This window comes from Marinifilum sp. D737, from assembly GCF_026672275.1.
In the GTDB taxonomy this organism is placed as follows: domain Bacteria; phylum Bacteroidota; class Bacteroidia; order Bacteroidales; family Marinifilaceae; genus Marinifilum.
Map to the genome: position 1 here is coordinate 1 of NZ_JANQCD010000008.1, position 57,671 is coordinate 57,671.

45 protein-coding genes are annotated in these 57,671 nt (G+C 35.4%); 26 read left to right on the forward strand and 19 right to left on the reverse strand.

From position 1 onward, the window contains the following. Positions 1–137: 137 nt before the first annotated feature. From NQ163_RS06810 to NQ163_RS06835, 6 genes are all read left to right on the forward strand, one after another. Positions 138–938, forward strand: a complete 801-nt coding sequence (locus NQ163_RS06810; protein ID WP_268189542.1) for an enoyl-CoA hydratase-related protein — start codon at positions 138–140, stop codon at positions 936–938. A gap of 164 nt (positions 939–1,102) precedes the next feature. Further along, on the forward strand, positions 1,103–3,088 hold the full coding sequence (locus NQ163_RS06815; protein ID WP_268189543.1) for an acetyl/propionyl/methylcrotonyl-CoA carboxylase subunit alpha: 1,986 nt from the start codon (positions 1,103–1,105) through the stop codon (positions 3,086–3,088). A gap of 309 nt (positions 3,089–3,397) precedes the next feature. Then, positions 3,398–5,215: an acyclic terpene utilization AtuA family protein gene (locus NQ163_RS06820; RefSeq protein ID WP_268189544.1), complete on the forward strand. Its 1,818-nt coding sequence runs from the start codon at positions 3,398–3,400 to the stop codon at positions 5,213–5,215. Positions 5,216–5,352: 137 nt separating this feature from the next. Continuing rightward, positions 5,353–6,501, forward strand: a complete 1,149-nt coding sequence (locus tag NQ163_RS06825; protein WP_268189545.1) for an acyl-CoA dehydrogenase family protein — start codon at positions 5,353–5,355, stop codon at positions 6,499–6,501. A gap of 69 nt (positions 6,502–6,570) precedes the next feature. Then, positions 6,571–7,647, forward strand: a complete 1,077-nt coding sequence (gene buk, locus NQ163_RS06830) for a butyrate kinase (protein ID WP_268189546.1) — start codon at positions 6,571–6,573, stop codon at positions 7,645–7,647. A gap of 307 nt (positions 7,648–7,954) precedes the next feature. After that, positions 7,955–9,064 (forward strand): hypothetical protein, encoded by a 1,110-nt coding sequence (locus NQ163_RS06835; protein WP_268189547.1) that lies wholly within the window; start codon positions 7,955–7,957, stop codon positions 9,062–9,064. Positions 9,065–9,135: 71 nt separating this feature from the next. On the opposite strand, the gene NQ163_RS06840 is transcribed toward NQ163_RS06835, so the two are convergent. From NQ163_RS06840 to NQ163_RS06870, 7 genes are all read right to left on the reverse strand, one after another. Continuing rightward, the gene (locus NQ163_RS06840) at positions 9,136–9,450 is read right to left on the reverse strand and encodes a heavy-metal-associated domain-containing protein (protein WP_268189548.1); all 315 of its coding nucleotides are present in this window, start codon (positions 9,448–9,450) and stop codon (positions 9,136–9,138) included. A gap of 39 nt (positions 9,451–9,489) precedes the next feature. Beyond that, positions 9,490–11,715 (reverse strand): TonB-dependent receptor, encoded by a 2,226-nt coding sequence (locus NQ163_RS06845; protein WP_268189549.1) that lies wholly within the window; start codon positions 11,713–11,715, stop codon positions 9,490–9,492. A 779-nt stretch (positions 11,716–12,494) separates the two neighbouring features. Further along, a complete protein-coding gene (locus NQ163_RS06850) occupies positions 12,495–13,109 on the reverse strand; it encodes a cytochrome b/b6 domain-containing protein (protein ID WP_268189550.1) in 615 nt (204 codons plus the stop codon). A 2-nt stretch (positions 13,110–13,111) separates the two neighbouring features. Continuing rightward, on the reverse strand, positions 13,112–14,044 hold the full coding sequence (locus tag NQ163_RS06855) for a cytochrome c3 family protein (RefSeq protein ID WP_268189551.1): 933 nt from the start codon (positions 14,042–14,044) through the stop codon (positions 13,112–13,114). A 95-nt stretch (positions 14,045–14,139) separates the two neighbouring features. After that, entirely contained in the window at positions 14,140–14,544 is a 405-nt protein-coding gene (locus NQ163_RS06860; protein ID WP_268189552.1) for a c-type cytochrome, read from the reverse strand. A gap of 25 nt (positions 14,545–14,569) precedes the next feature. Further along, positions 14,570–15,478: a DUF5777 family beta-barrel protein gene (locus NQ163_RS06865; protein ID WP_268189553.1), complete on the reverse strand. Its 909-nt coding sequence runs from the start codon at positions 15,476–15,478 to the stop codon at positions 14,570–14,572. 12 nt (positions 15,479–15,490) lie between these two features. Continuing rightward, positions 15,491–15,859 carry a hypothetical protein gene (locus NQ163_RS06870; RefSeq protein ID WP_268189554.1) on the reverse strand — a complete coding sequence of 123 codons (369 nt, stop codon included), beginning with the start codon at positions 15,857–15,859 and terminating at the stop codon, positions 15,491–15,493. A gap of 282 nt (positions 15,860–16,141) precedes the next feature. On the opposite strand from NQ163_RS06870, the gene NQ163_RS06875 reads away from it, so the two are divergent. Further along, positions 16,142–16,846, forward strand: coding sequence for a Crp/Fnr family transcriptional regulator (locus NQ163_RS06875; RefSeq protein WP_268189555.1), 705 nt, complete (start codon positions 16,142–16,144; stop codon positions 16,844–16,846). 28 nt (positions 16,847–16,874) lie between these two features. Here the strand turns inward: NQ163_RS06875 and NQ163_RS06880 are convergent, their stop codons facing one another. Then, entirely contained in the window at positions 16,875–17,843 is a 969-nt protein-coding gene (locus tag NQ163_RS06880; protein WP_268189556.1) for a CobW family GTP-binding protein, read from the reverse strand. A gap of 3 nt (positions 17,844–17,846) precedes the next feature. Further along, entirely contained in the window at positions 17,847–18,362 is a 516-nt protein-coding gene (locus NQ163_RS06885) for a nitroreductase family protein (RefSeq protein ID WP_268189557.1), read from the reverse strand. A gap of 148 nt (positions 18,363–18,510) precedes the next feature. On the opposite strand from NQ163_RS06885, the gene NQ163_RS06890 reads away from it, so the two are divergent. The 3 genes from NQ163_RS06890 to NQ163_RS06900 are packed head-to-tail and all read left to right on the forward strand — an operon-like array spanning position 18,511 to position 20,996. Next, positions 18,511–19,653, forward strand: coding sequence for an MFS transporter (locus NQ163_RS06890; RefSeq protein WP_268189558.1), 1,143 nt, complete (start codon positions 18,511–18,513; stop codon positions 19,651–19,653). Continuing rightward, positions 19,654–20,508, forward strand: a complete 855-nt coding sequence (locus tag NQ163_RS06895; protein ID WP_268189559.1) for a hypothetical protein — start codon at positions 19,654–19,656, stop codon at positions 20,506–20,508. A gap of 2 nt (positions 20,509–20,510) precedes the next feature. Next, positions 20,511–20,996 carry a YchJ family protein gene (locus tag NQ163_RS06900; protein ID WP_268189560.1) on the forward strand — a complete coding sequence of 162 codons (486 nt, stop codon included), beginning with the start codon at positions 20,511–20,513 and terminating at the stop codon, positions 20,994–20,996. Between the two features lie 8 nt (positions 20,997–21,004). On the opposite strand, the gene NQ163_RS06905 is transcribed toward NQ163_RS06900, so the two are convergent. After that, the gene (locus NQ163_RS06905) at positions 21,005–21,664 is read right to left on the reverse strand and encodes an aspartate kinase (protein ID WP_120241075.1); all 660 of its coding nucleotides are present in this window, start codon (positions 21,662–21,664) and stop codon (positions 21,005–21,007) included. Positions 21,665–21,945: 281 nt separating this feature from the next. On the opposite strand from NQ163_RS06905, the gene dapA reads away from it, so the two are divergent. Beyond that, complete coding sequence (gene dapA / locus NQ163_RS06910) at positions 21,946–22,866, forward strand: 4-hydroxy-tetrahydrodipicolinate synthase (RefSeq protein WP_268189561.1); 921 nt, start codon at positions 21,946–21,948, stop codon at positions 22,864–22,866. Positions 22,867–22,905: 39 nt separating this feature from the next. Here the strand turns inward: dapA and NQ163_RS06915 are convergent, their stop codons facing one another. Further along, a complete protein-coding gene (locus tag NQ163_RS06915; protein ID WP_268189562.1) occupies positions 22,906–24,210 on the reverse strand; it encodes a dicarboxylate/amino acid:cation symporter in 1,305 nt (434 codons plus the stop codon). Between the two features lie 214 nt (positions 24,211–24,424). On the opposite strand from NQ163_RS06915, the gene NQ163_RS06920 reads away from it, so the two are divergent. The 14 genes from NQ163_RS06920 (at position 24,425) to NQ163_RS06985 (ending at position 43,384) form a co-directional block, all read left to right on the forward strand. Next, positions 24,425–25,219: a hypothetical protein gene (locus NQ163_RS06920; protein ID WP_268189563.1), complete on the forward strand. Its 795-nt coding sequence runs from the start codon at positions 24,425–24,427 to the stop codon at positions 25,217–25,219. 448 nt (positions 25,220–25,667) lie between these two features. Continuing rightward, positions 25,668–26,549 carry a DMT family transporter gene (locus NQ163_RS06925; RefSeq protein ID WP_268189564.1) on the forward strand — a complete coding sequence of 294 codons (882 nt, stop codon included), beginning with the start codon at positions 25,668–25,670 and terminating at the stop codon, positions 26,547–26,549. A gap of 202 nt (positions 26,550–26,751) precedes the next feature. Next, positions 26,752–27,234 carry a YciI family protein gene (locus NQ163_RS06930; RefSeq protein WP_268189565.1) on the forward strand — a complete coding sequence of 161 codons (483 nt, stop codon included), beginning with the start codon at positions 26,752–26,754 and terminating at the stop codon, positions 27,232–27,234. A gap of 160 nt (positions 27,235–27,394) precedes the next feature. Then, positions 27,395–29,386, forward strand: coding sequence for a hypothetical protein (locus NQ163_RS06935; RefSeq protein ID WP_268189566.1), 1,992 nt, complete (start codon positions 27,395–27,397; stop codon positions 29,384–29,386). A gap of 26 nt (positions 29,387–29,412) precedes the next feature. Continuing rightward, positions 29,413–30,486, forward strand: coding sequence for a DUF6340 family protein (locus NQ163_RS06940; RefSeq protein WP_268189567.1), 1,074 nt, complete (start codon positions 29,413–29,415; stop codon positions 30,484–30,486). A gap of 70 nt (positions 30,487–30,556) precedes the next feature. Next, the gene (locus NQ163_RS06945; RefSeq protein WP_268189568.1) at positions 30,557–31,804 is read left to right on the forward strand and encodes a M48 family metallopeptidase; all 1,248 of its coding nucleotides are present in this window, start codon (positions 30,557–30,559) and stop codon (positions 31,802–31,804) included. 12 nt (positions 31,805–31,816) lie between these two features. Further along, entirely contained in the window at positions 31,817–33,055 is a 1,239-nt protein-coding gene (locus tag NQ163_RS06950; RefSeq protein WP_268189570.1) for a competence/damage-inducible protein A, read from the forward strand. A gap of 292 nt (positions 33,056–33,347) precedes the next feature. Then, a complete protein-coding gene (locus NQ163_RS06955; protein ID WP_268189571.1) occupies positions 33,348–34,682 on the forward strand; it encodes a TolC family protein in 1,335 nt (444 codons plus the stop codon). 29 nt (positions 34,683–34,711) lie between these two features. After that, positions 34,712–35,794 carry an efflux RND transporter periplasmic adaptor subunit gene (locus NQ163_RS06960; RefSeq protein WP_268189572.1) on the forward strand — a complete coding sequence of 361 codons (1,083 nt, stop codon included), beginning with the start codon at positions 34,712–34,714 and terminating at the stop codon, positions 35,792–35,794. 49 nt (positions 35,795–35,843) lie between these two features. Then, positions 35,844–39,068 carry an efflux RND transporter permease subunit gene (locus tag NQ163_RS06965; RefSeq protein WP_268189574.1) on the forward strand — a complete coding sequence of 1,075 codons (3,225 nt, stop codon included), beginning with the start codon at positions 35,844–35,846 and terminating at the stop codon, positions 39,066–39,068. Positions 39,069–39,086: 18 nt separating this feature from the next. Continuing rightward, complete coding sequence (locus NQ163_RS06970) at positions 39,087–39,395, forward strand: hypothetical protein (protein WP_268189575.1); 309 nt, start codon at positions 39,087–39,089, stop codon at positions 39,393–39,395. An 11-nt stretch (positions 39,396–39,406) separates the two neighbouring features. Beyond that, positions 39,407–39,595, forward strand: a complete 189-nt coding sequence (locus NQ163_RS06975; protein WP_268189577.1) for a YgaP family membrane protein — start codon at positions 39,407–39,409, stop codon at positions 39,593–39,595. 573 nt (positions 39,596–40,168) lie between these two features. Next, a complete protein-coding gene (locus NQ163_RS06980; protein ID WP_268189578.1) occupies positions 40,169–42,250 on the forward strand; it encodes an ATP-binding protein in 2,082 nt (693 codons plus the stop codon). 429 nt (positions 42,251–42,679) lie between these two features. After that, positions 42,680–43,384 (forward strand): acyltransferase, encoded by a 705-nt coding sequence (locus tag NQ163_RS06985; RefSeq protein ID WP_268189579.1) that lies wholly within the window; start codon positions 42,680–42,682, stop codon positions 43,382–43,384. 185 nt (positions 43,385–43,569) lie between these two features. Here NQ163_RS06985 and NQ163_RS06990 read toward each other — a convergent pair whose 3' ends face one another. The 7 genes from NQ163_RS06990 to NQ163_RS07020 form a co-directional block, all read right to left on the reverse strand. Next, the gene (locus NQ163_RS06990; protein ID WP_268189580.1) at positions 43,570–44,436 is read right to left on the reverse strand and encodes a formate/nitrite transporter family protein; all 867 of its coding nucleotides are present in this window, start codon (positions 44,434–44,436) and stop codon (positions 43,570–43,572) included. 94 nt (positions 44,437–44,530) lie between these two features. Beyond that, complete coding sequence (gene pflA, locus NQ163_RS06995) at positions 44,531–45,256, reverse strand: pyruvate formate-lyase-activating protein (protein ID WP_268189581.1); 726 nt, start codon at positions 45,254–45,256, stop codon at positions 44,531–44,533. A gap of 126 nt (positions 45,257–45,382) precedes the next feature. Then, positions 45,383–47,644: a formate C-acetyltransferase gene (pflB, locus tag NQ163_RS07000; protein ID WP_442786024.1), complete on the reverse strand. Its 2,262-nt coding sequence runs from the start codon at positions 47,642–47,644 to the stop codon at positions 45,383–45,385. Positions 47,645–48,137: 493 nt separating this feature from the next. After that, complete coding sequence (locus NQ163_RS07005) at positions 48,138–48,968, reverse strand: nitroreductase family protein (RefSeq protein ID WP_268189582.1); 831 nt, start codon at positions 48,966–48,968, stop codon at positions 48,138–48,140. A gap of 164 nt (positions 48,969–49,132) precedes the next feature. After that, on the reverse strand, positions 49,133–49,711 hold the full coding sequence (locus NQ163_RS07010) for a porin family protein (protein ID WP_268189583.1): 579 nt from the start codon (positions 49,709–49,711) through the stop codon (positions 49,133–49,135). Between the two features lie 180 nt (positions 49,712–49,891). Continuing rightward, positions 49,892–50,617, reverse strand: coding sequence for a hypothetical protein (locus NQ163_RS07015; protein WP_268189584.1), 726 nt, complete (start codon positions 50,615–50,617; stop codon positions 49,892–49,894). A gap of 33 nt (positions 50,618–50,650) precedes the next feature. Beyond that, positions 50,651–52,255 carry a DUF4369 domain-containing protein gene (locus NQ163_RS07020; RefSeq protein WP_268189585.1) on the reverse strand — a complete coding sequence of 535 codons (1,605 nt, stop codon included), beginning with the start codon at positions 52,253–52,255 and terminating at the stop codon, positions 50,651–50,653. 999 nt (positions 52,256–53,254) lie between these two features. On the opposite strand from NQ163_RS07020, the gene NQ163_RS07025 reads away from it, so the two are divergent. Next, positions 53,255–53,902 (forward strand): DUF5675 family protein, encoded by a 648-nt coding sequence (locus NQ163_RS07025; RefSeq protein ID WP_268189587.1) that lies wholly within the window; start codon positions 53,255–53,257, stop codon positions 53,900–53,902. 126 nt (positions 53,903–54,028) lie between these two features. On the opposite strand, the gene NQ163_RS07030 is transcribed toward NQ163_RS07025, so the two are convergent. Then, a complete protein-coding gene (locus NQ163_RS07030) occupies positions 54,029–57,661 on the reverse strand; it encodes an ABC transporter permease/M1 family aminopeptidase (protein ID WP_268189588.1) in 3,633 nt (1,210 codons plus the stop codon). Between the last annotated feature and the right edge of the window lie 10 nt (positions 57,662–57,671).

The window sequence follows — 57,671 nt, forward strand, 5'->3', positions numbered from 1 at the left end:
ATGGGATTAATGTAAAGGTACAAAATGCTTACTACCATAATTTCGCCCTGGCGTGCTTAATAATTGAGTGCCATAGGCACGCGATTATGGTAGAAAAGAATTAGAAAAGGCACGAAAGCTGCGAAATTATTATAAAAATGAAAAAATATCAAACCATAGAATTCAGCATCAATAACAAGATTGGAACGATTACCTTGAATCGTCCTGATATTCACAATGCATTCAACGAAAGCATGATTGCAGAGATTATTGAATGTTTTGAAGTGATTGAGAAATTGGATTATAAAACACTTAGAGTTGTAATTCTAAAGGGCAAAGGAAAATCGTTTTGTGCGGGCGCCGATTTGAACTGGATGAAGGGAGTGGCAAATTACTCGTATGAGGAAAATTACCTGGAAAGCTACAAGTTATCCATGTGCTTCAATGCCGTTTACTCATGTAAGTTTCCAACCATTGCTATAGTTCATGGGGCCGCAATTGGAGGAGCAAATGGCCTGCTGGCAGCTTGTGATTTTGTATTGGCTCACAGAGATACTGTCTTTTCTTTAAGCGAGGTGAAAATAGGAATTGTGCCTGCCTGTATTTCTCCTTACGTGATTAAGCGTGTTGGCGAGTACAAATCAAAGGAGTTGATGTTAACGGGAATGCGTTTTAATGGTAAAGAAGCGCAACAAGCGGGATTGGCAAATTGGTCTCATGGCGAGAAGAAGTTGAAGTCGAAGTTAGCTGATTTGATTTCTAAGCTAAAATCCAGTGGACCTGTTGCTGTTTCTACATGTAAGCAATTGATTTATGATGTGGAAAACCAGTGGACACATGAAGAAGCCATGGAGAATACAGCCAAAATGATTGCTGATTTGCGTCAATCTGAAGAAGGACAAGAAGGAATGAGTTCATTTTTAGAAAAACGCAAACCAAATTGGACAGAGGACAATTAATAATTAAAAATGAATAATGAGTAATTGAAAACCGTAAAAATAATTCTGGCTTTATCCAGGAAGAATTCGAAAATAAATCTTTAAGGACAAATAGAATTTTAAGAATGAAATTGGACTAAAGGCTTATTGATAATTACTCATTATTAATTACTAATTGATTAAGCATGTATTACAAACGAATATTAATAGCAAACCGTGGTGAGATTGCCTTAAGGGTAATGAAAACCGCAAAGAACCTGGGAATACATACTATAGCACTTTATTCAGAACAGGATAGAGATGCAGAGCATGTGTTACAGGCCGATGAGGCTTTTCCCTTAAAAGGTGTGGGGTTGCAGGAAACTTATTTGAATGCTCAACAAATTGTTGATGTAGCTCGGAAGGCGAAAGCAGATGCCATTCATCCTGGTTATGGATTCTTGGCTGAGAATGCCGAGTTTTCAAAGCTTTGCGCTGATTCGGGAATCGACTTTGTTGGCCCTGATGCAAAAGCCATTGAATTGATGGGCAATAAGGTAAATGCCCGTGAATTTGCCAGGTCAATTGGTGTGCCTGTACTGGAAGGTGTTGTTGGTAAGCATGAAACCCTACTGAAAGCAAGCAAGAGCTTAAAATTTCCGCTATTGATAAAGGCTGCAGCAGGAGGTGGTGGAAAAGGCATGCGCATAGTTCATGAGCCCAAGGATATGGAAGCAGCCTTGGAATCAACATCGCGTGAAGCAGCTAGTTATTTTGGCGATGGAGATGTATTGATTGAAAGATACATTGAGAATCCAAGGCATATTGAGGTTCAGGTCTTGGCGGATCAACATGGGAATGTGGTTCATTTGTTTGAAAGAGAGTGCTCCATTCAAAGAAGATTCCAGAAAGTAATTGAGGAAGCACCTTCGCCAACATTAACGCCTGAATTAAGGCAGAAAATGGGCGAAACAGCCGTATTGCTGGCTCAGAAAATGAACTATAGCAATGCGGGAACTGTAGAGTTTCTGGTTGATGAGGACTTGAACTTCTACTTTTTGGAAATGAATACCCGCATTCAGGTGGAGCATCCGGTGACGGAAATGATTACTGGTATTGATTTGGTTGAACACCAATTGCTGGTGGCATCGGGGAGAAACTTACCCTTGAAGCAGGATGAGCTGCAAATGAGAGGACATGCCATTGAAGCAAGGATATATGCCGAAGATCCGGAGAAAGATTTTATTCCTTCGCCTGGAGAGATCAGTTTTTATAAGGCTCCTAAACTGTTTGAAGGAAGACAGCGATTGGATTCGGCCATAACAGGCCCTTGTGTGATCCATCCCGATTTTGATCCGATGATTGCAAAACTGGTGGTTTGGGATGAAAATCGTGACATGGCCATTGAGCGTTTGCATTTGGCTTTACACGATTATCAAATACATGGTATCAAAAACAATATCATGTACTTGCATACACTTTTAAATACCGATGCTTTCAAGCAGAATAAGATTTCAACTCATTTTTGCCAGCATCATGCCGATGATTTGAATCAAATCATGCTTAAGGAAAAGGAAGATGTACCTTCTTTCCTGTTCCATATCAGCTTTGCTTTGTTCGAGTTATGTCTTAAAGCGTCTGACTCTGTTTGGGACCAGATTGGATATTGGCGCATGAATGGAACAAGACTCAGGGTAATGGACAATGAGGCTTTGGATGTTGAAATTTTGGAGCAGAATCCTTATCGCATAAAGATAGGAGAGAGCAAGTATGCTTTGGAGAACCTTCAGATGGAGGAGAATTACATGTCTTTTGAATATGAAAGTATGAGGTATCGATTTTATAGATCGAAAAATTCGGAGGGAAAAAGTTTTGTGAGTTGCAGGGGCATTGTGCGTCAATTGGAACGTTGGTCCGAGATTCAGGCCAAAGCAGGAGAATCATCGACAGATAGTTCTGGCGCTGGCGATGGCAGAATCCTGTCACCAATGCCGGGCAAAATTGTTAAGGTTGAGGCACAAGCTGGGCAATCGGTTTCAAAAGGAGAGGTGCTGGTTATTGTGGAAGCTATGAAGATGGAAAATAACATATTGGCACCTTTCGAAGGAAAAATAGAAAAGGTGTTTGTTGAAGAGGGCGAGCAGGTAATGAATGAAACTGAGTTGATTCGTTTATCGATGAATGTGATATAAATATTAAATGACTTTGAGGTGAATTCAACAGACTTGGAAGTGAATTCGGAAGTCTTTGAGGTCGAGTCGGAAGGCATTAAGGTAGGATCGGAGGACTTTTAGATCAAGTCGGAAGGCTTTAAGGTGGGATCATAGGACTTTAAAATCGAGTCGGAAGGTTTTAAGATAGGATCGGAAGACTTTGAGATCGAATCGGAAGACTTGGAGATAGGTTCAAAAGGATGCGATATTAAAAGGAAAAAGTTGACGATTCATAGGGAACTGTCGAATTTAAGATTAATGGAATACTAAAAACTAAAACATACCAAAATGAAGACCAAAATCAGAATTGCAAATGCCGGAGGTTTCTGGGGAGATGATCTGGGAGTGTTGCGCCGACAACTGGAAGGCGGTGAAGTTGACTATATATCGTCCGATTTTTTAGCTGAAGTTACCATGAGTATTCTTCGAAAACAGCAGCTAAAGAACGAAGCCTTGGGGTATGTTACTGATTTTGTCGATCAGATTGTAGATGTGGCTGATTTGATGAAATCAAAAGGCGTTCGAATGATAACCAATGCAGGAGGTATTAACCCAATTGCATGTGCCCGAAAGATTTTATCGGAACTTGAAAAGAAAGGTGTTTCCCTGAAAATTGCTGTGGTTGATGGCGACAATATCGTTGATCGCATAGATGAATTTTATCCGGCGAAAGCCAATTTTAAAAATATGGATTCGGGTGATGATTTTGAATCAATTATCAAAAACATTCAAAGTGCAAATGTGTACCTGGGCGTACCTCCATTGCTTAAGGCTTTGGAAAGTGGAGCCGATTTGATTTTGGCAGGTCGTGTTACCGATACTTCGGTTACCATGGCGCCAATGATTTATGAATTGGGCTGGGAGCTGAACGATTGGGACAAGCTTGCAGCAGGTTTGGTGGCTGGCCATATTATTGAGTGTGGAGCACAGTCGACAGGCGGAAACTTTACCGATTGGCAAAAAGTGGAGCGTTGGGACAATATGGGTTACCCAATAGTTGAAATGAACCAAAATGGTGATTTCACTGTCTATAAGCATGAGAATACGGGTGGATTAATTAGTGTAGATACCATTCGGGAACAATTGGTATACGAAATGGGTAATCCTGATCAATACATCAGTCCCGATGTGGTTGCCGATTTTACTCGTCTGAAGCTAGCGGAGTTGGAAAATAATAAAGTATTGGTGAGTGGGGCTAAGGGATATCCGTCTACTCCTTATTTGAAGGTTTCAATGGCTTACGAGGATGGCTATAAAGCTACAAGTTCCATTGTAATAAGTGGAGGTAGGGTGTTGAATAAGGCTCAGGAATTTGAAAAAATTTTCTGGGATAGATTAGATGCCGATTTCTTAAAGAAAAATACCGAGTTTGTTGGATACAATGCCTGTCATCAGCACCTGGCAGAGCATATCGATCCTAATGAGATTTTACTACGATTATCGGTTTATGATACTGATGTTGATAAAATCAGAGATTTTTCGATGAGTATTGCTCCCCTGATTTTGAGTGGCCCTCCTGGCGTTGCAGTAACGGGAGGACGAGCCAGGATGCAACAGGTAATTACCTATTGGCCAACATTGATTCCTAAAGAATGCATCACATCAACCGTTCATGTGCTGAATGAAAAGGGTGAGCTTATTGAATCTAAAGAAATAGGTTCTGTGTTGGGCTATGAAGAGGAATTACAGGCTATAGAAGCTGTTGAGCATACCGAATATGTTGATCCTGCCTGGGAGGAGGATCGATTGATAACGGTTGCTTTGCGCGATATCTGTTTAGGTCGCTCTGGCGATAAGGGAGATACCGTAAATATTGGAGTTTTGGCTCGATCAGAAGAGATATATCAATACTTAAAACATGATTTGACAGCAGAAAAGCTTTCCGAGATGTTTTTTGGAATGGTTAAAGGAAGAATACATCGATATGAGATTGATAATTTATTGGCATTGAACTTTCTATTGGAAGAATCGCTGGATGGAGGTGGAACAAAATCCTTAATGATTGATGCACAGGGGAAAACATTTGCTACTGCACTTTTGAATCAGGAAATCATGATACCAGAAAAATTACTTTCGTCAAAAATGAAGGTTGAATCGCAAAAATAATTAGTGAAAGTATCCAATTTTATTGGGATAGTTAAGAATTGTTATTAACTTAAATAGTGTGAAATATAACTAAGTAAGACAGGTTTAATAAACAAAATGGAGTTCTTACTTGGTGTTTTTTAATTAGTATATAGAAAATGAATTTCGAATTAAACGAAGAACATAATATCATAAGAAAAGCTGTTCGCGACTTTGCAGAGCGCGAAATTAAGCCATTGGCAAAAGAGCTTGATGAGAAGGAGGTGTTTTCTTTGGAATTGACAAAGAAAATGGGAGAGATGGGATTGTTTGGAATGTTTCTTCCGGAAAAATATGGTGGACAAGGTTCAGATTATCTTTCTTACATCATTGCTGTTGAAGAAATAGCAAGAGTTGATGGATCTCATGCGGCAACATTGGCTGCTCATAATTCTTTGGGAATTGGACCCTTGTATATGTTTGGGACGGAAGATCAGAAAATGAAGTATTTGCCATCGCTTTGTAATGGTGAAGAGCTTTGGGCATTCGGACTAACCGAGCCTGATGCAGGATCTGATTCGCGTGGATCAAAAACTTTTGCAAAGGACAATGGAACGAACTGGGAAATTAACGGTTCAAAGATATTTATTACCAATGGATCTACTTCCATGTGTTCTGGCGTAACCGTTCAGGCAGTTACGGCTATAAATGGGAATGAAAAGGAGTTTTCAACCTTTATTGTAGAAAAAGATACTCCTGGATGGTCGTCGAGAGCTATGCATGGAAAATTGATGTGGAGAGCTTCTGACACCGCTGAAATGTTTTTTGACACCTGTTGTATTCCAAAGGGAAATATGCTTGGGGAACGTGGTATGGGATCAAAAATCATGTTGAAAACATTGGATTCAGGAAGATTATCCATTGCTGCAATGGGATTGGGATTGGCTCAAGGTGCTTTTGAAATGGCTTTGCAATATTCAAAGGAGAGAAAGCAGTTTGGAAAACCAATTGGTAAATTTCAGGCTATCTCATTCAAATTAGCTGATATGGCTACCAAAATTGAATTGGCAAGGAATCTTTTATATAAAGCATGTTGGCTAAAAGACAATGGAAAACCTTTTGCCAAAGAGGCTGCAATGTCGAAATTGTACTGTTCCGAAATCGCCAAAGAAGTGGCCGATGAGGCAGTTCAAATTCATGGAGGATATGGATTGATGAAAGAATATCCGGTGGAACGCTTTTACAGAGATCAAAGATTGTTGCAAATCGGAGAAGGAACTTCGGAAATTCAACGATTGGTAATTTCAAGATACATTATGGATGAATAAGAAGAATTGAATTTACAAGCTGCAAATTCCTAACCATTTGCAGTTTGTTTAACCCAAAATACCAACAATATGAGTAGAGAATTAATTCTAGCATTGAATCCTAGAATGCAATTTACCCGAATTGCAGTTTATAGGATGAATACAACTGTTTTTCTTAAAAAGATAAATCATAAACCAGAAGACTTTAATGGATTTGATCGTTATGTGGATCAAGCTGCTTTGCGTGCTAAAATCATTTTGGATGAGCTAAAGAGCAATGATATCAGTATTGAGGATATTGCAGTTGTAATTGGGCGTGGCGGTTTACTTAAACCTGTAAAATCTGGGGTTTATAAAGTAAATGATTCTATGGTAAAAGATTTGGCAAATTGCGAATATGGCGATGATGTGGTGAATCTTGGTGGACTTTTGGCCAATACAATCGCATCTGAATTGAGCAATGCTGACGCATTTATTGCTGATCCTGTTGTTGTTGACGAGCTTGAAGACATTGCGCGAATTACAGGGCGCCCTGAATTCAAGAAGAAATCGATCTTTCATGCACTAAACCAAAAAATTGCAGCAAGAAAGTACGCGAAAAGTGTTTACAAGGAATATGAAGAAATGAATATTATTGTAGCACATTTGGGTGGTGGGATTAGTATTGGAGCTCACAGAAAGGGAAGAGTTGTAGATGCCAATCAAGCTTACGATGGGGATGGTCCATTCTCACCAATCCGAAGTGGAAGCTTACCAATGGGAGATGTAATTAGAGAATGTTTCTCAGGCAAGTACACACAGGAAGAAATGTTGAACAAGCAAACTGGTCAAGGTGGTTTATATGCTCATTTTAATACCTATAGTGGTTACGATGTTTGTAAAAAGAGAGATGCTGGTGATGCCAAGGCAACAGAAGTTTTGGCTGCTATGGCATATCAGGTTTCTAAATCAATTGCCTCCATGTATGCGATATTCGGAGGGGAAGCTGTGGATGCCATTATCATTACTGGTGGAATGGCAAAAGATGAGCAGTTTGTAAAAGAGATAAAAACTCGTGTAGATAAAATTGCACCTGTTTCTATTCAGCCGGGAGCAGAGGTTCTTGGAGCGCTTTCCTATTATGGAAAAATGATACTCCGAAAAGAAACGGAAATACTTGAATATTAAAAGAAAAAGCCGGCATTTGTCGGCTTTTTTTATAGGAATAAATTCCTTCAATTTCTACAGAAATATTTAACTGCAATGAATGATATAATCTCTGACGATAAAAATCGATTCACACATGATAAATGTCGATTATATTGTCCTATTTCTCGTATTTTTAATGTAGTAAAACTCTTTATTCTGGGGTATAAATCTCGCTGAGCAATTATTGATAAGCTTTTTACATTGGTCTATATTTATTAGTGATAAGAGTAGGGCTCTTATTCACTCTATCATAAACTAAAAAGTATTAACCTTATATTCTGGAATTATGAAAAAAGCTCGTTTATTTTTTCAACTTATTGGACTTGGAGTTTTAGCTATATCCTTATCAATAGCCAGTTGTACCAAAGAAGGACCAATGGGGCCTGCTGGTGCCGATGGAACTGACGGTAAAGATGGGGTAGATGGTAATTCTACCTGTTTAGCTTGTCACGGTCAGGAAATCAAGACTACTATTGAAGCTCAATTTTCTCAATCTGTTCATGTAAGCGGATTAAACGCTGTGGATTATGCTGGAGGAAGAGCTTCTTGTGCAAAATGTCACTCACATCAGGGATATGTTGAGTTTGCCGAAACTGGTACTGTTTCGGGGAATATTTCAAATCCAACGGCATGGGAATGTGCAACTTGTCATAGTTTGCATGAAACTATGGAAGCTGGTGATTACGCGCTAAGATTAAATGGAGCAGTTACCCTTATTACTGATAATACTACAGTTGTTGACGAAGGTAACAACAATACATGTCTAAACTGTCATCAATCACGAAGGAATGGTGAATACTATGATAAGTATACTGAGGACCAAACTTTCACTAGAAAGTTTACGGGTGATGATATTGCGGTGTACCAAACTGCTGCATTTGGCCCTGCAGGTTCAGCCACATTAAATGCAACTTCAGATACATTAACTGTTGTATTTGATGTACCAACAACTCACGTTTATATTAGTAGTACACATGCAGGACCACACCTTAGTTCTCAAGGGAATACCTGGATAGGTGTTGGTGGTTACACTGCTGCTGCAGGAACAATGTTCTCGGGGCATAGTGATGGTTGTGTGAAATGTCATATGGGCGAAGCTAGTGGACATAGTTTCAAGCCTGAATTAGATAATTGTACGAGTTGTCATGGTGAAAAGGATGTTTATATGGATGCTATTGCTGATAGAGTTGAGGCTATTGGTGTGGCATTAGAAGCTATTCATGCGATTCATGAAGAAGACGGAGAGTATCATCCAATGTACGCTTCTATAACAAGAGAACAATTTCAGGCATTCTGGAATTTCATGATTCTTCTTGAAGACAGAAGTAATGGTGCTCACAATCCAACTTATGTGGAAGCATTATTAGATCAAGCTGAAGCTTTATTAGGATTATAACGGAAAAAAATAATTAAAAAAAGCTTGTCTCCATTGTGGAGACAAGCTTTTGTTTTATAATAGAAAAGGAATTATCCTTTTACTTCTTCCACTTTGAATTTCAATTTCTCAATTGCTTTTTTCAAGTTCACCTTGTTTGTTTTATCAGCTTTATAGGAAATTGTAACTTTTTGAGCTTTAAAGTCAACGTCTAATTTCTTAACGCCTTTTTCGAAAGGAATGTTTTTTTCAATCTTACCTGCACATCCCATGCAATCCATTTCTACCTTAAAAACAACGGTTTCAACTTTTTTGTCGTTTTTATTTGCGGCGTAAGATAGAGTAGATGTAATTACAATGCTTAATACTAATAGAGTGCTTTTGAAAATTTTAGATAAATTCTTCATTTGTTTAAATTTTATTGTTTTGGATATATTAGTGTTTGTTTATTCAATTGTTAATCGTAATCCGACATAGAACTTTCTTTCTTGGATTGGTCCCCATATCATAGAAGCGTCAAAATATTCTCCAAAAGGATCAGTAGCACCAATTATCGGATTCTTTTGCGTATAGTTGCCAAGGTTCTCAGCTCCAACATATATTTCCCATATTTTAAATCTTTTAGTTACTTGAGCATTCATTAATGCATAAACAGGAGATTTTTCTCGTCTTTGGTATTGTTCTGGATTCGCTTTTGTTGAAGGAATTCTCATATCACCATTAAACTGCGTTGTGAAATCGAATTGCCATTTGTTAAAGTTTGTAGCATAAGATGTTGTTATCAAACCTTTAAAACGATTTACATATGGTACCTTTTGGAATTGGTTATTAATGTCAGCTTTAACATCAGAAAAACGAATTGCTGTTGTTACGTCAAATCTGTCAACAGGAGCAAATTTTAATTCAACCTGGTAGTTGTTTGCCCATGATTTGCCATCCAAATTATAGAATCTTACTTTGTCAACGCTATTGTCTAAATCTGTAATGATCTGATTGTCAAACACGGTTCTGTAGAAATCAGCAGAAAGCGTAAATCCTCTATCAAATAAATCAAAATATTGCGTTAAGCTTAAGCCAAAGTTCCATGCTTTTTCCTGTTTTAGATCTTCAGCAATTTCCAAAGATCTGTTAGAGGCTAATAAAAAGCTGTTTTCAGCAATTGGATTTGAAGTTCTTCTACCACTACCAACAGCCAAACGTGCCGTGGTTTTAGGTGCAAATTGATATCTAAAATGCAAACGTGGGGTTACAAATCCACCGTAAATGTTGTGATCATCGTAACGCAATCCGGTCTGCAAAGTAATGTTATCATTAGGCAACCAGGTATATTCGATGTATGCACCTGCTACTTTCTCGGTTCTGTCTGTTCCCAGATTATCTATGCTTAAATGATCTTTAAAATCATCGTACACATAGGATAAACCAGCAGTATATTTATGCGTTAAGTTACCGATATAGGATTGAAACAAAAGATTAGCATAGAAATACTTTTGTTCTGCATCGTAAGTTCTTAAACCATAAAATGAGTTTTGCTCATGTGATGCGAAGTTGGTGATTAAAGCAATACTTTTATCATCATCTTTGGGCATGATATAACCAAATTTCGCAAAAGCTTCGTACCTTCTGGTATCAATATTAATGCGATAAGCATTGTTTAAATCGTTGGGTTGATCCTTTTTAAATCCTTTTTGCCCACCAATTCGTTGTTCATCGATAAATTTAGCTCCGAACTGTACTTTAAAGAATTCACTGGCATCCCAGTTCCAACGATTAATAAAATTGTACTGTGTTACCATTGGATCGTCAAGAAACATGTCATGGTTGTGATCAATTTCTCTATCATTATCTTGTCCATGAGCTAAGATGGCCGTACTTAGTTTAGGTGATAGTTTTGCAGAGGCTATCATGTTTACTTCGGCCATTCCCATGCTGTTTGCAAAAGTATTTAAATAGAATTTTGGTGCAGATTGAGGTCTCATGTAATTGATATTAATCTGACCAGTAATGGATTCATAACCATTAATTACCGAGCCAACACCTTTCGAAACCTGAATGGACTCCATCCATGGTCCAGGAACATATACCATACCATAAACAGAAGCTAATCCTTTAAAGTTTGGATTCTTTTCTGTCATCATTTCGATATATTTTCCGGTTAAACCCAGAAGTTTAATCGATTTTGCACCTGTTGCCGCATCTGCATATGATACATCAACAGAGGCATTGGTTTCGAAGCTTTCTGAAAGATTACAGCATGCAGCTTTACAAAGTTCAGCTCCAGTTATACTTTGAGATTGAATAGGATTGTCTCTATCCAATATGGTGCCTAGTTTTCTTTCAGAAACGATAACTTCGTTCAGTTCAATGTTTGGGACTAGTTCAATTAACAATTCCTTATTTTTGTAATCTTCGATACTGATTTCTTTGGTTTTATAACCAACGAATTGAACTACCAGTGTTTTGGAATCATTTATAACATCAATAGTGAAGTTACCATCCATATTGGCAGCAGTACCAATACTTGTATTTTTCCAAAATACTGATGCTCCTGCTAAAGGAACTGCTTCTCCTGAATTTTGCTTTTCAACAATTTTACCCTTTATAACTGTACCATTTGCCATTGATATAAATGGTACAAATAAGAGCATGAGTGTTATTATTTTAATCTTCATGATAAAAATAAATTAATACTATCGTAGCTGAAATTGTATACAATACAGCTTGATCTATTTTGTAAGTTTTGAATTTTTTGCACGCGAAATGCTACACAATGATAGCAAGTGTATCATTATGTGATTTTAATATGGTAATTGTGAAATCAACACAGGAAAGTGCACAACTTGCTCCTGTCAACTTGTACATAGTCATCAGGATAATCATCAATATAACCACACTTGGAGATGGTAGTAACTGAATTGGAAATTGTGTACAAGGTGTTTGTAAAAAGAAGCAAAGTTTCAAGAGCTATAGGAGCTTTGCTTGTTTCAACTAATGTTGTATTTGGATCGGTTTTTAGATAAACCAGATTATAATCACAACAAAGAACAGGGCTACATTCTGACGTTTCGGGATGATGTTTTTTATTATGATCATGCTCGCTACAACAGCAATTGCAGTCTACGTGGTTAATACAATCAGCATCTACAGTAAAATGAATTTTTGAATGCTCACAGGAAAAACAACTGTGCTTAATAAAGTGCACACCACAAAAACCTGTTAGGTAAAATCCTAAAAGAACTAATGTGATTATATTTCGAAGCATTTTTTTCATTTTCTGGATGTAAAAATAGGTACTTTTTTCAAATCCTTTACGATAATAAGACAGTTAAAGATTGAAAATGGGTGAAAAGAAAGTGAGAAAATTTGTTAAAATACTGTTAAGGGATTAATACACAGCAAAAAAAAACAGACACTTTTTTTGTGTCTGTTTGAATATATATGTTTTAAGTTGTTAATGCCAACCGGTTATCATGCTTCTAAAATTGCTTATTATAGAGTTTCCAATTGTACAAACATAAATGTGAATAAATAAAAACAATGACAAAACAAAGCCTATAACAACATGTAATAAGGCAGTTACCAATAATCCGCTAACTCCAAATAATTGAGGAATAATAATTTCTGGAAATAGCATTGCTATACCGCTTGCTATGATTATTGGAAAACCAATATACATGGCTGTTGAGTATATAAATCGCTGCAAAGGATTGAATTTATTTTCTAATGAAATTGGGAATGGAGGATCTTGCTTTTTAAACATTCCAAACAAATAAAACACAGATTGATCGTATAATCTTTTGAACAAGCCTTTCGTTTTCATTTTGTATTGTTTTCCATTGGAAGTAAATAAGTTTCCAAAAATAAATAGGAGGTAATTAATACTTAATGCAATTCCACAAATATTATGCAACTGAACCGATAATTCGAATGATATGAGTAGTGGATTTTCCGGATTAGAGTACTGCATACTAATTCCGGTAAGCAATAGTACAATAAAAAGCACAGCATTTAACCAATGCCAAATTCTAATCCATAAAGGATACAAGTATAGTTTTTCGTTTGCCATAGTTATTTGCTTTTAAAAATTCTAAAAATAGTGTGAGTAAAGATTCCAATTAATACTAATCCGAATATAACTACACTTAAAATATTAAGATATTTATTTCGGTTTGCACCAATTACATAGGACTCGTTAATAATTACCGCATTTAAAAAACCACTTCCTTTTCTCGACTCAAGACTTTTGTAACGATACAAACTAGCCATAAGGTGTGAGTTTGCAGAGTGACATGAAGTACATTCTCTTATTGCACTATCTTTAGACATTACAACATGACTAACCAGAAGGCTATCAGAAAGTTGAGCGTGGCACTCAATGCATCTTACGCTTTTAAAGTGAAGTTCCTGATTTGGAAGCCATTCATGAGATTTTAGAATGTTGATGTTTTCTCTTTCCGTTAGTAATTCATATTTACTTACATCTGCATGACAGGAGAGACAAATATTGTTGTCGTAACTTACGGTCTCACTAATTTTTTCTCCTATGCGAGCCTGAGTTTTGTATGTATGAGGATTGTGACAACTCCAACAAGTAAACGCATCTGGAGAACGATTGTAATGCATGCTTTCGTAAAATGCTTCTTCAATTGCTTCGAAATGAAATTTAGCATATTCAGGATCACCGGCATGGCAATCATTACATGCATACATCAATTCCATTCGAAGATTGCCTGCATGTGGGAATGTTTCATATTCAGGTGAGTGGCAATCAGTACATTTAAACATTCCATGATTCGATTGTTGGTAGGCTAGGGTATCAATCATTCGGTTCGAACACATGGATTCCTTAATTTCCATACCAAAATCCTCATTCATGTACTTGTAAGTGCGATGAGCATGACATTTAAGGCATGAATGATTTTTATTGGTTTCTTTTTGAGCATATAAGCTGAAAGAAAGCAATAAACATATACATCCCAATATTAATTTTGATAGTTTCATAAAGATTAGGCTTATAGGTTTATGAGGATTGGGTGATATGACTAAAAAAGGGTATTATTTATTTTTAATACCCTTTAATAATCTGAGATGCTATATCATTTTTTGAAAGTTCTCATGTAATTTATCACAGACCATTGGTCTTTTTTACTAGGAATTTTCTTTTCGTAATTTGGCATTTCATCTCTACCAATTATCGACTTGTAAAATAATTCTCCATCACTTTGAGCTTGAAATTCGGCAGAAGTAAAATCTCCAGGGAAAGTTTTAAGTCTTGCAGCTTTTGGACCATCTCCTAAACCTGTATTCCCATGACATGAACGACAATGCTTCATATAAACCATTTTGCCTTTATTTACACTAGCCTTGTCATTTGCCAATGGATTCTCCATTTTTTTATATTCTGCTGGAATTTCCCAAGGACCTGCCTTTTTTTGTTGAACAGTGAACGAAAAGGCAAGCAATGCAATGGCAACTAGGATAATAATTTTAAATGTTTTCATAATTAAATGTTTTTAATGAAGGATGTTAGAATCTAACCAGTATGTTGAATCCGAATAGAAAATCCCCATCATCTATTTTATTTTTGTTGTATAATATATTCCTCTGTGGGGTAATTCCTTCATAGTTCGACATAAATACTTGGAATACATGAGTACTAGTACCAATTTCTATACCAAAAGACAGGTTAGCTTCCGGATCGTTCTCATCCGGAGCAAATTCTCTCATATCATCAATGTTTAAAGGTTGATCATACTCAAAAAATATAGACATTGAAGGACTCACCTTTGCGCGACCTGCTAAAGAGAGTGCAACTTTATCATGCTCAACCAAAGTATCTGTTTTATTAAAATGTGTAAAACTTGGTCCAAATTGTAAGGAAAAATTGTCGTTAAATTTATGAGCTACCAACAATTGAGAGAAGTATGATAATCTATCCGAGAATTTATAATCATTCCCAAAAACTGATTTATCTTGAGAGTTGATTGCTAAATTTCCATATACAGCAACAGAAACAGGAATAGAGTTGGATTCTGTTTGAGTTAGAACACGGTATTTACCATGAAACTCCTGTAATTTAAATTCTTTGGTGTAACCGTAACCAACCATAATTTTTTCGGTAATACCATAATTTAAACCCATTCTGATATTCGAAGTTGCATAAATTCCGAAAACATCCTCTAATCCATTTTCTATTAGACCAAAACGATGTTGGACATGTAATTCGAATTCACCAGCAAATGGAGTGGCTACAGTTTGAGTTTCTGCAAGTAAACCAGTTTCGAATGTACCGCTTACTGGCTCATTGGCAAATTCATCAGTTTGTGCATTTACATTTAGTGGATTTCCTAAAATCAGTAAAATAACAAACAGTCCGGTAATAGATCCGAATATGCTAATGTTGTTAGCTTTTTTGTGAATATATTTCGTACGCATAGTCTGTAGTTTTTAGTCGTTGTTAGCACCTCTGGTTATCCATTCAAGTATCAGTTGTTTTTCAGTTGGATTCAAAGACCCGTGACCACTGTCTACTTTTTTAAATAATTTACTTTCCCCAGGATTTTCAGTGTTGATGTAATTACCGTCTATCAAGGAGTCATACGCCTTGGATGCACTTAGATTAGGATCAATCCCACCATTATCATGACATTGAGTACAATTGGATGTGAAAATTGGAATAATGTCATTGCTAAAAGTAACTTCCTGATCTGGAGGAATAACAACTTTGTCAAACTCAACTGTGTCGTACTCACAAGAGACAAAGCAGAGCAGTGTTGCTAAAATCGTTATAAGATGTACAAATTTGTTCTTTTGCATAGTATTAAGATTTTAGATTATGAACTGTTTTCGGTTAATTAGGGCTTTTCACTCTCTTCTAAAGGTAAAGATTTGCAATGTGCACAGCTATTATGAGGTGACGAGATATCTTTCGAGAGAAAAAGGAATTTATCTAATTCAAATCGATATTTATCAACAAATAACTAGGCTTATAACTGTTATTTTTCTATCTTTAGAACAGATCATATCAACTAGAATTGTTTAATTAGATGATTGATTTAGAAAATATAGAGTAAGTACCCCTAAACCTCTAACCCTATTATGGCAAAATTTACTAGAACCGACAATTGTAAAAATTGTGTTGATTGCAACAAGAAAATTCCCTTATTTCAATTGCTTTCGCAATCAGAATTAACAGATCTTAATACCAGTAGATTTGAAGTGAAGTTCAAAGCTGGAGAAACTATTTTTAAACAAGGAACTTCTGCAACTCATTTGCTGATTATTACTTCAGGATTGGCAAAGTTTTATGTGGAAGGCGTTCAGGAAAGACAACTTATTATAAGGATTGTAAAACCTTGGGAAGTTGTGGGACAAGCATCTTTGTATTTCGATAATCGTCATCATTATTCAGTAGCAGCCTTGGTGGATTGTACGGCTTGTTTTATTGAAATTGAATCATTTAAAAAAATGATTCGACAAAATTCGGCTTTTGCTGAAGAGTTTATTACTCAATGTACACAAAAGGGTGTTTTTTCTTATGAAAAAATGGTTAGCTTGTCGCAAAAACAAATGCATGGTAGAATTGCAGATGGCATTTTATACCTTTCAAAGAAAATATATGAAAGCAATCAGTTTTCATTGCACTTATCACGACAAGATATTGCAGATTTAACTGGAATGTCAAAAGACAGCGCGATTCGAATACTTAAGGAATTTCACCACGAAGGAATCATAGAATTGGATGGAAGAAATCTTAATGTATTAAACTCAGAGCAGCTGGAACGAATCAGTGAAACAGGATAAAAAAACGAGAGCTTAAGCTCTCGTTTTTTTATGCTTTTAAATCTAAAAGGTTTTTTTCGATGATTTCCTGATTCAAGTCTTTACCAATAATTACAATTTTTGATTCTCGTTTTTCATCGCCACTCCAGGCTTTTCCAACTGTTGCTTGAATTTGAGTATGAACGGACTGTAGAATGATTCTGTTGTCTACACCTGCTAAGTTCAAAATTCCTTTTACCCGGTAAATTGTATCTTGATTAAATTGCAGAAATGCGTCGAGCCACATGCCTATTTTCATTTGATCTAATGGTTCTTCACATCTAAATAACATATTTTGTATTTCATGATTATTTTCTAATGAATTACCTTTCATTCTGGTTTCTAGTACCAAGATATGGTGAAAAATATTTTCAGGTTTGTATGAGAATTGATCAAGTAGCTGATGATTTCCTAATTTAGAAAATTCACTTTTAATGATTTCTGCATGTTGATTTTGCTTTTTTATCAAATTTAAAATTGATTCTATTTTTTCCTCATTAACTAAATCTAGTTTGTTAAGAAGAATAGTATCAGAAATTGCGATCTGTTTAGATAGTACATTTTCTTTTTTTAAATCTGAATCAACATTTTTAGCATCAACCAGACAAATTACACTATCCAGTTCAAATTGAGATTTAACAATTGGATCACTGATAAAAGAAGCCAAAATACTTCCTGGATCTGCAATCCCGGTAGTTTCAATAAGTAAATGATTGAAATCATGTTTTGACTCAACCAATTTTTGAAGAACTACAAATAATTCCTGGTTTAAGTTACAACAGATACAACCATTGCTTAGTTCGAAAATATCTTCAGACTGAATATTTTCAACAAGAGTTGAATCGATGTTTTCTTCACCAAATTCATTCTCTATAATTGCAAACTTTTTATCCGAGTATTCAGCAATTAAATTATTGAGTAAACTTGTTTTTCCAGCTCCTAAAAAGCCTGTAATAACGGTTACGGGTATCTTACTCATACTTTAAAATTTTTCCCAATGTACAATCTCATCCAAAGATTTACGCTTTTTCACAGGTAGCTTATCATCGCATGGATAACCTAATGACAAGATTGCAATGGGTTCAATCTGTTCTGGTAATTGAAAGAACTCTCTGCATTTTTCTACATAGAAATTACAGATCCAACAAGTTCCCAATCCCAATTCCGTAGCTTGTAAAGTCATGTGATCAATTGCAATTGCTGCATCAACATCGGTGTGATCTTTGCCGTCTTCCTTTCTTTTCCATGCAGCGCTGTGATCACCACAAACTATAATGTAAACCGGAGCTTCCTTAAACCAATCTCTGTGATAGATTTCTGAAAAATTTGCATGATTCTCAGGTTCACGTACAACTATAAAATGCCAAGGTTGATTATTGACAGCTGAAGGTGCAAGTTGACCTGCTTCCAGTATTTTAATTAGTTTTTCTTTCTCAACTTCTTTTTGCTGGTATGAGCGAACCGAGTAACGGTTTTCTATTATCGTTCTTAAATCCATGTGTTATAGGTTTAATTTGAATACAAAATTGAGAATTATTTAAAAAGAAGAAAAGAGATCTGGAAAGAATCTATTCTATGTGCCAAGAAACACTCGAATTAATAAGCATTTTAGTAACTTTGCCACTCATTTTTATAGAGAGGTTAGAATGACCAAAGATTGGAAGAAAAATATCATGTACCAGTATTTAATGTTGTTGGTAATAGCGGCAACAGCTGGGCATCAAGGGTGGAGAACTCTGTTTAATAACTTGGCTGTTGATGAAGTTGGAATTAATGGTTTTCAAGTTGGTATCATTCAGTCGGTAAGAGAAATTCCTGGCTTTTTGGCCTTATTGGTTGTTTACCTTCTTTTAGTAATTAAGGAACATAAACTTTCTGCAATTTCAGTTTTATTTGTTGGTGTTGGTGTTGCATGTACGGGGTTCTTTCCAAGTTTTTGGGGTTTGGTTTTTACTACGCTGGTTATGTCGGTAGGATTTCACTATTTTGAAACCACCAACAAGTCTTTAACCTTGCAATACTTTTCTGTTGAGGATTCTCCTATGGTATTTGCCAAACAAAAGAGCTGGACGGCCGTGGCAAATGTGAGTATGGGAGCATTTATTTTCGGAATTGCACATGTGATGTCACTTCAGGCGAGTTTTATTTTGATTGGTATAGTCGTTTTTGCGATAGGAATTTGGGCTTTGTTTTGGAAACCTGCAGATAAGAACATTATTCCTCAGAATAAAGGAATGATATTACGAAAAAGATATTGGCTGTTTTATGTACTAAATTTTTTAAGCGGTGCCAGAAGACAGATTTTTGTAGTTTTTGCAGTGTTTATGCTTGTTGAAAAATACAGCTATTCTGTGCAGGATATCGCAGTACTATTCGTTGTGAATAATATCATTACTTATTTTATTTCGCCATATATTGCAAAGGGAATCAATAAATTTGGAGAGCGAAAAATGTTATCAGCAGAGTATATTAGCTTGATATTCGTTTTCCTTGGATATGCTTTTATCGATAATGCCTGGGTTGTTGCAGGCTTATACATTATCGATCATATATTCTTTGGCTTTTCAATGGGAATTAATACTTATTTCCAAAAGACCGGAGATCAAAAAGATATTGCACCATCAATGGCGGTTGGGTTCACCATTAATCACATTTCAGCAGTTGTAATTCCTGTTTTGGGTGGAATGCTTTGGATGATTGACAGACACATTCCTTTTTTGGCAGGCGCAGCATTAAGTGTAATATCTTTAGGATTTGTTCAATTAATAAAAGTAAAAAAAACAATATAAATGCAGACTAATAAAGAAACATTTCAGGCTCTTATTGAATCGTATAATAAAGGCATTCAGGAAAAGAACCCAAGTTTAATCAGAGAATTTTTGGCTGATAATTCAGTAGAAAACTTGAAAGACGATGCAGCATATTATTTGGAAATACTGCAATTGCGTGCAGGCGCATTTTCTTTATTCGGAGAATTGAAAGAAGCAGGAGAGGAATATCGAAAAGGTTACTCATCATGTTCTAAAAATGGGAAATGGGTTTACGGATTAAATTGGGCTTTGCAATTTATGGCAGAGTTTTCGTTTAAAAGAGGCGATGAAAAGATTGAAGATGCCATGAGCGAAGGTGTAAAAGTTCTTGATCAGGCTTTTCAGGATTTACCTGAAGACAAATATCAAGAGTTTTATCACTTGTGTTTGACGAATGTTAAGGCCTTTATGTTGCTAACATCAGGAAAGAGGGAAGAGGCATTGGCAATATTCAATGATTGCAAGTTTACGCCAGTTCCAATTCCTGAATACAATGATAAGGAATCTCTACAAATGCTATTTGCCAACTTTACAAAGGGGTTTGCTGTAGCTATAGAGCTTAAAAACCTTGATTTGTTGATGAATCTTATGAAGGTAATTTCTATTGATGATCAGGTTTTATATAGCCAAGGAAACTTATTCCGTGTTTTCTATGAAACTTTGGTGTGTGCATTCGATATGAGAGCTGAATTTATTACAGAGTTCAATGCAATGTTTAAAATTAAGGATGCCCTTACCACATTAACTCCTGAGTTTTCAAAATTCTTGGGATTAATTGGAGAACAGGATTTCGATAAACTTGATGAATTTTTCCAGGGATTTGATAAGAAATAGTTATGAGTTCACCTTGTTATTGTGGCAAATCAAATTCCTACGAAGAGTGCTGTGGTACCATTCATTCAGGAAAAAGGAAAACTGAAACTGCCGAGGATTTAATGCGAAGTCGTTATTCGGCATTTGTAATTGCTGATATCGCTTATATTTTAAAAACTTATTCATCGAAAACTCGTCCGCTTAATCAGGAAAAAGAGATTTTAGACTGGGCTAAATCGGTAGACTGGAAACGATTAGATGTTGTAAATACCAATAAGGGCAATTCAATGGATGATAATGGACATGTTGAGTTTAAAGCCTATTATAAGGAAGATGGAATAGATCAGTGCTTGCATGAAAATTCATTCTTCGAGAAGGAGAATGAGCAATGGGTATATGTTTCAGGGGAGTATCCTAAAGAAGAAAAACCAAATCTACCGAATCGAAATGATCCATGCTGTTGTGGTAGCGGTAAGAAATTTAAGAAGTGCTGTTTTGGCAAAATTTAGGGGAATAATTAATTATTCCCCATATTTTTTAGAACTGAAAATGTTTTATCGATATCAGAATCGTTTACAACTAAGGTAAATTCATTGGTTGTAGAAACTACCTCTTCGATGTTAATTCCTGCCCAGGCAATATTTTTTAGAATAAAATAATAAAATCCCAATTGTTGAGAGTTGGTTGCAGGAAGCTTTAAGGTGACCGAAGAGAGTTTTTCACTTTTGGCAACTAGTTCTTCGCCGGTAAATGCTTCTTCTACTTTTTGTTGTAAGGATCCGGAAACTACCAGGTTCGACTCAAAAACACCTTGTACCATGGTGTAGAAAAATTCCTGGTTTGGACCAATGGAACGCAAAAGTTCGGTGTGTTTTTCAATTAAAGTATTTGAATTTTTATAAGTGAAATCAACCAAGTTAGAGCGTACAATAATGTCACCTACATTGGTAATAACATCTTTTAAACCTGGATTGATTTTAACCTCAAGGTTTGGAGCCAATCTGTTTAAAGCCATAATTATTGCACCTATTTTTACAGGCTTTTTTACGGTATCTTCAACTTGATTCTGTATTTTGCGCGCTAAAGAAGAAACGTTAATTAATCCTTCGACCAATGCTTCTGCCAAAAATGGCTGAGTACTCACAATTTTCTCTACAACTTGTGGAATTGTTATCATGTTTCTTGATATTTGTTGAATTTCTTTACAAAGATGTTGAAATTATCACAAAATGTAGAATTTTTGAATAAATTTTCTAAAAATTTTATTGATTTATTTCCTGCATCTATATTTGCCCACGTAAACCACAACCCTACATTAACCAAGTAGGTTTTTAATCAAGGAGAATAATACTGGTAATCTTCTGAGTGAGGATTATGATATTAAATATCTGATTTCAGAAGTTTATCGGGATTATTTTTAATGCTCTTTTAATTGTATAAAAGAATAAAAAAGTAAAAATGAGAATGAATTGGCAAGGATCAATTGTAGCGATTGTAACACCTTTTAACGAAGATGGAAGTGTTGATTACAGAGCTTTAGATGATTTGATTGAATTTCATATCGAAAATCAATCTGATGGGATCGTAGTTTGTGGAACCACAGGTGAAGCAGCAACATTATCTAAAGAAGAATATTCTGAGGTTATCAAATTCGTTATTGATAAGGTGAATAAACGCATCCCTGTTATAGCAGGGACCGGATCTAATTCTACAATGACAGCTGTAGCAAATTCTCAAATGGCAGAATCTTTGGGTGCAGATGCTGTATTGGTAGTTTCTCCATATTACAATAAGCCTACCAGAAAAGGTCTTAAGGACTATTTCACTCAGGTTGCCAGTGCAATTTCAGTTCCTGTAATCATGTATAATGTCCCGGGAAGAACTGCTTCTAATATCCCAGCTGATTTGGTTGTTGAATTGGCAAATGAGATTGAAAATATTGCAGGAATAAAAGAAGCATCTGGAAACTTGGAGCAATTGGCTTGTATTTTACGTGACAAACCTGATGGTTTTATGGTATTTTCTGGTGATGATGCTCTTGCTTTTCCAGCAGTTTGTATGGGGGCTGATGGTGTGATTTCGGTTGCCGCAAACTTGTTTCCAAAAGAGTTTCATGACTTTATGCAAGCCGCATTGACAGGTGATTTAATTACTGCACGGGAATTGCATTTTAAATATTTAAATATCATTCAACTTTGTTTTATTGAGTCCAATCCAATTCCTGTAAAAACAGGATTAAGCTTGATGGGAAAAGTACAGGAAGAATTCCGTTCACCAATGTGCAGAATGGAAGATGAGAATAAAACCCAATTGATGGTTGAATTGCAAAAACTATTGGTACAAACAAACACTTATATGACAGAAATCGAAGAATTGTAAGTAATTCATTGATAATATTTCTCCCCCCATGAAATATTCTTATGAAACCATCTCACCAGAGGTGGTTTCTTTGTTTTCGTACCTTTCTATAATAGCAGCACCTACACTATCTCCCCAAACATTTACTGTAGTTCTGAATCGATCCAATAGCCAATCTATTGTTAGAATAAGTCCAATTCCCTCAATTGGAAGATGTACAGCTTTTAAAACAATTACCATGGTCACCAATCCGGCCTCGGGAATGCCTGCAGCACCAATGGCAGCAAGTGTTGCGGTTAAAAAAATGATTGTTTGTTGCGCAAAGCTTAATTCCAAGCCATACAATTGTGCGATAAATATGGCAGCCACAGCCTCGTAAATGGCGGTTCCATCCATATTTATGGTTGCGCCCAGGGGAAGTACAAAATTACTTGTCTTTTTTGATATCTTATTTTGTTGCTGTACACCTTGTAGTGTAAGTGGGAGAGTGGCAGTACTCGATGCTGTTGAGAAAGCATTCATTAGTGCTGTAGCAACTCCTTTTGCAAAACCGACAGGATTTCTTTTTCCTATAAATTTCAAGAGTAAACACAAAACAAGTAATGCATGAATAGATAGTCCTAAAAGTACAGTAAGGCTGAATTTACCAAGTGATATCAATTCAGGAAGAAAACCTTCATAACCACCAGCTTTCCCGATCCGCGCCGTAATTAATCCAAAAATACCTAGAGGAGCGATATACATTACCCAATTTACCAATTGCATGATTCCATCGTTTAAGACCGAAAGAAACTGAATGGTTTTCTTTGCTTTTTTGCCTAGCGAAGATAAAGCTGCACCAAAAAACAAAGAGAAGATGATTAGAGGTAATATGTCCATTTTTGCCATGGCAAGAAATAAATTGTATGCAATTAAGCCTTGCTGTTCTTGTTCTGGATTTCCAACGATTAGCTGTTTCAATGTTTCAGAAATTGCCGTGCTTTTTGATATATACTGATTTGAATCATCAGGCAACTGAATATTTAATCCGCTTCCCGGTTGAATTAAATTAACTAAAATAATTCCCAAACATACTGATATTGCCGTTGTTGAGAGATAGTAAGCCAGAGTTTTACTTCCAATTTTTCCCAAGCTGCGAAGATTGTCCAATTTTGAAATACCAACCAGCATGGAGAGTATTACCATGGGAACAACCAGCATCATCAGGATATTCAAAAAGATATCACCAAATATCGAGAATTTTAGAGCCATTTTTGGGAATATTCCTCCAACTAAGAAACCCAGGAAAATGGCAATCATAATGCTGATAAGAAGAGCATTAGCCTTGCCCAAATTTGAACCCCTATTTTTATTTTTAAAAAACATTAGATTTTTATGCAACAAAATGAACAATATTTAGTACAATAGATTTTGTAAGAAAAAGAAGTTTGACTTACGTCTATGCAAAAATTTAATTTTATCGAAACATTACAATTATAACATAAACTATTGAGTCAAGAATGTCAATTATTTTTGATAAAACATATGTAAACCGTATTGTTTCTGTTTATTATGCTATTACTTAAGATTACTATACTCAATGAATAAAGATTTACTCTTTGCACTAATACAAAATCCTAACCTTATTCCCGGAATTTACAATTACTGTGATGGATGGTGTGAGCGTTGTAAATTCACTTCCAATTGTCTTAATTTTAAGATGATGGAAGAAGGGGTTCCTGATTTAAAACCAACTGAAAATGATACTGAAGCAGAAGCTTCATCTGCAATGGAGAATTTGGATGAGATGTTTCAGTTGAGTATGGAATTATTGAATCAGGCTGCAAAAGATTTGGGTATGGAGTTGCCACAACAATCTGCCAATTTTGATGCCGAAGAGGAAGAAGAAAAAGATGAGTTGATTTTTAAAAGCCAATTGATGCTTCAGGCTGATAAGTATTCGGAATTGGTGGATGCTTGGTTTGCTGATTTTGAGTCATTATTGTATGTTGGTTCTCACTCTTTAAAGGAAATTTTTGATTTTAAGGAAGAAGAGGAGATGAATGATGCGGAATTACTGATATTCGATAAAACTGAAATTATTCGTTGGTTTCAATTTATCATCCCAAGTAAACTTTTTAGAGCACTTCGCAGTAAGGCCAATACGGAAGAAACCGGAAATGACTTTTATGCCCACGACTGTATCGCTTCAGCAAAAGTAGCGCTGATTTCAATAGACAATTCGATTGATGCATGGACAAGTTATATGCACCAATTTCCAGGTGCAGAAGATAGAATGTTACCAATATTACTTCTCCTTTCAGGATTAAGAACTTTAGTTGAGGAGGTTTTTCCTGACTCCAGAAATTTTGTTCGTCCGGGATTCGATATTTAATTAAAAAAACTGATTTTTTAATACAAAACGCTTTAAAGAGTGAATAATACAAAGCTTTTGTTATTTTATCGAATCGTTTCGGCTTTTGATTAAAACCGTTCATAATTTTTTGAAAGTAATTGATTCTATTGGGGAAATTTACCTTATCAAGAAATATTTTTGTCTCTCCTGATAAAAGTATATCTTCGCAACAGATTGAGTACAAATATTGGGTGATATTCCTGCTATGGAAGATTTAGAATATCACTTTTTGCTCATCACAGATCTTCTCTGTGTACCATAGCTTCATTATTTAATCATTGATTTGTGAAGCTGTATTGGTACGATTTCTTTAAGCATGTTTTCAAAGTATTTTCTGATTTCCTTCATAAGGAGATTTTCTATTCTCGTATATGATTTTCACTTCAATGAAAACTATTTCTATTATTGATTTTAAAATTTATTTGTGATGAGTTTAAAATTAAAAGCCATTTTTCTACTTCTTTTGGGAACAATTTTCTGGGGAATGACCTTTGTTTTCATTAAGGATGCTGTGTCATTAATGAGTGTAGCAGGATTTTTAGGATATCGTTTTTTGTTGGCAGGAATTGTGCTTAGCCTGATCTTTTACAGAAGGCTCAAGCTAATAAATAAAACGACTTTAAAGTATGGATTATTGATGTCTGTACCATTGCTAACAAGTTTTCTGGCACAAACCATAGGTTTACAGTATACCAGTGCTTCGAAAGGAGGTTTTATAACCGGGCTTTCAGTTGTATTCGTTCCTGTTATTCTCTCAATCATTCAGAGAAAGTTACCTTCCAGTAATATTTTTATTGCAGTTCTTATGGCAACAATGGGTTTGGCCATGCTAACCTTAAGCAGTAGTCTGGATTTAAATATTGGTGATTCTTGGGTGTTTCTTTCAGCCATCTTGTTTGCGATCTATATTATCATGGTTGGAAAAATAAGTCGTAAATGTGATGGGGTTTTACTTTCGCTTACACAGTTTTTGATTGTTGGTATAGTTTGCACACTTTATGCAGGAATCAGTGACGATTTGTTTATTCCTACTCAATACAAATTATGGCAGGCCATACTGTTTACAGCACTTTTTGCAACAGCATTCATGTACACCGTGCAGAATTACTATCAAAAGTATATCTCAGAAATTACGACCTCCATTATTTTCTCTTTTGAGCCTTTATTTGCAGCAGTAACGGCATTTTTCTATTTAAATGAGGAGCTTACAGAGAAAACGATTATTGGAGGATTATTAATATTTGTGGGAATTCTTTTTGCAGAATTAAAACTGGAAAATATAAAAACTCTTCTAAGTGTTGGAAAATAATAAAAACAAAAAAGTCGGAAACCACCCCGACTTTTCTATATTCACTTTATAACCCTATAACTCTATGAAAAAACCACTTTTCTGTTTTGTTATAGTACAAATGTAGGCTCAAAAACGGTTAAGCATTGCGAAAAAGTGTTAAAGAAGTTTAAAAGTTTAATTATCTTGCTTTTTTAGATTCAATCAGAATAAAATAAATGCTATGAAACTTATTAAATATGGGCTTTTTATCGCCTTTGGTATCTTTTTGTCGTGTTCATCTAACCAATCTGATGGGAATAAAATAAAAAAGGGATATGATGCTGAATTAGCAATTAAATTGAAAGCCGATCAGTATGGTATGAGTAAGTATGTTATGGCATTTTTAAAGCGAGGACCTGTTCGCAGTCATGATTCTATTACCGCTGCCAAACTACAGAAAGCTCATTTAGAAAATATTGAAAGCTTGGCAGATGAAGGTAAGTTGGTTTTGGCTGGTCCATTTTTCGATGATGGTGAAATTAGGGGGATTTATATTTTTAATGTTGAAACCATTGAAGAAGCTAAGGCCTTAACAGAGACAGATCCGGCAATAAAAGCAGGTCGGTTGGTAATGGAATTACATCCTTGGTATGGTTCCGCTGCTTTGAAGCAGGTAAATGAAATTCACAAGAGTTTACAAAAGCAAAATGTGAGTGAGCAATAGAGTTAATACGGTGCATATAGAATAGTTTATTAAATTTGCTACATAAAAAAGAATAAAGTTGGATATTTCTCTGGTTACCGAATACTCATTGTGGTGGATATTACCGATGTTTTTGCTTTCGATAGCAATTGTATATCGCTTATATTTTTACAAACAAATCTTGATAAAAGAAATAACTGTTTGGAAAACGGCCATACTTGCTGGTTTGCGTTTTATAGTTGTTTTTTTATTGCTGTTTTTATTAATAGGTCCAAGGATTAAGTACCAAAAGAGAATTAAAAATAAACCAGTTTTAATTGTTGCTCAGGATAATTCAATGTCCTTGAAATTAGGACAGGACTCATCTTATTATTTAAATCAATACCCTTCTGATCTGAACGAATTGATAAATTCCTTACAAGATGATTATGATGTAAAATCTTTAAGTTTTGGTGAAAAGGTTTCAGCCTTATCAAAATTGCATTTTAATGAACCTATAAGCGATTTTTCTTCCTTATTTCAGTTTGTAAAAGACAATTATGGAAGTTTGGGAAATGTTCGAATGCTTTTGGCTAGTGATGGATTATACAATTCAGGTGCAAATCCTCGTTATTTGAGCTCTGATATTGGTATGCCAATTCATACGATTCAGCTTGGAGATACATTGGAGATTAATGATGTGTCTATTTTTTCGTTAAAATCGAATCAAATTGGTTTTACAAATACCAAATTGCCAGTAAAAATAGGAATTAAGGCCTTGAATGTTAACAATAAAAAACTCCTTGTAGAGATAAGAAATAAGGCTAAACTCTTATTACAAGAGGAAATAAATGTTGCGGGAAAGAGCTTTTACCTTGAAAAAAATTATTTGTTAGATGCTGAGCAAAAAGGCTTGCAAAGATATAATGTAAAAGTTAGTTCCGCTTTCGAAGAATATACTCTAAAGAATAATTCTGCCGACTTTGTTGTCGATATTTTAGATTCCAAAAGAAAAATTGTAATCGCTTTCGATCAATATCATCCAGACATTGCAGCCATTAAATCAGCAATATTGGAAAATTCTAATTTCGACTTTGAATTGGTTAATTTAAATCAAAAGCAAGTAAGTTTTGAAGAAACCAATTTGATTGTATTGTACCAAATACCATCCAAAAGAAAGAATTATAAGGATTTGTTCAAGAAAATTGAATTGGCTAAAATACCAGCTTTAATTGTTGTGGGAGCAAGTTCAGATTTAAATGTATTGAACTCTTTAAATCTTGGAGTTCGTTTAAATGGCGAAAATGAGTATTATCAGGATGCTGTTTATTTGGAGAATCAGAATTTTTCTTTGTTTAATCTGCAATCGAAAGAAAAAAATGTATTTGAGAAATTACCACCGATTCGAACTCCTTTTGGAGATATTAATTTGAACAGTGAATTTCAAACATTAGCTTACCAGAAAATAAAAGGAGTAGATACACAATATCCATTAATTGCATTTGGCTCTGTTCAAGATCGAAAAATGGGTTGGATATTTGGAGAAGGGATGTGGCGTTGGAAATTGAGTGAATTTCAATTGTTTGATTCGAATACACATTTTAATGATATTGTCAATAGGATCATACAGTATTTGGCTTTAAAAGAGAAGAAGGATCAGTTGATTATTAGGCATGATAATGACTTTGCAGAAGGAAAGCAAGTGAAAATTCAAGCCGAATTGTATAATGATAGTTATGAGTTAATAAACAAATTAGACCTTCAATTTGTATTAACTAATGAAGATGAAAAGACATATAATTATCAGTTTTCAAGAAATGAAAATGACTATGATTTAACAATCAGTAGTTTAAAAAATGGAAGATATAATTATAAAGTTCAGACAGTTGGATTGGATGAGAATCTGGTACGTTCCGGTGAATTTATAGTTCGTTCCAATACCATTGAATCGAAAAGATTGCAAGCGGAAACTATAACATTAAAACAAATCTCAGGAAGTACGAATGGAACCTACTTTCGTAGTTTTGATTCCAAGAAGATAAAAACTCACTTTCTGAATGATATAGATATAAAACCAACAATTTCTTATGAATCTAATTATGGTAATGCAGTAAGTTTAATATATTTATTAAGTTTTATTATCATATTAATGGTTTTGGAATGGTTTTTGAGAAAATACTGGCTAGGAAATTAATTCTAACCACAAGAAATTTTACACTAATGACAAAACAAATATCTTTTACAAAGCGTAATTTTCGAAAATTCCTTTTATTAGGTGTTTTACCCATTATTTTTGCTGGTTGCCAAACCATGGCATTATATGATTTTGAAGGGCTAAAGGCACCCAAAGTAATTATTCCACCTGATGTTAAGACCATTGGATTTGTTGATCGAAATTTGAGTTTTGACTTGGATACTTTATCGAAATATTATGAGGTAAATAATTTAACATTAAAAGATAGTGTTGATTATTCTGAAATTCGTGCCATTAATTGTCATTTAGGTTTAAATGAAAATCTCTCTGCATATTTTGAATTGGACAGCGTTTCATATACACGATTACCTGAAAATCATGTTGTAGGGGATAGACATTATGATCCCATGTCTTGGGATAGAGTTGATAGTATTTGTGAGTCTAACGGTTCAGATATTTTAATATGCCTGGAAGACCTTCAAATATCTAATGAATATGAAATCATAGAAGGCGAAGAAAACTGGGGAATAACAGATGTAAAGTATTTTGCTGTCTGGAGAATTTATGACCCATTGTCCCAAAAATTTCATGATGTAAGAATGATTGCGGATAGTTTATTTACAGAAACCAGTTCTTACTCCTACACAAAATTGATAGAGGAGAAAATGCCTAAACGTGCAGAGATAAATGCCGAAGTAGCCTATGATGTAGGTCGGGATTATGCGGATTTAATTTCACCAAGCTGGATTTCTTTTACAAGGAAATACTTCATTGCCGGGCATCAGGATTTTTCTTTCGCTAGTTATTATTTGAATAATGATAGTGTTGATCAGGCAATTGAAATGTGGAAAAAACATGTAGATTCAGATGATAAGAAATTAGCAGGTAGGGCATGTTACAACATGGCATTGGCATACGAATTAAAGGAAGAATATCAAGAGGCGAGTAGGTGGGTGAGAAGAGCCATTAAAAAGTATAGAGAGATTGATAAAGAGCCAAAGGAATTTAAATATGTAAAAGAGTATTATAAAGAATTAATTGGTAGAACGCAAAATAATTATTTACTCGACAAATTCTTTGGAAAAGAGAAAACAGAATAAAAAAAGATCCCCTGGAAGTGTATAGTTTCAGGGGTTTTTTAATTTTGTTTTCTAGACTAAAAACAAGAACATGACAGCAGCTACAATTTTATATATCATACTTTTTATCTTAAGTTTTGATTTTATTCTTGAAAGAGTATTAGATATTTTAAATCTAAAAAAATGGACCCCAACGCTTCCAAAGATTTTAGAAGGTATCTATGAGAAAGAGAAGTACCTGAAATCACAGGAGTATCAGAAAGAGAAATACAAGTTGAGCTTTATTTCATCGGTAATTAGTTTTGCAACAAGCTTTTTAATGATTGCTTTGGGGGGATTTGCCTGGGTTGATGAGATGGTACGCGAATATACTACCAATCCAATCTGGTTAGCCTTGCTTTTCTTCGGAGTGATCATGATGGCATCGAGCGTCATTAGCTTGCCATTTTCGTATTATTCAACCTTTGTGATTGAAGAAAAGTATGGTTTTAACAGAACTACACTAAAAACTTTCATCCTGGATTTGATCAAGGGAGGGATATTGGGTATGCTAATTGGTGGAGGATTACTTGCTCTGTTAATTTGGATTTATCTTCAAACTACCAATAATTTCTGGTGGATGGCTTGGGCTGTTTTGGCAGTATTCATGATTTTTATGACGATGTTTTACTCCTCATTAATTGTTCCTTTATTTAATAAACAGACCCCATTAGAGGATGGTGAATTGAAAGATGAGATTCAAAAGTTTGCCCACAAGACAGGCTTTAAGCTTGATAATGTATTTGTGATGGATGGCTCAAAAAGATCATCGAAAGGAAATGCCTATTTCAGTGGCCTAGGAGCAAAGAAACGAATTGTACTATTTGATACTTTAATTAGTGAATTATCAACCCAGGAAATTGTTGCGGTTTTAGCGCATGAAATTGGCCATTACAAGAAAAAACATACCCGAAGTGGAATCATTTTGTCATTGCTTCAAACCGGATTGATGTTTTACATCTTTTCTCTTTTTATTGGCAATGAAAACTTATCGTCAGCTCTTGGAGCTGAACAACATGCTTTCCATTTGGGTTTAATTGCTTTCGGTATTTTATATTCTCCAATTTCCACCGTTTTAGGATTAGGGATGAATCTACTTTCAAGAGCTAACGAATATCAGGCAGATGAGTATGCAAAACAAAATTACGATGGACAATCATTGGGGGATGCTTTAATAAAACTTTCGGTTAGTACATTAAGTAATCTTACACCACATAAGGCATATGTGTTTTTCTATTATTCGCATCCAACTTTACTGCAAAGATTGAAAGCAATAAATTTTACAAAGAACAAAGACTAATTATAAAAAGGAATGCAAGCAGAAATTATCACCATTGGGGATGAGATATTGATTGGGCAAGTTGTAGATACAAATTCTGCCTGGATGGCGAAAGAGCTAAGTAAATATGGAATCGGCGTATCCAAGATCACAAGTATATCAGACGAGGCAGATGACATTGTAAAAACAATTGAAGCTGCAATGAAGAGATCACCTCTTGTATTAATGACTGGAGGTTTAGGTCCAACAAATGACGATATCACAAAGAAGACTTTGAGTGATTATTTTGGAATGAAGCTCATTCAGGATGATGAATTGTATCAAAAGATTCAGGATCGACTTGCTAAGTATGGAATTCCAATGAATCGTTTCAATAGAGAACAGGCCTTGATACCTGATAGAGCGAGAATCATTCCTAATGATTTTGGTTCTGCACCATGCATGTGGTTCGAGAAAGATAAACGTATCCTGGTATCGATGCCTGGCGTGCCATTCGAAATGAAAGGAATCATGCAAAATGGATTGATACCGGCAATAACAGATCATTTTGTAACTTCCGAAATTGTTCACAAAACCATTATGACGGATGGAATAGGTGAGTCGGTTTTGGCACAAATGTTAAGTGATTGGGAGGGAAATTTACCTCAGGATATGAAGTTGGCTTATTTGCCTTCGCCTGGAAAAGTAAGACTTAGATTAAGCATTACAGGTGATAGTAAACCTGAACTTGAAAAAATGGTTGATGCGGAAGTTCAAAAATTAAAGAAGATATTACCAGATAATATTTTTGCTTACGACGACATTGCCATTGAGGAACGTATAGCTGAACTTTTATTGGAAAAAGGGAAAACTTTAGGAACCGCCGAGAGTTGTACTGGTGGATATATTGCTCATTTAATTACATCTCACGCTGGCAGTTCAGCTTATTTTAAAGGGAGTGTAGTTTCTTATTCCAATGAAATAAAAGAAAATGTTTTAGGTGTAAATTCCAAAGATTTGGAGGAATTTGGTGCGGTAAGTCAAGAGATAGTTGAGCAAATGGCTACAGGGGCCAGGAAAGTTTTGAATACTGATTATGCGGTAGCAACTTCTGGCATTGCAGGCCCTGATGGAGGAACTGATGAAAAACCCGTGGGAACTGTTTGGATTGCACTTGCAGGAGATTTTGGTGTGCGATCTGAAAAGCTTGAACTGTATAAAGTGAGAGAAAGAAATATAAAGGTTTCGGCTTTTAAAGTATTGAACTTACTTCGAAAGGAACTGGAGAAATAAAATGATATTGCATATTATTGGAAGGCTTGCTTTATGGCAAGCCTTTTTTTGTGAGAGTAAGTGGAATTCAATTTGATATTTACATTCAGATTTCAATAGAATAGATAATGTTATATAAAGTATTTGTTGGTTTTTCTTTTTTAATGTGCTAAATTTCAGTAACTAATCTTGTTTTGTGTTTTAACATATAGATTTAAATAAAAGCTAAACACATCTAGATGTTTGGATATATAGATGAAAGTATATACATTTGAATCAAAATCAATAAACAATCAATAAACAATCAATAAACATGCGAAACATTATCTACCTATTGACTTTTGTTCTGGTGATGACAAATGCCCCAATGGTATTTTCTCAGCAATCGGAACTTAAATTGAGTTTAAAAGATGCTTTGCAAAAAGCCGAAGAAAACAACAGGCAAATAAATAAAGCGAAAGAGAAAGGGAAGGCTGCAAAAGCAGAATTTCGTCAGACCAATTCAGTTTTTCTTCCCAATTTAAATTTATCTCATACTGCCATAACAACAAATGATCCCTTGGCAGCATTTGGTTTTAAACTGAAGCAGGAAATTACGACACAAGTCGATTTTAATCCTGTTTTGTTGAATGATCCGGATCGAATCGAGAACTACAATACCAAAATTGAAGTTCAGCAACCCATAATTAATATTGATGGTTTGTATGGTAGGAAAGCAGCCAATGCGAAAATGCAGGCTGTAGATTATACTACGGAGCGAACCATAAACTTTACAAAGTTTGAAGTTAAGAAGGCGTACTACCAATTAGAACTGGCACATGAAGCAGTTAATGTGATTGGAAAATCTTTGGAAACAGCAAAATCTGCTTTACAATTAACCAAAGACAATCTGGAGCAAGGATATGTAAAGGAGGCTGATTTGTTATCTGCAAAAGTTCGTGTGCTTGAATTAAAAAATCAGCTGGCTGATGCTAACAATGCCCAAAAGCAGGCAGGTGAATTATTAGCTTATATATTGGGGTTTGACATTCGAACTGAAATTGTGACTACCGAGAAATTAGATCAAAAGCCTTCTCTTTTACAAGCAATAAACAAAGGGCAGGATGAAGGAATACGCTCCGATATAATGGCTTACAAAAAAAGTTTAGATGCTCGTGAGAATATGCTGAAGTCAGAAAAAATGAGATTTATTCCGCGTTTGAATGCCTTTGGAGCTTATGAATGGAATGATTCTCAGCTGCTGGGAACATCAGCCAATAATTACCTGATTGGAGCAAGCTTATCCTGGGATATTTTTAAGGGGTATAAAAATGTTGGTAGAGTGCAGAAAGCAAGGGCAGAGTTAAAGATTGCAGAATTGGATCTTGCCGACTATCAATCCAAATCGAGTATGGAGATACAAGCTGCCAAAAGAAACTTAAAAATTGCCTTCGATAGAATTGAAATAAGCAAATTGGCAAAGGATCAGGCCGAAGAAGCATATAGAATCAGAACCAACAGGTACAAGCAGGGATTGGAAAAAACAACTGATGTATTGCAGTCTGAATCGATGGCAATGATGAAAAATTTGGATTATATCAACTCATTATATCAATATCATGTAGCAGTTTTCCACTTGGAATTACTGCTCGAGAAAGAATTACAATAAGCAAAACAAATCTCAAAAAAATAATAAAGATGAACTCTAAGACAATATTATTGATTGCAATAACTGCCACACTAGCTTGGGGATTCCAATCGTGCGGTAGTGAATCAAATGTAAAGGAAAATCAGAAAGCGGATGTTACCGTAAGTGTACAAACCGTTAAAATGACAAATCAACCTGAACTTTTGAATTTTTCGGGAAAGATTGAAGCTGAGACTCATTCTAACTTAAGTACACGTATTATGGGGCAGATTGCCAGGATATTTGTAGAACCTGGACAAAAAGTAAGCAAAGGTCAGTTGTTGGTTCAGATTAAGGATCAGGACATACAGGCCAAAAAGGCACAGGTGAAAGCCAATATGATTAAGGCGGAAGCTGCTTTTGAAAATGCGGAGAAGGATTACAAGAGATTTACTGTTCTGTTCGAACAAAAAAGTGCTTCTCAGAAAGAATTAGATGATGTAACGACACATTACAATATGGCCAAAGCCGAGATGGAAACTGTGAAACAAATGGAAGCTGAAATAAATGAAATGCTGCGATACTCGGCGATAAGAGCACCCTATCATGGAATTATTGCTAAAAAGTATATGAACGAAGGAGATTTGGCTTCTCCGGGAATGCCATTGGTAGCTATTGAAAAACCAGGAGAATATAAAGTGTTGGCAAGAATACCTGAAACAGAGATTTCAAAAATTCAAAAGAATGATCCTGTAAAAGTGAAAATTAAAGCAATAAATGAAATTGTAAATGGTAAAATCACAGAAGTAAATCCTTCAGCATTATATACCGGGAATCAGTTTGAAGCCAAGATTCTTTTGGAACCAACTGAAAGTCAAATATCAAAATTATTTAGTGGTATGTATGCACAGGTTAGTCTCGAAAAAGGAGGGATGCCAGGTATTTTGATTCCAAATAATGTGTTGGTGAGAAAAGGACAACTAACTGGTGTTTATACAGTGAGTCAAATGGGTACAGCCATGTTGCGCTGGGTGCGAGTTGGTAAAACCAAAGGTAATATGACTGAAGTATTATCAGGATTAAGCGATGGAGAAAAGTATATCGTTTCGTACCAGGGTAAAATTTGGGATGGTGCAAAAATAAGCATTAAGTAGTTCGATCATCAAAAAGTAAAATTAAGTTCTAACATCAAATGTTTAGAAAATGAAAACAGGATTTGCAGGCGGTATCGCCAACTTATTTATAAATTCAAAATTGACTCCTCTTTTAATGGTCGCTTTCATGATTATTGGAATGTATAGCGCTTACCTCACACCAAGAGAGGAAGAACCACAAATAGATGTTCCCATTGCTGATATTTTTTTAATGTATCCGGGAGCAAGCCCATCGGAAATTGAATCACGTGTAATGCAACCGCTTGAGAAAGTTGTTGCAAACATACCTGGGGTAGAATATGTTTACTCTACATCCATGCCGGGACAAGCTATGTTAATTGTTCAGTTTTATGTAGGAGAAGATGTTGAAAAATCTCTTGTTAAAATGTACAACGAGATTATGAAACACATGGATGAAATGCCGAAAGGAACTTCCATGCCATTGATCAAAACTCGTGCAATAGATGATGTTCCGGTACTTGGACTGACTTTTTGGAGCGAAACTTACGATGATTTTCAGTTAAAGAGAATTGCACAGGAAGTAAACAATGAAATTGAAAAGGTAAATGAAGTATCAGAAACCAAAGTAATTGGTGGACGTTCGCGTCAAGTTCGTGTGGTTTTAAATCGCGAACAAATGGCTGGTTATAATATTGATGCATTAAGCATCTCTCAACAAATTCAGGTGTCAAATCAGCAAATTGGTTCAGGATCATTTAATAGTCACGATAAGGAATACCTTGTTGAAACGGGTAAATTCCTGGAAAATGCTGATGATGTATCCAATTTGGTGGTAGGAGTTTACAAGGGAAGTCCAATCTATCTAAAACAGGTAGCAGAAGTAATAGATGGACCAGAAATACCATCACAATATGTAAGTTTTGGTTATGGTAAAATTAATGATGCAAAGGTGCAGTTTAAGGGAGAATATCCCGCAGTTACCATTTCTGTGGCAAAACGCCGCGGTGCTGATGCAATGAAAGTGTCTGAACAAATTCTGACAAAGATAGAATCCCTAAAAAAAGATTTGATCCCTTCTGATGTGCAGATTGATGTAACCAGGAATTATGGAGAAACTGCCTCGGATAAGGTAGCTGAGTTGTTACTACACCTTCTTGGTGCAATTGTAGCCGTAACATTTGTGGTAATGCTGGCTATGGGGTGGCGTGGAGGATTGGTTGTATTTCTTTCGGTTCCGATTACTTTTGCATTAACCATGTTTAGTTATTACTTCCTCGATTACACATTAAATCGAATTACGCTTTTTGCATTGGTTTTTGTAACTGGGATTGTGGTTGACGATTCCATTATCATTGCAGAGAATATGCACAGGCACTTTAAAATGAAGCGTCTGCCATTTATGCAAGCTGCTTTACGTTCCATCGATGAAGTGGGAAATCCAACAATTCTGGCAACTTTTACGGTAATTGCAGCCGTTTTGCCGATGGTTTTTGTTTCCGGATTAATGGGGCCTTACATGAGTCCAATGCCAATAGGTGCATCCATTGCCATGATATTCTCATTGCTGGTGGCCCTTACTATTACGCCTTACCTTGCCTATCGCTTGCTTCATCACGAGGAGAAGGAAGGCAAAGAAGAAAAAGCTTTTAAACTTGAAGATTCTTTAATCTATAAAATGTATGCTGCCACCATTCGTCCAATGTTGGAATCGCGATTGAAGCGTTGGGGATTCATCAGTATTGTAAGTGTACTTCTGCTGGCTTCAACTACTCTAATCTATTTTAAAATGGTTGCAGTAAAGATGTTGCCGTTCGATAACAAGAACGAATTCCAGGTAGTGATTGACATGCCAGAAGGAACAACATTGGAACGTACAGCTGTGGTGGCTAAGGAGTTGGCAGCTTATATCGCTCAACAAGAAAATGTAGTTGATTACCAAACCTATGTTGGAACTGCTGCACCAATTAATTTTAATGGTTTGGTTCGTCATTACGATTTAAGAAAAGGATCGAATGTTGCGGATATACAGGTAAACCTTACGCATAAGCACGATCGGGACCTGCAAAGTCATGATATTGCCAAGGCGATGAGACCTGGACTGCAGGAAATCGGAAAGAAATTTAATGCCAATGTAAAAGTGGTGGAAGTTCCTCCGGGACCACCTGTAATGTCAACCTTGGTAGCTGAAATTTATGGACCAGATAGTGAAGGTCAGATTAGTGTGGCTAAGCAGCTAAAAGGAATATTTGGAAAGACCAATGATGTGGTTGATGTAGATTGGTTGGTTGAGGATGATCAGACCGAATTCCAGTTCAATGTGGATAAAGAAAAAGCCATGTTGGCAGGGGTTTCAACTCAACAGGTGGTTCATACTTTAAATATGGCATTGCGAGGGCATGAGGTTTCTCAACTGTACCAGGAACATGAACATGAGCAAGTAGGAATTGATTTGAGGCTACAAGAAAAGGACAGAAGTAGCTTGACTGATCTAAAGAAAGTAAATGTTCTTACACAATCGGGCCAACTGATTCCTTTGGGGGATATTGTTGATATCCAGGAAAAAATCAAAGAGAAAAGTATTTACAGGAAAAACCAAAAAAGAGTGGTTTATGTAACTGCTGATGTTGCCGGAAAATTGGAAAGCCCTGTTTATGGTATTATGGAAATATCGGATAATCTTACTGATATTAAAGTGCCAGAAGGATATGAGTTAATGGAAGAGTATACACAACAACCATTTTTCGAAGACAATTACAGTTTGAAATGGGATGGCGAATGGCAAATTACATACGAAGTTTTCCGCGATTTGGGAGCTGCTTTTGGCGTGGTTTTATTGGTGATTTACATGTTGATTATTGGTTGGTTCCAGAATTTTAAAGTCCCATTTGTAATGATGGTTTCCATACCACTTTCTCTTGTTGGGATATTGATTGGTCATTGGTTAATGGGGGCATTTTTTACAGCAACTTCCATGATTGGTATGATTGCCCTGGCAGGAATCATGGTTCGAAATGCCATTCTGTTGATCGACTTTATCAATCTGAGACTAGCCGAAGGAGTGCCATTAAAGGAAGCAGTAATTGAGGCTGGTGCAGTTCGTACTACACCAATTCTACTGACAGCAGGAACCGTGGTAATTGGTGCCGTAGTAATCCTGTTTGATCCTATCTTCCAGGGACTTGCAATTTCCTTAATGGGAGGATCGATAGCTTCAACATTCTTAACCTTAGTGATTGTACCATTAATTTATTACATGACTGAGAAGAAGAAATATCCGGAAGTAAAAGAAGAAATAGAAATTTCCAATGAATAATCACATAAAGTCGAAAATATGAAGGTTGTTATCATTTTTTGTGTGAAAGCATTTTACAAAGAGCTAAAACAGATATACAATACAGCAGGTATTGATGCCTATAGCGAATTTGATGTAAGAGGTTATACCAATAAACGTAGTGGAAAATGTGAGGCACCAAATTGGTTTGCCTCTAGTAAAGATCATTACGACTCTATCGCTACTTTTTCCTTTTTAAACCAGGAAAAAGGGGATGTATTAATGAAGCAGATTGAAGAGTTCAATAAAGGAATTGATTGTTGCAGCCCGATTCATGCATATATGCTTGATGTTGAGAAGTTTATTTAAATAAAATAGATATGAGAGAAAGAATTATAAGAGGAATTGCCGGTACCCTGGTACTGATAAGTATTATTTTGGCAATCTATGTAAATATTAACTGGTTGTTTTTAACAGCATTTGTAGGTTTAAATCTCTTACAATCTTCAATCACCAAATGGTGTTTAATGGATGATATTTTGAGAAAGGTTTTTAAAGTGGATAGTTAATCCGCAAGTTTTGTTTATTGATTGAGAATCCCGAAGCAAATGTTTGTTTCGGGATTTTTTAAATATTCAAATGTAGATTTATTTGTACTGGTTACACTTTAGTGGGAAATACTAAAGGTAAGATTGATTTTACTGAAATTAGCTAGGTTTAATAGTGGAGTTGAAACACTAATCAAAAACTTAGCATACTAAGTCTCCAACAAGAAGCATACTAAGTCTTCAACAAGAAGTATACTAAGTTTTGGACATTAAGTATACTCTAATTTTATTTAGGCATAAAAGCATGAGGAATCATATAGATTATAAGTTTTCTTAAATATTCTTGTGGAATTCTTTTTGTCAGATTATCAGATACTAGTGATGCATTTTGAGTGTTTTAAGTGTGCTGAGAATTTAATGAAATATTATGCCTGAGTGATTGTGCATAGATTTTTAGCTCTAATAGGACATTTATTAGAATATGGACACCAAGAAAAGTTAGTCTGATTAATAAAGATGATAAGTTAATATCATGTATTTGTAATTGTTGAAGTTGATGTTTAAATTTAGTAGGTCTAAAAGAACTCCACCTAGATGAAATATGTATTCCAATTAATATCAATTATTTTTTTGTTTGGCTGTAGCAACGAGAAAATAGCTAGTTTCTTAAATAAGGATGAACAAAAATGGCTTTTAGAGAATGGCGATTCAATTAGGGTAGTTCAAGATCCTTTGTTTGCACCTCTTGATTTTCTCAACTCAAAAGATGAGGTTGTTGGTATTTCTGATGATTATTTAGATTTAATTGAAAAGAAACTAAATATCAAGTTTATTCGAACACATCGTAACAGCTTGGAAGAAAATCTAAATTTTATTAAGAATAAAAAAGTGGAAATTGCAACTTCTATAGCAAAAACTCCACAACGTAGTAAGTATTTACTTTTTACAGAACCTTACTATAAATCACCTGCAGTAATTATTAGTAATAAAAGCAAAAAATTGGCAATTAATGATTTACTGGGAAAAAAGGTTGGTGTAAGTAATATGTTTGCAGTACATGAATATTTGGTGAAAAATTATCCTGAATTAGATTTAGATGTAGTACCAGATGATTTAACAGGATTAAAAAAATTGGTTTTCAATGAAACGGATGTAATGGTTGTGGATTTGGGATCGGCTTCATTTCATTTAGAGAATTTGGGGATTGTGAAGCTCCATGTGGCAGGTAATGTCGGGTTTACCTATGAAATAGCAATGGGAGTTCGCGATGACATGCCAATTCTAAGAGATATCCTGAACAAAACAATTCGTTCGATTGATAGAGCTGAAAAAAACAAAATACGTAAAGATTGGGTTTTTCTTTCGACTCGTGAATTTTGGGAACGTAAAAACTTTTGGTATTGGTCGAGTGCTATCATTCTGGTTTTTTTAATCGTATTTTCAGTTGTATTATTTTTTAACCGAAGGTTGCAAAAATTGGTAAAGAGAAGTACTTCAGAACTAAATAAAGAACTTAAACAAAGACTGATTGCAGAAAACTCATTACGAGAAAGTGAAGAAAAATATAGAATTGTTGCAGAGCAAAAAGGCCAAATAGTATATGATTATAACTTGCTGAATGATAGGATTTATTGGTCGGGAGATTTGGAGAGAACTATTGGTTTAACACCTAAAGAATATGAGTCGGTTACAATAAAAGATTGGGAAAGCTTGGTGCATCCTGATGATGTTACTGAAGCAAAAAAAATGTTGGAACAATCTATTGCGAATGGAGAAAATTACGATGTAATATACAGGTACAAACGAAAGGATGGTTCTTATGTTCCAATAAATGACAAGGGGACTTTTCTTAAAGATAAAGACAATAAGGCCTACCGAATGTTGGGAATAATGAATGACATATCAATGCAAATTGAAAGGGAAGAGCAGCTTAAAGAAGCAATAAAAATTGCTGAGAATGCTGATCATTTAAAAACCCAGTTTCTTGCCAATATGTCACACGAAATTAGAACTCCTATGAATAGTATCGTTGGTTTTTCATCCTTGTTAACTATGCCCAATATAACTAGAGATAAGCAACTTAAGTATAGTGATTTTATTCAGCAGAGCTCGGATTATTTACAAAAAATAATTGATGATATTATGGATATTTCCATGATTGAGAGTGAGCAAATTAATTTATACAATGAGGAAGTTAATGTTAAAAAGTTAATTGAAACGCTTAAGGAATTTTTTGAAAATCATGACAAAATAACCAATGAAAGTATCGAGTTGAGCACACAAATTGATTTGGATGAAGTAAATGAAAATTTATATACTGATGAGGTAAGATTAAAGCAAATCCTAATCAACCTGGTAGGAAATGCTTGTAAGTATACAGACAAAGGATCAGTTCGAATTCATTGTTCGAAACGAGATCATACTTCTTTGTTGTTTGAAGTTAAGGATACTGGGGTTGGAATTCCTGAAGACCAAATAGAGAATATATTCGATCGATTTTTACAGGTTAAAAATCAGGGAATGGAGAACAATAGTGGAACAGGCCTCGGATTATCTATTTCGAAAGGTTTGGTTGAACTGCTAGGGGGAGAAATTTGGTGTGAATCTGCAGTTGGAGTTGGTACAAGCTTCTATTTTACTTTACCGATAAGAGTATTCAGCAGTAAAAGGAGATAAATACATAGAGCCATTGATCTTTCAATGGCTTTTTTTAGTACTTATATCTATACTACACGATTAAAAATGTGAATATTGAGTATTCAAATCACTAGGAAACGAAGTTTTTCAGATCAATTGATGAAACTCCTTTATTTTTTGACAAAACTAATGCTTAATTTAATAATTCATGTAAAAGTAAATAAATGTAAGATTGTGTTAAGAAGTTGAAAATGTTGAGTAATATTTTAATTGCATGTCGATGAGTAGGTTTAAGGCGAAAATTGCTGGAATTTGATTTTTATACTTTCAATTTCTATAAGATTATGCTGCTAAACATAGTGTTTATGCTGAATTTATAGGGCTTTGCAATGAAAAAAAACTTGTTAAAAAAGCATTGTGATTTTTATGGAACTTTTATTTTTGCCGTTCAAATTATAGCAATTTTATATGATCCGTAAGCTTCAATACTTATTTGCAATTAGCTCAAAAGAGCGATTTCACCGATATCTTTTAAAGAAAGGTGTTAAAATTGGCAAGAATGTTAATTTTAAGAATAGAAAGACCTTGGATTTTGATTTATCAAAGCCATCTTTGATAGAAATTGGGGACAATGTATTTTTCAATAAATATTTTACACTCCTAACACATGATGCGGTATCAAGATTGTACAGGGTGAAATATAAGGATTATATGCCTTATTCTATCGGAAAAGTAAAAATTGGAAATAATGTTTCTTTTGCCCGTAGGGTTACAGTTCTTAAAGGTGTGACCATTGGTGACAATGTATTTATTGGACATGGTTCTCTGGTTTCAAAGGATATTCCATCAAACTGTATTGCTGTAGGCAGACCTGCTAAACCTGTGTGCTCGCTGGATGAATACTACGAAAGATCAAGAAGAAAATACATGGAAGAAATGAAGGAGTATTATCATCACATTAAGAATGTAGAGAATAGAACTCCTACTGTTGAAGATTTTAAAAAAGAGTATTCATTATTTATTAATGGCGATAAGATCGATGAATTTCTTGAATCTTTAGATAAAAGATCGAATCGAAAATTGAGACAAGAAATGGAAAATAACTATGATTGTTATAAGCATAATCATGTTGCCATGTTTAATGGGTTTGATGATATGGTAGCTAATTTTTAGCTAGTTGAATTTTAAGTCGAAACTAGGTTAATATTATAAAAAGAGCCATTGATTATTTTCAATGGCTCTTTGTGAATTAAATAACAGAAATAAATTATATCATAGGCATATGTGTTTAGTGTGTGTGTGTAAGTATTTGTTTGTGTTGTTTTATTTAAATGCTGTAAACTGTTGTTATCTTACAACTATTTCTTTTTATCGTATACATACCAGTATGCAGTACCTACAAATAGTGCGCCTCCAACAATATTACCTAAGGTTGCAGGAATCAGGTTTTTAACAATGAAATCCATCCAGGTAATGTCCGCACCATGAAATATAGCAACCGGAATAAAGAACATGTTGGCAACACAGTGTTCAAATCCCATAGCTACGAATGCCATTACCGGGAACCAAATTCCTAAGATTTTGCTGGCAATGTCTTTTGATGCATAGGCTAGCCACATTGCCAAAGCTACCATCCAGTTACATGCTATTCCTTTTAGGAAAGTTTTGTAGAACGGATTTGAAGTTTTTGCAATTGCGATATTGATTGCAGAATCTACAGATGGTGAATGCATAATTGCCTGAGTTAGATAAACCAGGAAATAGGCAACAATCATCGATCCAATAAAATTACCGAAATAAACAATAGCCCAATTCTTTAATGGTACCTTTACAGACATTCTTTTTGATAGTACCGAAGGAATGAAATAAGCTGTATTTCCTGTAAATAATTCAGCTCCAGCTACCGCGCAAAGTATTAAACCCAATGGGAAAACTGCTCCAAAAAAGAACTTTTGTAATCCCGGGTTGCTTGCTGCTAGGCCTGGCATTGCTCCACCAACAACCAAGGCTAATAAGCTACCCATTGCAATATATCCTCCTGCTAAAATTGCCAATACAAAGGTTTTCTTAGCAGGCATTACTTTCTTTGCTTCAGCTGTATGGTTAACTTCTTCCACAGTTTCTTTCGGAGAATTAAAGCCGGTTGAAACTTGAGGCGTTACTACAGATGTTGCAGATTTTGGTTTTACCACCTCAATGACTTCTGTGGTTTCTTGAAATGACATGTTATTTTATTTAGTAGTTCAGTTGATAGTAACCAGCTATCCTATTTTTATTTGATATTTTCCGGTTACTATTTACTCAGCACTAGGTTCGGTACTAATTAATAATTACTTCTTTAAAATACTGACCAAGAATTTCTTTGGCAGTATTTAGCTGTTCTGTGGTATTTTCGGGAACTCCTTCTAATTTGTATTCCCATTTTAGATGCTCGTATTTGTGAACACCCAATTTGTGATAAGGCTGAATTTCAAGTTTTTCAATATTTTCATATTCTTGAAAATATTTACCCATTTCATGTAAATATTCTGGTTGATCAGAATAACCAGGAACCAAAACGTAGCGCATCCAGGTTCGAATATTTTCGTCACGAAGATGTTTGGCAAATTTTAGGGTTGTATCATTCCTTTTACCGGTTAGCTTTACATGTAAATCTGGATTAATGTGCTTAACATCTAGTAAAACCAGATCAGTATTTGAGATTAATTCTTTCACATCATCGTTAAGAACATTGCCATTGGTGTCGATACAAGTATTGAAATCTTCCTCTTTAAGCTGCTTGAATAGTTTCTTCAATTCAGCAGCTTGCCATAATGGCTCACCTCCCGAAATGGTTACTCCTCCAAGCTTCCCAAAAAATGGACGTTGGTTTCGTGCTTTTCTCATCACTTCATCGAGTGGAGTAGGAGTACCTCCTTTAAAGCTAATGGTATCTGGGTTTGCACAGTATAAACACTTAAATGCACAGCCCTGAAGGAATACAACAAGACGAATACCTGGACCATCATAAGTACCAAGAGATTCGAATGAATGAACGTTTAACATTGTTGAGAGTTAGTTGTTTAGTTAATGAATCCTTCAGATGTTATCCAGATTCATATCTTAAATAAAAAACGAGTCCGGAAAGCACAAAGTGTTCCCGGATCTCGGTATATAAGTAGAAAAACGTTCTTACATTTTTTCGAAGAAGCTACGAGAGATTACCTCAAGTTGCTGCTCACGAGTCAAACGTACAAAGTTAACTGCGTATCCTGATACACGAATTGTTAGCTGTGGATATTCTTCTGGACGCTCCATAGCATCTTCCAACATCTCACGATTCAATACGTTTACGTTCAAGTGGTGAGCACCTTTGATGAAATAAGCATCCATCATGGTTACCAAGTTATCCTGACGGATATCAGCAGTTGCACCTAACGACTTAGGAACGATTGAGAATGTGTTAGAGATACCATCTAATGAATCTTCGTAGTTGATTTTTGCTACAGAGTTCAATGAAGCAATTGCACCGTTGGTGTCACGTCCGTGCATTGGGTTAGCACCTGGTGCAAATGGCACACCAGCAGCTCTACCGTCAGGAGTAGCACCTGTCTTCAAACCATAAACTACGTTAGAAGTAATGGTTAGGATAGACATAGTTGGTTCTGCATTCTTATATGTGTGAAGCTCTTTCAACAAACCGTTGAAAATCTTAGGAATCTCAACTGCAAAACAGTCTACACGATCATCATCGTTACCATAGTATGGGAAGTCACCTTCAATTTTAAAGTCACAAGTCAAACCTTCTTCGTTACGAACTGCAGTTACTTTTGCATTTTTAATTGCAGAAAGTGAGTCAGCAACAATTGAAAGACCAGCAATACCGTATGCAAGGTTGATAGCAGGATTAGTATCTACCAATGACATTTGAGCCTTTTCGTAGTAATACTTATCGTGCATGTAGTGAATGATGTTCATTGACTCATTGTAAACACGAGCCATTTCTCTCATTGCGATTGTGTAGTTTGCCATTACTTCTTCGTAATTCAACTCATCGCTTTTCATTGCAGGAATACCATTGATCAACTGAGTACCAGTTTTCTCACAACGACCACCATTCAAGGCAAGCAATAAAGTTTTAGCCAAGTTACAACGAGCACCAAAGAATTGAATTTGCTTACCAATTTCCTGGTAGGATACACAACAAGCAATACCGTAGTCATCAGACTTACGAGTGTCTGTCATCAACTGGTCATTCTCGTACTGGATTGATGAAGTATCGATAGAAACCTGAGCACAGAATTTCTTGAATCCTTCTGGTAATTGATCAGACCAAAGAACAGTCATGTTTGGCTCTGGTGATGGACCTAATGTGTAAAGAGTGTTCAAGAAACGGAAAGAAGTCTTGGTAACTTTTGATCTTCCATCCAAAGTTCTACCACCAATCGACTCAGTTACCCAGGTTGGGTCACCTGCGAAAATCTCATCGTAAGCATTCATACGAAGGTGACGAACCATACGCAATTTCATTACGAATTGGTCAATCATTTCCTGTGCGAACTCTTCAGTAATTGTTCCTTCTTCCAAATCTCTTTGGATATAAATATCAAGGAAAGTAGAAACGTTACCTAGTGACATTGCAGCACCATCTTGCTCTTTTACAGCAGCAAGGTATCCCATGTAAACCCATTGGATAGCTTCCTGTGCAGTTTCAGCAGGACGACCTAATTCCAAGTCATACTTAGCACCTAATTCTTTGATTTGACCCAAAGCTTTGATTTGCTCAGCAACTTCCTCACGTAAACGGATTGTTTCGTCAGTCATTGGACCATTCAAACCAGCCAAATCTTCTTTTTTAGCTTCGATCAAACGATCGATACCGTATAGAGCTACACGACGGTAGTCACCAATAATACGACCACGAGCATAGTTATCTGGCAAACCTGTAAGGAATCCTAATGAACGGAACTTACGAATTTCAGCTGTATAAGCATCAAAAACCCCATCATTGTGAGTTTTTGCAAAATTTCGGAAAATATCTTTAACACGATCTGATACTTCAAGACCTTGTTCTGTACAAGCTTTTTCAACCACGGCAATACCACCATATGGTTTCATTGCTCTGCGAAGCAATTCGTCTGCCTGTAGTCCTACGATAACCTCTAAAGATTGGTCAATATATCCTGCACCGTGAGAAGCGATTGTTGAAACAGTTTCTGTGTCGATTGAGCGAACACCATTGTTTGCACGTTCTTCTTTTACAGCATCAAGACACATTTGCCACAATTGCTTTGTGCGCTCTGTAGCTCCTGTTAGGAATGATGCATCCCCAGTGTATGAGGTTAAATTGTTACTAACGAAATCTCTAACGTTAATTGTCTTTTGCCATTCACCGGCTTTAAATTGCATTTTTACCATTGCAGATAATAGTTTTCTTTGATTGAATTTCTTCAATCATGATTAATTCAAATCCTTAGCGTTGAATTTGAACTTGAAATGGTTGTGTTTAAAATTATATTTTGTTTTTGATTGTCAAAATTGACAATCTCAACACAGAAAAAAAACAAGATAAACTTGTCCGTTTTCCATTCAGAGCGCAAAGGAACAGACTATTTTTTTGTTACGCAATACCAAGATGTTATGATATTGCTTATGCAAAGCTTTTCGGAAGGCTAAAGTTTCTGGTATTCTTAGAGTTTTGCAATGTCGAGATTGCAATGTGAAAACACTCAATTTAGAATCAATCTAATTGAAGAGAGTTCTGCTTTTATAAAAATTGAATGATTGAAAGAAAAATACTATTTAACATGCCTTTGTTAAGTGAAAGTCATGTTAAAAAAATGAACTGACTATACTAAAAACTCTTACCCAGATGGGAATTAATATAAAGACTATGAATGTACAAAAAAAGCCTCGTTTTATGGAGACGAGGCTGTGGTAATTAGGCTTAATTTTTTAAGTTAATTTTATTTAAATGCAATCCATCAGATTGAATTCCACGTGCATATTTTACACCCGCTTTTCCGAATATCATGGTGTAACCTATAGAATGATCCTGTGGGATTCCAATCAAGTCTCTCAAAGTAGGATCAATTTCTTCAATAACCCAGGTAATCATGCCATTCCAAAGTGTAGCCACATTATTAGCATTGGCTGCAAATTCAAAATATGTTAGGGTAATCGATGAATCCATTTTTGGTGATGCATCTTTAGCTGGAGCTGTTGCAATAAGCATGTGAGGTGCATTTCTAAAAATGATATCAACACCAGCTTTTTCCCAAAGTTTTTGGAATGAAGCAAGCATGGCATACTTTTTAGGAAGATTTCCTTCTGCAGATGCTTTTTTAACTGCATTATAAACTGCTTCACGGAAAATGATAATATCTTCTTTGTTGTCGATTAATGAAAACAATACGGCATTGTCATTGTGGCCCGTTGGTGCATGTGATGCTGTTTCCATCAATTCCTGAATCAATTCCTGATCCAGATTTTCATCTTTAAATTTACGAACCGATCTTCTGGTTTTAATATGATTATTCATGGCCTGAGCCGATGGCATTTCAGCTTTACACGAAACTGAATCTTCAGGCTTTTTGCCTAATATCGAAATAGCAGCCGTTGGGCAAATGGCCAAACAGTGCTGACATTTCATACAATTCCTTTCTTTCTCTTTAGCAATGGAAGCCTTGGGTGTAAGGTTGATAATTCCTACCGGACAATCCTCTTTACATAGGCCACATTCAATACACTTGTCTTCTGCAAGTTTAAAGTCGATCATTTCTTTTGATTTTCAATTCTTCTATTTTCCAAATGGAAATTCGCGACAAAAATAGAATACTTCTTGCATTATAGGTATAGGAAGTACGTAATTTTTGATTTGACTTTATTGCACAAAAAAACCTGCCCAAGCAGACAGGTTTAATATCTTAATGTTGCGGAGTTTTAGAAAGCAACAGATACGCCCAATTGGATTACAGAGTTTTGAACTTTAGCATCATCTTCATCGATAATATTTGATAACCCTAGATTATATCGCAAGCCTAAAGCAACTTTTTCAGATATATCATATTCAAAACCTAGTGCTAGTCCTAAATCTAATCCTTTCATTTGGTCATCTGCATCACCACTAATAGTTGCATCGCCTGAATCAACTTCAGCTTCAGAACTTAAATGAATACCAATTTGAGGACCTGCTATAGCATGAAATTTCTCAGCTAAGCTAGCTCGAAGTAACAATGGAATGTTAAGGTAGTTTGATTTCCATGTGACATCAGAACCGTTGCCATCCATTTTAAAGCCTTGTCGAGAATATACCAATTCAGGCTGGAATGCAAGTTTTTCATCAATAGCAAATCTTGCGAAAGCACCTATAAAGATATCTGTTTTTACATCAGAATCATCAATATCATCTCCTTTAAAGTTTGCAAAGTTTAATCCACCTTTTAAACCGAATTTAACATCTTGTGCAAATAAACTTGTACCAACAAATAGTACAGCAACTAGTAGTAAAATTTTTTTCATGTGATTTGTTTTTTAATTAGTGAAGTAAACATACAAAATACATATGTTTTAATTCGTGTTGTACAATATGAAAATGTCCTTAATTGATGAATAGGAGATAAGCCTTTGTCAAGTTAAATATTCTTGATGCTAATTTACATGATGAAATTACATCGTAGATTGGAGTGAAGTCATCAATCTTTACTTTCTATATCGACCTCTTTTTACCTCATGTTTACTTGATGAATTTATATTGGCTTCTTTTTCCTCGGTTGTATCAGGATCATCGCTAAGGTAAATGGCTTCATCACCCGTAGCAGTAATTTCGAGAACCTGGCCATATTTTGCTGGAAGGCCTAATTCTAAAGCCTCTTTCCATTCTCCATGACCAAATACAGCAATTTCTTCGTCTTTTTCCAAAACTCCCTCTTTGCACCTTAGTGTTTTGTTAAATCCAAAGAAACCAGTTGTATCTATTCCTTTACTACTTAAGAAAGACTCCATATTCTCGGTAGGATCATTCAAAAAGCCTGATTTGTACTTGGCATCCTCAACAATGTATGATTTTAAGAGTGTATCGTTAATGTAAGCATATTTGCTGCCATCTTTAATCACGTATTTGCAGTGTCTTTCCTCATCAACAAGGGTATCCCATGTTGAGCTTTTTCCTGTTGACCTTTCTTGCTCAATCAGTACATGATAAAGGGAGCATTTTCGTCCGGTAAGAGGAGCAATTAAAGGAGTGTCAACAAATTCTACTTTTCCAACTATTCTTGCTGTTTCTCCACTTCTGAAACTGGAAAGTCTTTTGAGTTCTGAATTTTTTAGTTTACGCTTGATCATTGCTTTTTTACTAAAGAAAAATACCAATAATAATACGATGGCAATTATTGCTGCAAATACGATGATGATTGTTTCTTCCTGCATTCTATTTTTTTATTTTTAAAACTCTATCTAATCTTATTTTACCGCACTACATTTCACAATTCCTTTTTCCTCTGATGCCAGGTAAAGATTGTCTTTGTTGTCAACAATCATAGGAATGTAAGTGCAACCTTTTACCAGTTCTTCGATGCCTTCGATTTGCTTTGCACCCTTATTACTGTATACTTTTATTCGGGTAGGATCTTTCTCTACGGTAACAATTGCTCCGTTCGATAGGGTAGCAACACTTACAGGATTACAGCATCCATGAAAATCACCTAACTCTTTCCCGCGTTTGCCAAATGCCATTAAACTGTTTCCATTGTAATCGAAACCTTGAACTCTGAATGCTCCTAAATTGGCCACAATAATTTCCTTTTTTTGGTTTACAGAGAAATCTAGAATACCACAGCATGCACGCATGTCGTCTATTTCCTTTAAAAGTTCGCCTGATGTTCTATCATGAATTTGAATCTTCTTTAGTTTGCAATCCGATACGATCAGATGTTGATCTACAACACGGCTGCCCGAAGCGATATGAACTCCTGATAGTTTGTACTTACTAATTTCTTCACCTTCTTTCGAGAAAATTTGACATCCTACGCCAACAGGTAATTCTTTCGATACCATTCTGCCACGAATCTTCTTCTTCACAAGTTTCATTTTGCTCGATAGTACATAGATATTGTCTTCGCTATCGACAGAAATTGCAGTAGGCTTGCCTGAAATGGAAAGTTTAAATCGTTTTGTAATTTTTCCTGCTTCATCTAAAATCAAGATGGTTCCATCCTTTTTAAGAGCACAAAGCTGGTTATTTGTAAAGTTTGCCAAATAAATTACATCCAATACACGTTTTCCTTTGTATTCTTTATCTACCTGGTACGAAACCGGACGAACTCCATCCATAATCTTATCCAAGCCAATTTCTAGTCGACGCATATTTTCAACATTGTTGATTACCTTGGCTACATAAGGCTGTTTCTTTAAATCAGGATGCAAATCTTTCACCAATTCGTATAGCTGCTCATAAGATCTGAAAATGGTTGCTCTTTCAAATAAATACCCTGAGTAAAGTGCATTGGGATTCTTCTGCATAAAATCTTTTTCGTATTGCTTAATTGCAGCATTAAGCTCCTTTTTATGTTTGGCATATTTTGCCTGTAATGCCTTTTTATCCTTATCACTAGCATTGGGATTGTACTTAGGAAAGGTCTTCTTTATTCTTTCGTATTTTAGACGAATTTGTTTTTTACCAGATTTGCAGCGCTCGTAGTCGTTGTGAATAACAGAACCGGTAATTTTGGCATTCTCAAAGTCATTTACAGATCCATTAAAACCCATTTTTACATTCTCAAGCATTACCTGTTTCTTTAGAACCACCTCTTTGCCATTGCGTTTAAGTTTTAATCGCAATGTTCCCATAAGTAGTTTGGGATAGTAACCTTTAAATTGAAAATTTCCATTTACAATTTTACTCGTGTCTGTTTGATAGCCTTTTTCTGCAAATGTTAACAACACAATCTCTCCTTTACTTATGCCATTAATGTGACCATTTAGAACAAAAGGGGTGTTTTTTTCGATGGATTTTCCAGCCATAAATAAAGCCATCAATACAGTTAAAATTAATAGGGTCCTTTTCATCTTTTGGGTGTTTTGGTTTTTGTGATTTGATTAAAGAATTGCTTCAGTTAAAGATTAATATTTCTCTCAAATCACTAAATGTACACAACATCTGTCCTTTACACAAGAAATCATAAAAATGAAAACGAAACTTTTAGTAATATTAAATGATTCAAAATAGGATTAACAAAATTAATGTTAAAACATTTGTTGTTTTCTTGCATTAATTATAACTTCATTATCGTTTTCAAGAAAGAATATGTTGGGTAGAGGTGATAGGTGAATTCTTAAATAGACTTATTATGCTAATGCAAATTAAATTTTCCAATCAACTTTTTCGAAGTATAAATTCCCAAGATACAGGCTGATGTATCTTGATAGACTCCAGGGAGACAGAAATACAAATCGATTTTAGATGTTAATAAAGGATTTGGATTTTTATACAAGCGTATTTTGAGTATATAATATGTGTTTGGATTTTTTACCAAAGGGTTTGTGTGTAATTTTCATTAGAAATATTTTTTCATCTTAAACCATTTTCATAATTAAGAAAGTGCCTGGAATTTCGTGCGAGGGGTAAGTGAAGTTCGCAGAAGATTGCGTAACTATGGTTTCGAATATCAATACTTAAATAAGAACCTGTCGAGGAGAATATTGTAGAAACAGAAAGCATAGAAAATAAATAGTGAACCAATGGGCATGGAAACCCAAAGGTTCACTAATGTCGAAAAATAAATGTGCTCTGTTGATGATTTTAAAAAAACCTATGGTAAATGTCAGTAAACCAAAAAATGCAATGCATAAAGAAACAACAGAGCCATTTGCCTTGTAAAGCTAATAAATAAAGTTAAATCATCGAAGAATAAAACAATAGAAAACTTACAGATTTAAAAAAAAGTTGAAGGAGAAGTCTCAGAAGTGCCCAATTTTGACATTTAGCTTGCTCTTTAACACCTTAAAATGATCTGTTTAAAATATAATTCACAGATAGAAATATATCGTTAACTGACTATAAAAGAGATGAATTTACAATTGATAAGATACAGCATGTCGGAAAGTTCTACCTTGGGCATGTTGTTTATCGATGGGTATTTTTCTTGTTATACCCTCGAAGATGCAGCGAGAGAAGAGAAAATACTTGGTGAAACATGTATCCCGGCAGGGATTTATGGAATTACCCTTAGAACAGAAGGGGGACAAAATCATCGGTACACTCAGAAGTTTCCGAATATGCACAAGGGAATGCTGCATTTGTTGAATGTGCCGAATTTTAAATACGTCTATATTCATTTTGGCAATACAAAGGAAGATACTGATGGGTGCATATTGGTGGGCGATGGTGTTAATAACAACCAAATTGAGGAAGGATTTGTTAGTAGTAGTGTGAAGGCCTACCAGGGAATTTATAAGATTATTGTAGATGCAATGGAGGATGGAGAAGGGGTTTGGATTGAGATTGTTGATGGCATTCCTGCTCAGAACAATCAAAAGCAATTGACCAATGCTGTTGTAGCCGCCAATAAACTTAATTTACGAAAATCGCCAAGTGGCGAAGTGGAAGGCGTTCTAAACCAAAAAACACCAACCAGAGTGCTTGAATCGCAAAATGGTTGGAGTAAGGTTTTGATAGAAGGTTGGGTTGCCGAGGAGTATCTGGAAGAGTCTTAGAAAGTTTTGAATGGTAGAAAAGTGATAAAAAAGTTGGGATAGTTTATTGCCTTGAAATAAAAATAACCCAGTCAATGGTTTTTCGACCTGACTGGGTTAAATTATGTGTGAAAGTCAATGATTTGATTAAACTTTCTTTTTCTTATCTATTTCTTTTGGCGTTCGCACCCAATCTTTCGTTACAATCATGTAGTCAGGATCAACAATTAATGTGCTGGGTTTACGTATTACAGTAAATTGAACTTTGTTTTTACCTGACTTTAACCTCAGTTTCTTATTGTACAACTTCTTGTTCCTGGAGTTGAAAGCAGCTACTTCAATGTAGTCATTACATGGTGTTTTGCTCTCTTCTCCTTTGCCATCAACATAGTACTTTTCCACATCAATTACAGCATCAACTGTATAAGTGAAATCCTTGTTTCGGGTGTATGTTACCGAATCAATATTGGTTTTGTACATGGTAATCTTTTCCAATGCATCCTCAACAAAGTACTGTAAACTATCAGGAGTTTCCAATTTGATTCTGGAAATTAAGTCCTGTGTTGTTGGATATGGTGCACCCTTAAAGGCATATTCCTTTAGGAAGCCACTTAATACATTCATGAATTTTTCTTTGCCAAGGTAATTGCCAAGTGCATTCATTGCCAATGCACCTTTTTGATAATAGGTAGATTGCTGGTATGGGGCAACTTTGGCAAGAGGCCGTTCCGCACGTTGTTCATCCTTTCTTGAAGAGACATATCTAAACATTTCATTCTTAAAGAATTTGTTCATTCTTTCCTCATCGAAATAGGTTCTCATGCACTGCAATGCACTGTATTGAGTAATGGATTCCATTAACATTTGAGATCCTTCTACATCGGCGGCAGCTACCTGGTGAGCCCACCACTGGTGAGCCATTTCATGAGCAGTAACAAAGAATGGATAATCCATGGTTTTCTGATCGTCTTTTACATCTTCATTGTTCAGATCCCTTAAATCGGCAATGAAACCAATGCCTTCAGAGAAAGGAATCATATTCGGGAACGATTGGGCGTAGCTTGAATATCGCGGGAACTCAACAATACGAAGCTGATCGAATTGGTAAGGCGAATAACATTTGGAATAAGTCTCCAGAGACACTTTCACTCCATTCATCATATTGTCCAGATTATACTCGTGTCCCTTATGATAGTAAATGCTCAAATCAACTGTTTTGCCATTCTCATCTTGCCATTGATCGGTCTTCACCTCATACCTACCCGAAAGAATTGCATAATAATTGATCATTGGGTGTTCCGATTGATAATGGAAATAGTTTCTGTTATTTTCTTTCCATGATTTAATCAACTTTCCCGGTGTTAAGGCGGTTTGATCAGCCGAAGTACTTACCACGGCTTCGAAATTGATAAAGTGTGAGTCATCACTGATAAAGTGTCGATTAATGCCTTGGGGATCATCAATGCTCCTTACGATATCACGTTCTGGTAAATTATGCTTTTCACGAGTACGTTTGTCTGACAATTCTCTTTCAGCTTTATATCCAACCGAAGGGAACAGGGAGTTGTATAGGAATGTACCATTCTTTTGAGTGAGATTATTGGCTCCACTTAAAGTAAATCCATCATTGTAAGCTTTAAAATCAAACTTAAGTTTCAGTTTTTCATTAACCTGCAATGGAGTTTCCAACTTGTATATTTTAATATGAAACTCATTATCACTTTCAATTAATTCGGCTTTTCGGTCTAAATCTAATTTCTTAATGAATCGATTTGAGTTGATGTAAACAATTTCCATTGGCGAAGAGCTTAGATTTTGCAAGGTATAAATCCCCTGAGCCATTAAATTTCCATTATTGGGATAAAGATCAGCATTCAGGTATACATCGGTAATTTTTGGCTGAGCCATCGCTTCATATTTCTTAAAATCTTTCTCGTAGCGAACGGTTTCCAATTCTTTGGTATGAGGAGTTTTATAATCTCCTTTTATGTTTGTGTTGTAGAAAATGAATGAACCCAATAGAATAGCCGCAATTGCAAGTACCGAGATACCTTTAGCAGGATTTCCTTTTACTCTTTGCTTAAAGATGCTTAATCGGGTTTTCCAGTGACTTTCAGTTTGGCTTACCAATAGCTGATTGCCAAGAATAATTAATATGCCGGCAATAAGCAACCAGTAGAGTTTAAAAACCCAGTATGGGAACAGTTCAAATCCATATCCATTCATGTCGGAATAAGATACACTGGTTCCGGATGCATATATCAATAAAGGATGCTTGAAAATAATGGCGGCAAAGTATTTATCAATTACCCAATACAGAACAATAAACACGTATCCTAAATATTTGTTGTTAATCACAATATGAATGAGAAAGGCAATGCTCATAAGTAGAATTGTATTGACGAATTGTATTCCAAATACAGATGTAAAATACAAGCCTAATTCATAATTGTAATATCCGGCCATGCTTTGAGCTATAACACCGCATAAAATCAGTATTAAATTAATAAATACCATGCCAGCAGTAAGGGCAATAAATTTGCTGAATAAGCTTATCCAGCGAGGAATAGGATAGGTGTGAAAGATTTCATGAATTTTCTTATCGCGATCACGCCAAATCATATCGCCAGAGAACAGAAGAACAATGATAAAGATAAAGAGCTGTATGCTTCCTCCGAAAATTTGTAATACCTGATAGGTTACAGGATAGGTGTTGGTATCGTACATTTTACCTATCCCTTTTGATGCTACAAAAAGGAAAATTAGCATGATAAGGCAAATTAACCAGAAATAGGCACTTCCAAATAATTTGTTGGTTTCGAAGCGGGTTAGTTGCAGTAAACTTTGAAGTGTATTTTGTTTTTGTGATACTTCAGGAAGTTCTCTGCTTGTACTTTCCATATTTTCTTCTGTTGATACGATATTGCTTTGCCTGTTATTCCGTTTCCCCAGTTTAATTTGGCGCAGGTTATATGCAAACTGAAATCGAAAATAGGTTAATGTCATTAACAAAGCACCAAGGCCAACCCATAGTAATCTGTTGTACAGGAATACACTCTGCAGTTTGGCTCCGGTATCGTTCATATCCGATGCAGAATTTCCAACCGATACCTTGAGTGATGCTGCTATACCAAAGGGATCTAAGAGTGAAGCCAGGTTTTGACTTTCCAGATCCTGAAACAGCTTCATGGCCACAGCATACAAAATATAGAGTGCCAATATGGAAATCCAGTTTACAACAGCATTGCGCAACAGGATACTTAATGAAAAAAAGATGGTGCAAACAAAAAATACATTGGGTATGATACGCGTGAAATAAGGATATAGGTAGGTAGCCCATTCGTTGGGACCAATGTATGCCTGGTCTAAATAGGGCATTAAACTACCCACATAAAATCCGAAGCCCACACCGGTAAAAGCAAGGATACTTAAAAGGTAAGCTGCACTAAATCGACCAAACAAATAATTGACCTTTTGCAAAGGGGTACTGTACATTAATTCAAGGGTATTGTGTTGATAGTCTTTCAATACAACATTGGCACATAAAGCCGCTACCAAAAAGATGCCCAGGTAGGAAAATGTACCAAAAAAGATATCTAATATACCTGGTGCATTGATGTATATATTGTCACCACCAAATTGGATGTTGATGCTTGGAATGGCTCCTCCGGCAGCATTAATAACTGCGAATGCAATTAGGAAAAGAATGCTCCAGTAAATGTATATGGCGGGTCGGTTAATGGCACGCTTGAATTCGAATCGGAATATTTCGTAAAACATGGTATGATTT

Excerpts from the sequence above, each read along its gene's own strand:
- NQ163_RS06835 (WP_268189547.1), top strand. The coding sequence starts at position 7,955 with ATGAAAAAAGCTCGTTTATTTTTTCAACTTATTGGACTTGGAGTTTTA.
- NQ163_RS07015 (WP_268189584.1), bottom strand. The coding sequence starts at position 50,617 with ATGCAGGAAGAAACAATCATCATCGTATTTGCAGCAATAATTGCCATC.
- NQ163_RS06925 (WP_268189564.1), top strand. The coding sequence starts at position 25,668 with ATGAGTTTAAAATTAAAAGCCATTTTTCTACTTCTTTTGGGAACAATT.
- NQ163_RS06860 (WP_268189552.1), bottom strand. The coding sequence starts at position 14,544 with ATGAAAACATTTAAAATTATTATCCTAGTTGCCATTGCATTGCTTGCC.
- NQ163_RS06840 (WP_268189548.1), bottom strand. The coding sequence starts at position 9,450 with ATGAAGAATTTATCTAAAATTTTCAAAAGCACTCTATTAGTATTAAGC.
- NQ163_RS06885 (WP_268189557.1), bottom strand. The coding sequence starts at position 18,362 with ATGGATTTAAGAACGATAATAGAAAACCGTTACTCGGTTCGCTCATAC.
- NQ163_RS06905 (WP_120241075.1), bottom strand. The coding sequence starts at position 21,664 with ATGATAACAATTCCACAAGTTGTAGAGAAAATTGTGAGTACTCAGCCA.
- NQ163_RS06845 (WP_268189549.1), bottom strand. The coding sequence starts at position 11,715 with ATGAAGATTAAAATAATAACACTCATGCTCTTATTTGTACCATTTATA.
- NQ163_RS06810 (WP_268189542.1), top strand. The coding sequence starts at position 138 with ATGAAAAAATATCAAACCATAGAATTCAGCATCAATAACAAGATTGGA.
- pflA (WP_268189581.1), bottom strand. The coding sequence starts at position 45,256 with ATGTTAAACGTTCATTCATTCGAATCTCTTGGTACTTATGATGGTCCA.
- NQ163_RS06960 (WP_268189572.1), top strand. The coding sequence starts at position 34,712 with ATGAACTCTAAGACAATATTATTGATTGCAATAACTGCCACACTAGCT.
- NQ163_RS06940 (WP_268189567.1), top strand. The coding sequence starts at position 29,413 with ATGACAAAACAAATATCTTTTACAAAGCGTAATTTTCGAAAATTCCTT.
- NQ163_RS07005 (WP_268189582.1), bottom strand. The coding sequence starts at position 48,968 with ATGATCGACTTTAAACTTGCAGAAGACAAGTGTATTGAATGTGGCCTA.
- dapA (WP_268189561.1), top strand. The coding sequence starts at position 21,946 with ATGAGAATGAATTGGCAAGGATCAATTGTAGCGATTGTAACACCTTTT.
- NQ163_RS06880 (WP_268189556.1), bottom strand. The coding sequence starts at position 17,843 with ATGAGTAAGATACCCGTAACCGTTATTACAGGCTTTTTAGGAGCTGGA.
- NQ163_RS06965 (WP_268189574.1), top strand. The coding sequence starts at position 35,844 with ATGAAAACAGGATTTGCAGGCGGTATCGCCAACTTATTTATAAATTCA.
- NQ163_RS06865 (WP_268189553.1), bottom strand. The coding sequence starts at position 15,478 with ATGCGTACGAAATATATTCACAAAAAAGCTAACAACATTAGCATATTC.
- NQ163_RS06950 (WP_268189570.1), top strand. The coding sequence starts at position 31,817 with ATGCAAGCAGAAATTATCACCATTGGGGATGAGATATTGATTGGGCAA.
- NQ163_RS07010 (WP_268189583.1), bottom strand. The coding sequence starts at position 49,711 with ATGAAAAAAATTTTACTACTAGTTGCTGTACTATTTGTTGGTACAAGT.
- NQ163_RS06980 (WP_268189578.1), top strand. The coding sequence starts at position 40,169 with ATGAAATATGTATTCCAATTAATATCAATTATTTTTTTGTTTGGCTGT.
- NQ163_RS06870 (WP_268189554.1), bottom strand. The coding sequence starts at position 15,859 with ATGCAAAAGAACAAATTTGTACATCTTATAACGATTTTAGCAACACTG.
- NQ163_RS06945 (WP_268189568.1), top strand. The coding sequence starts at position 30,557 with ATGACAGCAGCTACAATTTTATATATCATACTTTTTATCTTAAGTTTT.
- NQ163_RS06955 (WP_268189571.1), top strand. The coding sequence starts at position 33,348 with ATGCGAAACATTATCTACCTATTGACTTTTGTTCTGGTGATGACAAAT.
- NQ163_RS07025 (WP_268189587.1), top strand. The coding sequence starts at position 53,255 with ATGAATTTACAATTGATAAGATACAGCATGTCGGAAAGTTCTACCTTG.
- NQ163_RS07030 (WP_268189588.1), bottom strand. The coding sequence starts at position 57,661 with ATGTTTTACGAAATATTCCGATTCGAATTCAAGCGTGCCATTAACCGA.
- NQ163_RS06985 (WP_268189579.1), top strand. The coding sequence starts at position 42,680 with ATGATCCGTAAGCTTCAATACTTATTTGCAATTAGCTCAAAAGAGCGA.
- buk (WP_268189546.1), top strand. The coding sequence starts at position 6,571 with ATGAGTAGAGAATTAATTCTAGCATTGAATCCTAGAATGCAATTTACC.
- NQ163_RS06895 (WP_268189559.1), top strand. The coding sequence starts at position 19,654 with ATGCAGACTAATAAAGAAACATTTCAGGCTCTTATTGAATCGTATAAT.
- NQ163_RS06975 (WP_268189577.1), top strand. The coding sequence starts at position 39,407 with ATGAGAGAAAGAATTATAAGAGGAATTGCCGGTACCCTGGTACTGATA.
- NQ163_RS06990 (WP_268189580.1), bottom strand. The coding sequence starts at position 44,436 with ATGTCATTTCAAGAAACCACAGAAGTCATTGAGGTGGTAAAACCAAAA.
- NQ163_RS06850 (WP_268189550.1), bottom strand. The coding sequence starts at position 13,109 with ATGGCAAACGAAAAACTATACTTGTATCCTTTATGGATTAGAATTTGG.
- NQ163_RS06855 (WP_268189551.1), bottom strand. The coding sequence starts at position 14,044 with ATGAAACTATCAAAATTAATATTGGGATGTATATGTTTATTGCTTTCT.
- NQ163_RS06825 (WP_268189545.1), top strand. The coding sequence starts at position 5,353 with ATGAATTTCGAATTAAACGAAGAACATAATATCATAAGAAAAGCTGTT.
- NQ163_RS06820 (WP_268189544.1), top strand. The coding sequence starts at position 3,398 with ATGAAGACCAAAATCAGAATTGCAAATGCCGGAGGTTTCTGGGGAGAT.
- NQ163_RS06930 (WP_268189565.1), top strand. The coding sequence starts at position 26,752 with ATGAAACTTATTAAATATGGGCTTTTTATCGCCTTTGGTATCTTTTTG.
- NQ163_RS06815 (WP_268189543.1), top strand. The coding sequence starts at position 1,103 with ATGTATTACAAACGAATATTAATAGCAAACCGTGGTGAGATTGCCTTA.
- NQ163_RS06875 (WP_268189555.1), top strand. The coding sequence starts at position 16,142 with ATGGCAAAATTTACTAGAACCGACAATTGTAAAAATTGTGTTGATTGC.
- NQ163_RS06890 (WP_268189558.1), top strand. The coding sequence starts at position 18,511 with ATGACCAAAGATTGGAAGAAAAATATCATGTACCAGTATTTAATGTTG.
- NQ163_RS06970 (WP_268189575.1), top strand. The coding sequence starts at position 39,087 with ATGAAGGTTGTTATCATTTTTTGTGTGAAAGCATTTTACAAAGAGCTA.
- NQ163_RS07020 (WP_268189585.1), bottom strand. The coding sequence starts at position 52,255 with ATGAAAAGGACCCTATTAATTTTAACTGTATTGATGGCTTTATTTATG.
- NQ163_RS06920 (WP_268189563.1), top strand. The coding sequence starts at position 24,425 with ATGAATAAAGATTTACTCTTTGCACTAATACAAAATCCTAACCTTATT.
- NQ163_RS06915 (WP_268189562.1), bottom strand. The coding sequence starts at position 24,210 with ATGTTTTTTAAAAATAAAAATAGGGGTTCAAATTTGGGCAAGGCTAAT.
- NQ163_RS06900 (WP_268189560.1), top strand. The coding sequence starts at position 20,511 with ATGAGTTCACCTTGTTATTGTGGCAAATCAAATTCCTACGAAGAGTGC.